Annotated in this window: 42 protein-coding genes and 1 pseudogene (2 of these 43 running past the window's edge); 28 read left to right on the top strand and 15 right to left on the bottom strand. The window is 40.3% G+C overall.

Annotated features, from left to right (window positions below; translation table 11 throughout):
- On the bottom strand, positions 1-10 hold the start of the coding sequence (locus ACYIB7_RS03155) for a M48 family metallopeptidase (RefSeq protein ID WP_480338061.1). Its footprint begins 785 nt before the window's first position; the window shows 10 of its 795 coding nt (coding positions 1-10); its start codon is at positions 8-10; its stop codon lies off the left edge, out of view.
- Between the two features lie 239 nt (positions 11-249).
- On the opposite strand from ACYIB7_RS03155, the gene ACYIB7_RS03150 reads away from it, so the two are divergent.
- From ACYIB7_RS03150 to ACYIB7_RS03120, 7 genes and pseudogenes are all read left to right on the top strand, one after another.
- Complete coding sequence (locus ACYIB7_RS03150) at positions 250-693, top strand: arginine repressor (protein WP_480338060.1); 444 nt, start codon at positions 250-252, stop codon at positions 691-693.
- 57 nt (positions 694-750) lie between these two features.
- Positions 751-1326: a GNAT family N-acetyltransferase gene (locus ACYIB7_RS03145; RefSeq protein WP_099463448.1), complete on the top strand. Its 576-nt coding sequence runs from the start codon at positions 751-753 to the stop codon at positions 1324-1326.
- A gap of 14 nt (positions 1327-1340) precedes the next feature.
- Positions 1341-2540 (top strand): argininosuccinate synthase, encoded by a 1200-nt coding sequence (locus tag ACYIB7_RS03140; protein WP_480338059.1) that lies wholly within the window; start codon positions 1341-1343, stop codon positions 2538-2540.
- Between the two features lie 3 nt (positions 2541-2543).
- Positions 2544-3512 carry an N-acetyl-gamma-glutamyl-phosphate reductase gene (gene argC / locus ACYIB7_RS03135; protein WP_480338058.1) on the top strand — a complete coding sequence of 323 codons (969 nt, stop codon included), beginning with the start codon at positions 2544-2546 and terminating at the stop codon, positions 3510-3512.
- A gap of 15 nt (positions 3513-3527) precedes the next feature.
- Positions 3528-4655, top strand: a complete 1128-nt coding sequence (locus ACYIB7_RS03130; RefSeq protein WP_480338057.1) for an aspartate aminotransferase family protein — start codon at positions 3528-3530, stop codon at positions 4653-4655.
- 67 nt (positions 4656-4722) lie between these two features.
- Positions 4723-4926: pseudogene (locus ACYIB7_RS03125) on the top strand (mechanosensitive ion channel family protein); the annotation flags it as partial.
- Positions 4927-5055: 129 nt separating this feature from the next.
- Positions 5056-5655 carry a copper resistance protein NlpE gene (locus tag ACYIB7_RS03120; RefSeq protein WP_480338056.1) on the top strand — a complete coding sequence of 200 codons (600 nt, stop codon included), beginning with the start codon at positions 5056-5058 and terminating at the stop codon, positions 5653-5655.
- Between the two features lie 90 nt (positions 5656-5745).
- Here the strand turns inward: ACYIB7_RS03120 and ACYIB7_RS03115 are convergent, their stop codons facing one another.
- Positions 5746-6933 carry a C1 family peptidase gene (locus tag ACYIB7_RS03115; protein WP_480338055.1) on the bottom strand — a complete coding sequence of 396 codons (1188 nt, stop codon included), beginning with the start codon at positions 6931-6933 and terminating at the stop codon, positions 5746-5748.
- Positions 6934-7041: 108 nt separating this feature from the next.
- Here ACYIB7_RS03115 and proC point away from each other — a divergent pair, with 108 nt between their 5' ends.
- The 11 genes from proC to ACYIB7_RS03060 all read left to right on the top strand — a co-directional run bounded on the left by proC (position 7042) and on the right by ACYIB7_RS03060 (position 28333).
- Entirely contained in the window at positions 7042-7845 is an 804-nt protein-coding gene (proC, locus tag ACYIB7_RS03110; protein WP_480338054.1) for a pyrroline-5-carboxylate reductase, read from the top strand.
- Between the two features lie 330 nt (positions 7846-8175).
- Entirely contained in the window at positions 8176-11334 is a 3159-nt protein-coding gene (locus ACYIB7_RS03105; RefSeq protein WP_480338053.1) for a SusC/RagA family TonB-linked outer membrane protein, read from the top strand.
- A 14-nt stretch (positions 11335-11348) separates the two neighbouring features.
- Positions 11349-12974, top strand: a complete 1626-nt coding sequence (locus tag ACYIB7_RS03100; protein ID WP_480338052.1) for a SusD/RagB family nutrient-binding outer membrane lipoprotein — start codon at positions 11349-11351, stop codon at positions 12972-12974.
- 162 nt (positions 12975-13136) lie between these two features.
- Positions 13137-14342, top strand: coding sequence for an ROK family transcriptional regulator (locus ACYIB7_RS03095; RefSeq protein WP_099463457.1), 1206 nt, complete (start codon positions 13137-13139; stop codon positions 14340-14342).
- A 128-nt stretch (positions 14343-14470) separates the two neighbouring features.
- The gene (locus tag ACYIB7_RS03090) at positions 14471-15643 is read left to right on the top strand and encodes a n-acyl-d-glucosamine 2-epimerase (protein ID WP_099464056.1); all 1173 of its coding nucleotides are present in this window, start codon (positions 14471-14473) and stop codon (positions 15641-15643) included.
- A gap of 106 nt (positions 15644-15749) precedes the next feature.
- Entirely contained in the window at positions 15750-18857 is a 3108-nt protein-coding gene (locus tag ACYIB7_RS03085) for a SusC/RagA family TonB-linked outer membrane protein (protein WP_480338051.1), read from the top strand.
- A 12-nt stretch (positions 18858-18869) separates the two neighbouring features.
- Positions 18870-20642, top strand: a complete 1773-nt coding sequence (locus ACYIB7_RS03080) for a RagB/SusD family nutrient uptake outer membrane protein (protein ID WP_480338050.1) — start codon at positions 18870-18872, stop codon at positions 20640-20642.
- A gap of 77 nt (positions 20643-20719) precedes the next feature.
- A complete protein-coding gene (locus ACYIB7_RS03075) occupies positions 20720-23866 on the top strand; it encodes an FAD-dependent oxidoreductase (protein ID WP_103984039.1) in 3147 nt (1048 codons plus the stop codon).
- 9 nt (positions 23867-23875) lie between these two features.
- On the top strand, positions 23876-25771 hold the full coding sequence (locus ACYIB7_RS03070) for an FAD-dependent oxidoreductase (RefSeq protein ID WP_103984038.1): 1896 nt from the start codon (positions 23876-23878) through the stop codon (positions 25769-25771).
- A gap of 13 nt (positions 25772-25784) precedes the next feature.
- Positions 25785-26888, top strand: coding sequence for a DUF4434 domain-containing protein (locus tag ACYIB7_RS03065; RefSeq protein WP_480338441.1), 1104 nt, complete (start codon positions 25785-25787; stop codon positions 26886-26888).
- A 20-nt stretch (positions 26889-26908) separates the two neighbouring features.
- Positions 26909-28333, top strand: coding sequence for a sugar porter family MFS transporter (locus ACYIB7_RS03060; protein ID WP_103984037.1), 1425 nt, complete (start codon positions 26909-26911; stop codon positions 28331-28333).
- Positions 28334-28425: 92 nt separating this feature from the next.
- On the opposite strand, the gene ACYIB7_RS03055 is transcribed toward ACYIB7_RS03060, so the two are convergent.
- Both ACYIB7_RS03055 and ACYIB7_RS03050 read right to left on the bottom strand, forming a co-directional pair.
- Positions 28426-30078 carry an AMP-binding protein gene (locus tag ACYIB7_RS03055; RefSeq protein ID WP_099463464.1) on the bottom strand — a complete coding sequence of 551 codons (1653 nt, stop codon included), beginning with the start codon at positions 30076-30078 and terminating at the stop codon, positions 28426-28428.
- Positions 30079-30138: 60 nt separating this feature from the next.
- Positions 30139-30693, bottom strand: coding sequence for a helix-turn-helix domain-containing protein (locus tag ACYIB7_RS03050; RefSeq protein WP_103984036.1), 555 nt, complete (start codon positions 30691-30693; stop codon positions 30139-30141).
- Positions 30694-31050: 357 nt separating this feature from the next.
- Here ACYIB7_RS03050 and ACYIB7_RS03045 point away from each other — a divergent pair, with 357 nt between their 5' ends.
- Both ACYIB7_RS03045 and ACYIB7_RS03040 read left to right on the top strand, forming a co-directional pair.
- Entirely contained in the window at positions 31051-31392 is a 342-nt protein-coding gene (locus ACYIB7_RS03045; protein WP_480338049.1) for a type II toxin-antitoxin system RelE/ParE family toxin, read from the top strand.
- A complete protein-coding gene (locus ACYIB7_RS03040) occupies positions 31364-31666 on the top strand; it encodes a helix-turn-helix domain-containing protein (RefSeq protein WP_103984035.1) in 303 nt (100 codons plus the stop codon). The genes ACYIB7_RS03045 and ACYIB7_RS03040 overlap by 29 nt, the downstream gene beginning before the upstream one ends.
- Positions 31667-31762: 96 nt before the next feature.
- Here the strand turns inward: ACYIB7_RS03040 and ACYIB7_RS03035 are convergent, their stop codons facing one another.
- On the bottom strand, positions 31763-31951 hold the full coding sequence (locus ACYIB7_RS03035) for a ferredoxin (protein WP_099463468.1): 189 nt from the start codon (positions 31949-31951) through the stop codon (positions 31763-31765).
- Positions 31952-32143: 192 nt separating this feature from the next.
- On the opposite strand from ACYIB7_RS03035, the gene pruA reads away from it, so the two are divergent.
- The 8 genes from pruA to ACYIB7_RS02995 all read left to right on the top strand — a co-directional run bounded on the left by pruA (position 32144) and on the right by ACYIB7_RS02995 (position 44231).
- Positions 32144-33775, top strand: coding sequence for an L-glutamate gamma-semialdehyde dehydrogenase (gene pruA, locus ACYIB7_RS03030; protein WP_480338048.1), 1632 nt, complete (start codon positions 32144-32146; stop codon positions 33773-33775).
- Positions 33776-33820: 45 nt separating this feature from the next.
- Positions 33821-34996 carry a proline dehydrogenase family protein gene (locus ACYIB7_RS03025; RefSeq protein WP_103984033.1) on the top strand — a complete coding sequence of 392 codons (1176 nt, stop codon included), beginning with the start codon at positions 33821-33823 and terminating at the stop codon, positions 34994-34996.
- Positions 34997-35226: 230 nt separating this feature from the next.
- Positions 35227-36318: a glutamate 5-kinase gene (proB, locus tag ACYIB7_RS03020; RefSeq protein ID WP_480338047.1), complete on the top strand. Its 1092-nt coding sequence runs from the start codon at positions 35227-35229 to the stop codon at positions 36316-36318.
- Positions 36319-36322: 4 nt separating this feature from the next.
- Complete coding sequence (locus tag ACYIB7_RS03015; protein ID WP_480338046.1) at positions 36323-37570, top strand: glutamate-5-semialdehyde dehydrogenase; 1248 nt, start codon at positions 36323-36325, stop codon at positions 37568-37570.
- 572 nt (positions 37571-38142) lie between these two features.
- Entirely contained in the window at positions 38143-40257 is a 2115-nt protein-coding gene (locus ACYIB7_RS03010) for an Lcl domain-containing protein (protein ID WP_480338045.1), read from the top strand.
- Between the two features lie 626 nt (positions 40258-40883).
- Positions 40884-41198: a DUF5686 family protein gene (locus ACYIB7_RS03005; RefSeq protein WP_480338440.1), complete on the top strand. Its 315-nt coding sequence runs from the start codon at positions 40884-40886 to the stop codon at positions 41196-41198.
- 176 nt (positions 41199-41374) lie between these two features.
- Entirely contained in the window at positions 41375-43210 is a 1836-nt protein-coding gene (locus ACYIB7_RS03000; RefSeq protein ID WP_103984079.1) for a hypothetical protein, read from the top strand.
- 67 nt (positions 43211-43277) lie between these two features.
- The gene (locus ACYIB7_RS02995; protein ID WP_103984080.1) at positions 43278-44231 is read left to right on the top strand and encodes an N-acetylornithine carbamoyltransferase; all 954 of its coding nucleotides are present in this window, start codon (positions 43278-43280) and stop codon (positions 44229-44231) included.
- 235 nt (positions 44232-44466) lie between these two features.
- Here ACYIB7_RS02995 and ACYIB7_RS02990 read toward each other — a convergent pair whose 3' ends face one another.
- The 10 genes from ACYIB7_RS02990 to nusG all read right to left on the bottom strand — a co-directional run.
- Positions 44467-44778 carry a DUF3467 domain-containing protein gene (locus ACYIB7_RS02990; RefSeq protein ID WP_103984081.1) on the bottom strand — a complete coding sequence of 104 codons (312 nt, stop codon included), beginning with the start codon at positions 44776-44778 and terminating at the stop codon, positions 44467-44469.
- A 414-nt stretch (positions 44779-45192) separates the two neighbouring features.
- Complete coding sequence (locus ACYIB7_RS02985; protein WP_103984082.1) at positions 45193-46080, bottom strand: AraC family transcriptional regulator; 888 nt, start codon at positions 46078-46080, stop codon at positions 45193-45195.
- A 7-nt stretch (positions 46081-46087) separates the two neighbouring features.
- Positions 46088-46951, bottom strand: coding sequence for an endonuclease/exonuclease/phosphatase family protein (locus ACYIB7_RS02980; protein ID WP_103984083.1), 864 nt, complete (start codon positions 46949-46951; stop codon positions 46088-46090).
- 146 nt (positions 46952-47097) lie between these two features.
- Entirely contained in the window at positions 47098-51390 is a 4293-nt protein-coding gene (gene rpoC / locus ACYIB7_RS02975) for a DNA-directed RNA polymerase subunit beta' (RefSeq protein WP_103984084.1), read from the bottom strand.
- Between the two features lie 74 nt (positions 51391-51464).
- Complete coding sequence (gene rpoB, locus ACYIB7_RS02970) at positions 51465-55277, bottom strand: DNA-directed RNA polymerase subunit beta (RefSeq protein ID WP_099463480.1); 3813 nt, start codon at positions 55275-55277, stop codon at positions 51465-51467.
- A 108-nt stretch (positions 55278-55385) separates the two neighbouring features.
- Positions 55386-55763 carry a 50S ribosomal protein L7/L12 gene (gene rplL / locus ACYIB7_RS02965; protein ID WP_099463481.1) on the bottom strand — a complete coding sequence of 126 codons (378 nt, stop codon included), beginning with the start codon at positions 55761-55763 and terminating at the stop codon, positions 55386-55388.
- Between the two features lie 44 nt (positions 55764-55807).
- Positions 55808-56338, bottom strand: coding sequence for a 50S ribosomal protein L10 (gene rplJ, locus ACYIB7_RS02960; protein WP_103984085.1), 531 nt, complete (start codon positions 56336-56338; stop codon positions 55808-55810).
- A 16-nt stretch (positions 56339-56354) separates the two neighbouring features.
- The gene (gene rplA / locus ACYIB7_RS02955) at positions 56355-57053 is read right to left on the bottom strand and encodes a 50S ribosomal protein L1 (RefSeq protein ID WP_099463483.1); all 699 of its coding nucleotides are present in this window, start codon (positions 57051-57053) and stop codon (positions 56355-56357) included.
- 15 nt (positions 57054-57068) lie between these two features.
- A complete protein-coding gene (rplK, locus tag ACYIB7_RS02950; RefSeq protein WP_099463484.1) occupies positions 57069-57512 on the bottom strand; it encodes a 50S ribosomal protein L11 in 444 nt (147 codons plus the stop codon).
- A 65-nt stretch (positions 57513-57577) separates the two neighbouring features.
- On the bottom strand, positions 57578-57671 hold the end of the coding sequence (gene nusG, locus ACYIB7_RS02945; protein WP_103984086.1) for a transcription termination/antitermination protein NusG. Its footprint extends 449 nt past the window's final position; the window shows 94 of its 543 coding nt (coding positions 450-543); the start codon falls outside the window, past its right edge; the stop codon is at positions 57578-57580.

Below are 57671 nucleotides of genomic sequence, written 5' to 3'. Positions count from 1 at the left end.
CCTTTTTCATAACTTTTATCTTTTTGTTGTTTCTTCCAAATACAAAGATAATGTATCTTTGATAATAGTATAACAAAGAATCCGGGAGTTTGGATGTATTTTAAATCTCCCCGATCTTTTTCCAATTTCATCCCGATGATTTTGTGAAATCATCGGGATGAATAAATTATATCAAAAATAAGCACCAAAAATGTATATTTATTCAATTATTCGATTTATATTTGCAACCTGTTTGCATAAATATACAATATGAGTACTAAAAAAGAACGATTGGACGCTATTTGCCGCATCATACAAACGGAAGCTATAAGTAATCAGGAAGAATTGCTCAGATCATTGACATCAAGCGGATTTTCCACTACTCAAGCAACCCTTTCACGCGACATCAAGCAACTGAAAGTAGCTAAAGCACACGACGGGAATGGAAATTATGTATATCGTTTACCGGAACAAGCAGCACTTATGCAATCGGATCAAGATTTGGATCACAGTCATCCTAATATAGAATTTTCGGGTAATCTGGCCGTTGTAAAAACACGTCCGGGTTATGCAATGGGTATCGCTTCGGACATTGATGCCCATGCCCCACAAGAAATATTGGCAACAATTGCCGGTGACGATACAATCTTGATCATTCCTCGCGAAGGCATTAGCCGGAACAGGATCATAAAAGCTTTATCGAATTTTATATAAAGTAACAACGGAATAATATCCGCACACAAACAAGTAGACTAAGAACAAACAAATACAATGGAACAAGGAGTAGAAATTGATGTTATGGTAGCCGATGCTTCACACGAAGTATATGTTGATATCGTTTTAGAGACAATAGAAGCTGCTGCTAAAGTACGCGGAACCGGTATTGCCAAACGTACACACGAATATGTTGCTCAAAAAATGAAGGAAGGAAAAGCAATCATTGCTCTTGCAGGTGATGAATTTGCAGGTTTCACCTACATCGAATCGTGGGGAAATAAGCAATATGTGGCAACATCCGGCCTTATCGTTGTTGAAAAATTCCGTGGCCTGGGATTGGCAAAGCGTATTAAAGACGCGTCATTTGCCCTGGCCCGCTTACGATGGCCGAAGGCTAAGATATTCAGTCTGACTTCGGGCGCCGCCGTTATGAAAATGAATACAGCTTTGGGATATGTTCCTGTAACATTCGACGAACTGACAGACGACGATGCTTTCTGGCATGGATGCGAGGGTTGCATTAACCACCATATACTGATGGAAAAACAACGTAAATTCTGTATTTGCACGGCCATGCTTTACGACCCGGAAAAACATAAAGACAATTCAGAACACAAGAGTAATAAATAAAACAATATAATAAAATGAAGAAAAAAGTAGTAGTTGCATTTAGCGGCGGTCTTGATACCTCTTTCACAGTGATGTATCTGGCAAAGGAAAAAGGATATGAAGTATATGCAGCATGTGCCAACACTGGCGGTTTCAGTGCAGAACAATTAAAGCAAAATGAAGAAAATGCCTACAAACTGGGCGCAACCAAATATGTTACAATTGACGTAACAAAAGAATATTACGAAAAGAGCCTTAAATATATGGTATTCGGAAACGTTCTCCGTAACGGTACTTATCCTATTTCAGTAAGTTCAGAACGTATTTTCCAGGCATTAGCCATTGCCCGCTATGCTAATGAAATTGGTGCCGATGCCATTGCCCACGGTTCAACAGGTGCAGGAAACGACCAGATCCGTTTTGATATGACTTTCCTTGTTCTGGCTCCGAATGTAGAAATCATCACGCTGACGCGTGATATGGCACTGACGCGCGACTACGAAATCAACTACCTGAAAGAACACGGCTTTGTGGCAGATTTCACCAAGTTGAAATATTCATATAATGTAGGTTTATGGGGTACATCTATCTGCGGAGGCGAAATACTTGACTCAGCCCAGGGTTTGCCCGAAAGCGCTTATTTAAAACAGGTGACTAAAACCGGCAGCGAACAACTTCGTATCGAATTCAAGAATGGTGAAGTTTATGCCATAAACGGAGAAGTGTTTGAAGATAAAATCAAAGCTATTCAAAAAATAGAAGAAATCGGCTCTGCTTATGGTATAGGCCGTGATATGCATGTGGGTGACACAATTATCGGAATCAAAGGCCGCGTAGGTTTTGAAGCCGCCGCCCCGATGCTGATTATCGGCGCACACCGCTTCCTTGAAAAATATACTTTGAGTAAATGGCAGCAATACTGGAAAGACCAAGTTGCCAACTGGTACGGCATGTTTTTGCACGAAAGCCAGTACTTGGAACCGGTTATGCGCGACATAGAAGCCATGTTGCTGGAATCACAACGTAATGTAAACGGAACGGTTATTCTCGAACTTCGTCCGTTGTCATTCTCTACTGTAGGTGTGGAATCCCAAGACGACCTGGTAAAAACCAAATTCGGCGAATATGGCGAAATGCAAAAAGGCTGGACGGCCGAAGATGCAAAGGGCTTCATCAAGGTTACTTCCACTCCACTCCGCGTTTATTATACAAACCATAAAGACGAAGAGATTTAAGACATGATTAAAATTGGAATTATAGGAGGTGCAGGTTATACGGCAGGAGAATTAATCCGCCTGCTGCTTAATCATCCGGATGCAGAAATTGTATTTGTAAACAGCACCAGTAACGCTGGCAACCTTATTACCGATGTACACGGCGGTCTTTATGGTGAAACCGATATGCGCTTTACCGACCAGCTTCCGTTGAACAGTATCGATTTGCTTTTCTTCTGTACTGCTCACGGCGACACAAAAAAGTTCTTGGAAAATAATACGGTTCCGGAAAACGTGAAGATTATCGACCTTAGTATGGATTACCGTATCAAAAGCGATGAACACGATTTTGTTTACGGTTTGCCGGAACTGAACCGCCGCCGTATCTGCAGTTCAAAACATATTGCAAACCCAGGATGTTTTGCTACCTGCATTCAGTTGGGTGTTTTGCCTTTGGCGAAACATCTGATGTTGAATTCCGAACTTCACGTAAATGCAATAACCGGTTCTACCGGGGCAGGTGTAAAACCTTCGTCAACATCACATTTCAGCTGGCGCAATGATAATATATCAATATATAAACCATTTACACATCAGCATCTGGCAGAAATAGGACAAAGCCTGCAACAATTACAGAACAGTTTCAGCAGTGCTATCAACTTCATTCCGGTAAGAGGTAATTTCTCCCGTGGAATCTTTACCACGACTTATCTGGATTGCAAGATTGAACTAAACGAAATCAAGCGTATATACGAAGAGTACTACGATGATCATTCGTTCACTTTCCTGACAGAAAAGAACCCGGATCTGAAACAAGTGGTCAATACTAATAAATGTCTTATTCATCTGGAAAAGCATGGCGATAAACTCCTCATCATTTCAATGATAGACAATCTGCTGAAAGGTGCCAGCGGACAAGCAGTGCACAACATGAACTTACTGTTCGGCCTGGAAGAAACCGTAGGGTTGCATTTGAAGCCATCAGCATTTTAACAAACATCATCCATTATGAATTTATTCGACGTATATCCATTATTCAATATAGAGATCGTAAAGGGAAAAGGTTGCCACGTATGGGATGCCCAAGGTACCGAATACCTCGATCTTTATGGCGGGCATGCTGTTATTTCCGTTGGACACAGCCATCCCGCTTATGTAAAAGCAATCACAGAGCAAGTAAATAAGTTAGGCTTTTATTCCAATTCAGTAATCAATAGCCTGCAACAAAAACTGGCGGACAAATTAGGAAAAGCTTGCGGATATGATGATTATTCGCTTTTCCTGATCAACTCTGGAGCAGAAGCAAACGAAAATGCCCTAAAACTGGCTTCTTTCCATAATGGAAAGAAACGTGTCTTGGCTTTTAAGCATGCTTTCCACGGTCGTACATCGGCCGCAGTACGTGTTACCGACAACCCGAAAATCATCGCCCCGGTAAATGAAGACCTTGCTGTAACCTATCTGCCCATCAACGACATTGCCGCTGTAGAAGCTGAGTTAAAAAAAGGCGGAGTTTCATCCGTCATCATCGAGGGCATTCAGGGCGTAGGCGGAATACAGCTACCTACAGATAAGTTCATGCAGGATTTACGTGCCCTGTGTTCCCAATACGAAGCCTGTCTTATTCTAGACGAAATACAATCCGGCTATGGACGTAGCGGAAAGTTCTTCGCACACCAATATGCAGGTATCAAACCGGATCTAATCACCGTAGCAAAAGGTATAGGTAATGGTTTTCCGATGAGTGGATTGCTTATCAGTCCGATGTTTAAGCCTGTTTACGGCATGTTGGGAACAACATTCGGCGGAAACCATCTGGCTTGTGCTGCAGCCATTGCAGTACTCGACATTATGGAGACTGAAAATCTGATAAGCAACGCTTCCAAGGTAGGCGCATATCTATTAGATGAATTACATAAACTACCAGGAATCAAAGAAGTACGCGGACGTGGTTTGATGATCGGTATCGAATTTGAAAAGTCGATCAAAGAAGTGCGCAGCAAGCTGCTGTTTGATGAGAAAGTATTCACAGGTGTAGCCGGGACAAATACAATCCGTTTACTTCCTCCTCTTTGCCTCAGCATGGCTGAAGCACAAGAATTTATGAAACGTTTCAAGAAAGTTCTCAACGCTTAATTAGTTCTTTATTTAATATAAAGCCGCTGTCAGGATATTTCCTGACAACGGCTTTTATGATACAATTTATTGCACCAAATACATAATAAAAGGACTTCAATATATCGCAAACGAAATTGAATCGGAAAAATTAAAAATCACAGGTTTTTATCCGGACTGGGGCCAACCCACATTAAATATAATCCGGTTTCTTCCTTACGCATTTATGAGTGCCATGACCTATCCTTATCTGCCAGGTTCAGACTCAGGAGTATTTCAAGGTATCTCTGTTGATGCAGTAAAGCCTACAGCAAAATAATAAACGAACGAATTTAGAAATAGTTAAAATTGTTCCTCTGTAAAACAAAATACAGGGGAACTTTTGTTATATCCCCAAACGTCACTTTAAAACACAATGTAAATGAAAAAGTATTTTATCGCTGTAGCAGCCCTGGGACTTTTGGCTGCATGTAGCGGGAATAAATCCCAACAAAATGTTCCCGTTGAAGTAGAAGAAGAAAGCGTAACAGTAGCCGAAGCTGTCCCAATGGAAGTTGCTGTACCTATTATTCCTTCGATGAAAGAAAAGACAGCCAAGCCTGTCAATATGCGCGATTCATTAAAAGCTGAGCCGAAAAAAGGTGCCGTAATCCAAAAGAAGTATAAAGGCAAAGTAACAAATAAAAAAGCTGCTGCTTCGAATGCTAAAAATGCTCCCGAAGTTGATTACGATCTGACTATGTATTATCAACAAGATGACACCGACAATGGCGTTTATGAAATGGATGCAGTTTATCTCACCGAAGACAACGGACAAAGTAAAACGTATAGTTCTACCGGAAAAAGACAGGTAAAGAAAGGAACTCCTGCTGATGCAAATGCAACAGTATATGCTCTTATTCCGAGCGATGGTAGTCAGATTATTTATTTCCTGGTAAGTGGAAATACACTTATTATGTTAGATGAACAATTACAACCGGTATCCGGTGATATAAGTTATGTATTAACAGAAGTACAATAATAAAGCAGCACATCTTTGTATATATAGAAAAGAGGCTATTCCCTGTAATTACAAAGAAAGCCTCTTTTCATTATTATAATCCAATGTATATTATTTAATTCCCAACTTAGTTCTGATAGCTTTTGGCAAAGCATCTTTGTGAACAACAATATTCATTGTTTTGTATTTCACAAAAGGTTCGGAAACATACCAAGTTCCTTTGTACTTATTATCCGTGCCCCAAGAGTTCTTCACCATATAAAACTTCTTACCATTTTGATCTTTTGCAATACCGTATATCTGCATACCATGATCATCGGTTGTTTGATAATTATCATAAGCAGCCTGGCGCATTTCCTGAGTAATAGTTAGTTCATCACAAGGCTTCTCCAACATTTTTTTGATTTCTTCATCTTTCTCTTTTTTAGTCAGCCCTAGCCAACGATCTTGGTCAGAGCCACTGCGTTCCAATGATTCAATATCAGGAATAACACCAATACCATTACGAGTATAACCTTTCTCGCTAACATCAGACCCCCAAGCAATAGTATAGCCCGTATTAATAGCGTTATCAAAAACTTCCATCAATTCGTCGATCGGTAAATTATATGAATCAGCCCAACGCCAGTTATCTTCTACCTCAATCGGGAAAGTCGTATAAAAAGGATGATGAGTAAAAGATGTCAACGATACATAATCCTCCATATTAAGCCCTAATTCTTTGGCAAAACTTATAGGTGTATATTCTTTGCCTTTATAAGTAAATGTTTTAGGAAGTTCTCCCAGATAAGCATCAATAATACCGTCGAATCCTTTCTGCCATGCCGTAGACAGTTTTCCATTCGGATTTTTAATCAAAGCATTCAGATATGCAGTTGCCACTTGTTCCATTTCACTGTGAGCATGCATATCCTCGCCATACTGCAAACCTGTCATAACTTCTTCCGGAACAATACCATAATTCTTCCAGGCATATAAAACATCTTCAAAAGAACCGCCCTGGGCAAAATTCAGCTTACCATGTAAACGCACAAATTTATCAGCTTTATCTTTATAAGAATGATTCACAACATACATTTCCGAAAGATCATATTCTCCTTTTCCCATACGGAGTAATTCTGATTCAAGAAATCCTAGTGTTGAAAAACACCAGCATGTTCCTGTACGATTTTGATTTTTAACCGGAGTAATTTTCAATTCTTTAACGGGAGTAAAAACGTATTCTCCCTTTGCATCCTGTGCACTCACTGTAGTAAGCGAACATGCCAGCAATAAACCAGCGGCGATAAGTTTCTTCATTTTTCTGTTATTGATTTTTTTATTAGCAATTAATCTTGTTTGCAAATGTAATAGATTTATTTTATATACTTTTGTGTCGAAGATGATTATTAATTAAATAAGCAACAAATGAAAATAGCAATTATAGGTTCGGGAAATATAGGAGGTGCTATCGGGCGAGGCTTGGCTCAAAGTTCTATATTCAAAGCATCTGACATTATTTGTACAGCCCAATCAGAAGACACATTAAATAAAATGAGGGACATTAATCCTGATTTTATTCTTACCCATAACAATATTGAAGCTGTAAATAATGCCGATATCATCATAATTGCTGTTAAACCGTGGCGTGTAGCTACAGTTATCAACGAAATCAAACCCGTACTTAATTATGAAAAACAAATTATCGTATCTGTAGCAGCAGGTATCACCTTTGAAGAATTAAACAATTTTCTCATCAAGGATATTGATTGCGATAATGCTGTCGCTCCTGCAATTTTTCGAATTATGCCTAATACGGCAATCGAAGTTCTCAGCAGTATGACTTTCATAGCAGCCTATAATGCATCCCAGGAACAAACAAATTCAATTCTTAATATATTCAATGAATTAGGAAATACTTTATTAATAGATGAACGATTAATGGCTGCGGGCACAGCTTTAGCTTCCAGCGGTATAGCATTTGCACTCCGTTACATCCGAGCCGCAATAGAAGGCGGTGTGGAATTAGGTTTTTATCCAAAACAGGCACAAGAAATTGTTGTACACACTGTTAAAGGAGCCGTAGATCTATTAATCGAAAACAAAAGTAATCCTGAAGCCGAAATAGATAAAGTAACCACACCAGGGGGAATTACGATTAAAGGCTTAAATGAAATGGAATTATCCGGATTTACATCAGCAGTAATAAGAGGCTTAAAAGCTAGTAAATAAAACAAAAAAACAGAAAGAAAAATAAGATTGATTAACACTCGACACGACCTGTTGAAATAACAAACAATTCTATTTTTCTTTCTTCTGAAACCACATTAAGTAACAGGCAAATAAAAAAAACTCACCTTTCTAAAATGTTAAAAGCGCGCGTCACCTTAAATTTTAACATTTAAAATGCAAATTTTGTTTTCAAAACATATTATATTCGCGGCGTCATTTATTAAAATATTTAACAAATAAATTGTTTTGAACAAAAACGACCATCAATAAAAAGAAAATCACAGCATACAAGCAAGTATGCAAATTATCCACTTATAAAAATAACCTTGTATGAGTAAAAATGTCAAACAAAGGAAAAAGCTCGTTCAAACAGCATTGATCTGCGGGCTCTTATCCGGCATTGGAACAATTAATGCGAATGCAGTTATTCCTTCTGAAGGAGTAACAGTCTCACAACAAAAAGAAATTGTTGTAAAGGGTACAGTAAAGGACAGAAATGGAGAAACCATTCCAGGAGCAAACGTTGTAGTGAAAGGAACAAACATCGGTACTACAACAGACTTCGATGGGAATTTTTCTATGCAAGCTCCGGCAAATGCTATTCTTGAAGTGTCTTTTATCGGTTACAAAACTACTGATGTAGCAGTTAATGATCAAAACAACATTGATGTTGTTTTGTCTTCAACTGTTGAAGAACTTGACGAAGTTGTTGTAACTGCTCTTGGTATCAAACGCGAAAAAAAATCACTGGGTTATGCTATGCAGGAAATCAAAACTGAAAGCATGGCCGAAATTCGTTCGGAAAGTGTAGCAAACATGCTACAAGGTAAAATTGCTGGTGTACAGATATCCCAATCGGGTACTGGCATGGGTGGTTCAACCCGTATTATTCTTCGCGGTACTACATCTTTAAGCGGAAACAACCAACCATTGTGGGTTGTTGACGGTATGCCAATTAATGATGGACAAGCCGAGGCAGCCAACCAATGGGGAGGAGTAGACCGCGAGGGTGCTGCTTCACAGATTAACCCCGATGACATCGAGTCAATTTCCGTATTAAAAGGTGCAAATGCTGCCGCTCTTTACGGTTCACGTGCACAAAACGGTGCCATCATCGTAACAACGAAGAAAGGTAAATCCGGCAAACTGCAAATTGAATACAATGGTAATATCAATTTCAGCCAAGCCTATGACACTTACGACTATCAAAACACTTACAGCCAAGGTTCCAATGGTCGATTTGCAGTTGGCGCAAAAGGCAGTTGGGGAGAACTAATGAACGGACAAACCGTAAACAGCTGGCGTGGTGTGAACAGTAACAGTTATTATAATGATAATCGTTACGATGCAACTTATGCATTAACTCCTCAGGATAACTACATCAATGATTTCTATCGCACAGGTGTTAATTATACAAACACATTAACAGCTTCTGGAGGTTCTGACAATGCAACAGCCCGTTTCTCCTTCTCTGATCAAAGAAACGAAGGCATTACACCTAACCACTCACTAAACAAACAATATTTCGATCTACATTCTGAATTGAAAAGCAAATATATTGACTTAAACGTGAAAGTAAACTATATGCGTCAGAAAGGTGAAGGTCGCCCGGCACAAGGTGAATATGGTATCATGAAAACATTTGTAACCATGCCACGGGGTATTCGTTTGTCTGATTTGGAAGATCCTATCGGATTAAATGGTAACACAGTAAACTGGTCTGGAACAAGTGCTGAATACAGTAATCCATATAAAATGGTCTATGGTGCCAATTTAAATAATGATCAAACAAATCGTATTATCGGTAGTGTTCAAGCTGTAGGTAAAATTACTGACTGGTTAAAATTGACAGGTCGCGTAGGTATCGACTGGTATAACAGCAAGCGCTCAAGTCAGAATGTATTTGCTCAAAATATAACAGACACAAATTACCTTTTAACCCTTGCCAACACAGAAGAGTTTAATGCCGATTTAATGTTAAACTTCAACAAACGATTTGGGGATTTTGATATTACAGCAAATGTTGGAGCAGCAATGACAGCTAACAAGTATCAAGCAATGACTGGTAACTCAGGATATTTCAATGTACCAGGATTTCCAACCCTTGGTAATGGTAATAACCAAACCGTATCAGAAGACTTTTCTAAAAAGCGTATCAATTCTGTTTTAGGTAATGCATCTTTTGGATGGAAGAGCATGGTTTATTTAGATGTTACAGCCCGTAACGATTGGTCTTCCACATTACCATCAAACAACCGCTCCTACTTCTATCCGTCAGTAAGCTTATCCGGAATCATTTCAGAAATGGTAGCAATGCCGGAACAGATCAATTATTTAAAGCTCCGTACTTCTTATGCACAAGTAGGTAACGATACAGATCCATACAAATTACGTTCTATATTTTACTTCGAAACATTCGGAGGTGGAAACGTGAACACGACTCCAGGTGATCCAGGCAATGGTAATTTATCAATATTGCCATTGACAACATTAAAACCGGAAGATACTCGCTCTTTTGAAATCGGTTTAGATTATCGTATGTTTAATAATCGTCTCGGTTTAGACGTTACTTATTATAATGCAAACACATTGAACCAAATATTAAATGTTACAACTCCAGGATCATCAGGTTATGAAAGACAATTAATCAACGCAGGTAAAATGCGTTCTTATGGAGCTGAAGTTTCATTGACCGGAACCCCTATTGAAACTAAAGACTGGACTTGGGATGTTACATTGAATTGGGGACTAAACAGAACTGAGTGCGTAGAATTAGATGAGCAACTGAAAAGATTCATAATAGGAGAAACTCGCATTGGTAGAGTTGTTGTAGATGAAGGCGGTAGATATGGCGACATTATTGCTTTAAAATATTACGAACGTGATGACAACGGTAATATTTTAATTGGAGACAACGGTATGCCTATCATCACTTCTGGAGACAAAAAAATAGGCAACATGACTCCAGACTGGACAGGTTCTTTTTCCACAACTCTTCGTTGGAAAAATCTATCATTAAGTGCATTGTTGGATGCAAGAGTCGGCGGAGAATTCATATCAATGACCGATGCGTACGCTACATCTCACGGTACAGCTGAAAAAACGTTAGAAGGACGTGAGAATGGTATAGTTGTCCCTGGTATTAATCAAACGACAGGAGGTGTTAACAGCAATTCAGTTAACCCTGAAGACTATTGGCAAACTGTCGGGGGGGGTACAGGCGTTGCAGAAGAATATCTGTATGATGCTTCTTATATTAAATTCAGAGAGTTATCATTAGGTTATACTGTTCCCCAAACATGGTTGAAAAATTTACCAATTTCAAATGTTAAATTATCATTTGTAGGTCGTGACTTGTTCTATATCTTTAAGAATGCACCGGTTAATCCAGAATCTGCATTGGGACGTCAGGATTATGCACAGGCATTTGAATATATGACATTACCTTCAACCCGTTCATTTGGTTTCACACTTAATGTTAAATTCTAATTCACCAATTATATATGAAAAAGTTCATTAGTAAAATCGCTATATTAGGATTAGGACTGGGATTAATGGCCAGTTGTACTGGGAATTTCGACACGATGAACGTCGATCCTAATAATCCAACAGAAACATCGCCACAATTGATGTTTCCAAAGATGTTGCAATATGGATATTGCACACGTTCTTGGGAATACCAAATAGGAGAAAATTTGCATACAAATCAATATGCACAATACGTAGCGTGTACATCTGCCGGGTTCGTCACCGACCGTTATGGCACTAACGACACATGGATAAAAGAAAGTTTCTGGCGTATGTATTATACATACATTACAAGAAACATGGATTATATAAAAGGGACTTTGGAAGATCATCCTGAATATATGAACATGTATCAGGTAATGCGTATTTATTCTGTATTTGTAGCACAACGTACAACGGACTTATTTGGAGATATCCCTTATACTGAAGCAGGTCAAGGCATCATCACCCCAAAATATGACAGCCAGGAATCTATCTACAATAATTTCTTTAAAGAATTAGATGAAGCTATTGCGTATTTGGAAGAACATAAAAACGAAGGTTTAGCAACATTTGGAACTCAAGACTTAGTATATGGTGGAAACTATGACCAGTGGATTAAGCTTGCAAACTCCTTACGTTTGCGGTTAGCTATACGATTAGCTTATATACAACCAGATGTTGCAAAGACACAAGGAGAAAAAGCTTTAGCAACAAATAATTTATTAGCAAGCACCTCCGACAACGCTGGTATTATCAACTTCCAGGAAAACGATGCAAATTCATTTTACACGATCAGTTTTTGGAATGAGTTCCGCGCCAGTAAAACCATTATTGATGCTATGCTCCCGAATGTTACTATAAACAAAAGTTCAGTAAACGATCCGCGTCTTCCTTTATTATTCAGCAAGACTCAAGGTTATTTATCTGGAGGAAGTAATGTTCCGGATTACAGAGGTGTACCAAACGGTTTAGCAGCAAGTTCTTTAACTCTAGACGAATACAGACCACAAAACAATTCTTGTATTTGGGGATATGAAGCTTGTGATTGGAATTCTAAACCAATAGGATCTGTCGGCGAAAACGACAGCCCTCAGAGTGAAGTTTATGCTATAATAGAAAGAGCACAACCTGTTATGTATTATTCAGAAGTTTGTTTCTTAAAAGCAGAAGCCGGACTTCGTGGCTGGAATGGTGCAGGTGATATTAACGCGAACTATGAAGCTGGTATTCGCGCGTCATTTGACGAAGCTCGCAAAGGTGCAGTTAGTGCATATTCTTATAATCCTGAAGATGACGAAACATATATCAATGCGGTAAAAATTACAAATACGGGAGATTTTGAAGGAGCTTTAGAAAAAATCATTTCTCAAAAATGGTTAGCTCTATATCCTAATGGCGTTGAAGCTTGGTCTGAGTTCCGTCGTACAGGTTATCCCAAATTGAATCCGGTTGTTGTAAACGAAAGTTCTGATATACCTCAAGGTCAGTTTATCAAGAAACTTGCTTACATCAATGATGAAAAGTCTTTGAACCCAAATTCAAACGATGCATCGTTAAATGGAGGCAAAGGTGATGGACGTAATGTAAGAGTTTGGTGGGATACCGGTAGATATAAATAATTTATTCTATATAAATATTTAATTGAGAAACGCATGGGTTAACATTAATCCATGCGTTTTTTTTAAAAAGATATCCGAAAATATTAAAAAGAAAGGAAATATATTTTAACTTTGGCCGATACGGATAGCGAAACTACCATTCGCTTATAAAAACGACAAAATATGGCTACAAATTTTTCTTTTACGGATAGCAATTCAAAAAATGCAGCGCTAAAAAAGCGAATCATTCAGTACCTTATTCTATCAGGCAACTCTTCCATTGCCGATATATCTAAAGAGATGGAATTAAGTGTCCCTACTGTTACCAAACTTATCATGGAATTGCTGGAAGATGGTTACCTTCTTGATTCCGGCAAACAAAACACAAATGGTGGACGTAAACCCAACATCTACGGATTAAATCCTGAATCCGGATATTTTGTCGGCGTAGACGTACAAAGGAAACGGGTTTTACTTGCAACTATTGATTTTAATGGTAAAATAATCGATCAAAACGATATTATTCCTTATATATTAGAAAACACCCCGGAGGCGTTAGAACAATTATGCTCTATCATAGAAACGTATATAAATAACCTTCCTATCGAGAAAAATAAAATTTTACAAGTCGGAGTTAATATGACAGGGCGGATTAATTCACTGTCCGGATATTCTTATAGCTATTTCTACTTTAACGAACGACCGCTCTCACAAATTATAGAAGAATACATACACATCCCTGTTAATCTGGAAAATGATTCACGGGCCATGATGTATGGAGAGTATATGGCAGGTTCAGTAAAAGGAGAAAAAGACATTCTGTTTATCAATATAAACTGGGGGCTCGGAGCTGGAATTATAACAGACGGAAAATTATATTATGGCAAATCCGGATTTTCAGGGGAATTCGGCCATATAAGTGCTTTCGATAATGAAATCATTTGCAAATGTGGCAAAAAAGGATGTCTGGAAACAGAAGCTTCAGGATATGCCATTCAACGAATATTACAGGAACGCTACGCCCAAGGAAGCACAACAATTCTTTCCGATAAAATAGAAGGTGATGGAGATATTACATTATCCGATTTTGTAGATGCCGTATTAAAAGAAGACGTTTTATCTATTGAAGTATTAGAATATGTAGGCAATAATTTAGGACGTTGGATTGCCGGACTTATTAATATTTTCAATCCGGAACTCGTAATTTTAGGTGGTCCTATTTCACAAACACAAGACTACATTCGTCTCCCTATCAAAAGTGCTATTCGCAAATACTCTCTTAATCTCGTAAATCAAGATACTAATTTAATAATTTCAAAACTTGGCGAACGTGCAGGATTATTAGGAGCCTGTTATCTTTCAAGAAGTAAAGTACTTGATATGTTATAAAAATTAATTTATTAATCTTTCCTGTTTCTTTATATGTATTTATTAAAATATTTCATTTATATTTGTTGCACACATAAAAATAATGCGCAATAAGATTTAATATGGAAAAAGAAATAGGAGGATTTAATATGGATTTTAAACAATTAGCGGAAAAATACAAAAGCGAATTATTAGATAATGTAGTTCCTTTCTGGCTGGAAAAATCACAAGACCACAAATACGGAGGTTATTTCACATGCTTGACACGTGAAGGAGATGTTTTTGACACTGATAAATTTATCTGGCTGCAGGGCAGAGAAGTTTGGCTCTTCTCCTACTTATATAATAAAGTAGAAAAAAAACAAGAATGGCTGGATTGCGCAATCCAGGGAGGAGAATTTTTAAAAAAATATGGACATGATGGAAATTACAACTGGTATTTTTCATTAACAAGAGATGGAAAACCATTAGTAGCTCCGTATAATATTTTCTCATATACATTTGCAGCCATGGCATTTGGCCAACTTAGCTTAGCAACAGGTAACAAAGAGTATGAAGATATAGCAAAAACCACATATCAGAAAATCCTGTCTAAGATGGATAACCCTAAAGGCAAATGGAATAAATTAATGCCAGGTAGCAGGGATCTGAAAAATTTTGCTTTGCCAATGATCATGTGCAATCTCTCTCTTGAAATAGAACACTTATTGGACGAAGAAACAATGTCTAAGACAATAGATGTATGTCTGCATGAAGTTTTAGATGTGTTCTACCGTCCAGAATTAGGACTTGTTGTCGAAAATGTAACTGCCGACGAAAAACTTTCTGATTCTTTTGAAGGCCGTGTTCTTAATCCTGGGCATTCAATTGAAGCAATGTGGTTTATTATGGACTTAGGTGTTCGCCTAAACCGTCCGGAGTTAATTCAAAAAGCAGTTGATATTTCTTTGAAAATGGTCAAAAAAGGATGGGATGAAAAATACGGAGGTATTTTCTATTTCATGGACCGTTTAAACTATCCTCCACAACAATTGGAATGGGATCAAAAACTTTGGTGGGTACACATCGAAACAATGATTTGTATGTCTAAAGGATATGCATTAACCGGCAACAAAGAATGTCTAGACTGGTTCAGCAAAGTTCAAGATTACTCATGGGCTCATTTTAAAGATCCCGAATACCCGGAATGGTACGGTTATCTGAATCGTCAAGGAGAAGTGCTTCTACCTTTAAAAGGTGGAAAATGGAAAGGATGCTTCCACGTTCCGAGAGGAATGTATCAGTGCTGGCAAATAATGGAAAAATGTAAAGGCTTGAAATAAAATCAAGCCTTTCAACCACACAAAGACATAGTTAACCACAATTATAAATCCTTATTCTAATAAAAATTATCAACCTAATATTTATGTCTAATTAAAAAGTTTAATTATGAAGGTCCACTTAAAATTTTCAAAAACAAAGACCAACAGGGTAAAACCATTGGTTCTATGTTTGGCAATTGCAGGTATGGCTGTCGGCACCTACCAACCGGTATTCGCAGACGAATCCCCAATCGCAACAATCGTTAACCAGCAAAAAACTATTTCTGGTAAAGTAGTCGATGAAAATGGCGAACCAATCATCGGCGCAAACATCGTCGTAAAAGGTACCACTATTGGTATAATTACGGATATTAACGGAGAGTTTACATTACAAGTCCCATCCGATCAAAGTATCCTAGAAATATCTTATATAGGATATAAATCTGTAGAGATTTCTGTTAAAGGACAGAAATCTCTAGACATCAGACTGATGTCAAACGCTGAAAATTTGGATGAAGTTATTGTCGTTGGTTATGGCACTCAAAAGAAAGTTAATTTGACGGGAGCCGTACAAAGCGTTTCAAGTGAACAACTTGTCAAACGAAATGTGGCCAACTCTTCACAAGCTTTACAAGGCTTAATCCCTGGTGTTGTGGTAGGTCAAAGTTCTGGAGCTCCCGGAGCTGAAGCCTCAATTCAAATTCGTGGTACCGGTTCTATCAATTCATCCGCATCTCCTTTAATTTTAATTGACGGGGTTGAAGGTGATATGAACTCAGTTGATATGAATGCAATTGAATCAATTTCTGTATTAAAGGATGCAGCTTCTGCTGCTATTTATGGTTCAAAAGCATCTAACGGTGTTATATTGGTTACAACCAAGCGAGCACAAAACACAGGCGTAAAAGTCTCTTATAATGGATATGTAGGTTTCCGTACACCAGCAGAAATGCCGGATCCGGTTAACGCAATTGAATATATGGAAGCCGTAAACATTGCTCGTGACAATCAGGATATGTTCCCACAGTATTCGGAAGAACTTATCAACACTTATAAGACTCAAGGAGCTGATAACATTCACAATTTTGATACAAATTGGAAAGATCTACTATTTAAAAATACGATGCTGACTCATAACCACTCTGTAAGTGTCAGTGGAGGTTCTGATCGTATCAAGACATTCGCTAATGCATCTTACAACTACGAAGATGGTTTAGTACCTAATAATGATTACAATCGAAAAGCTTTAAGAACTAACACTGATGCCAAAATCACAGATTGGTTATCTGCCGGTCTTAATTTAAATATCCGTAGAACTGTATCAAAACAGCCTAACGCAGGAGCTGCATCTATTATTAATCAAGCATTAACTTATACTCCTGTTTTTGGTGGTATTAACGCTGATGGGACATGGGGAAACGGACAAAATGGAGTTAACCCAATTGCACAAGCAAAAGTTGGAGGAGTGAATACTTCAGATCACAATGATATCAATGTAAAAGGAACATTAGTTTTAACTCCACTTAAAGGTCTTGAAATATTAGGAAGTTATGACACAAGGAAATATGAAAATAAATCCGATAACTTCACGAATACATACGATACATATGAAGCTGGTAACTATATCATGACATATCCAACTACAGGAAGGGCTAGAAGTGAATCATGGAGTAGACTTATAAGAAACCAATTTAATGCACAAGTTTCTTATGAAAATACATTCAAAGAAAAGCACTATTTTAAAGGGTTCCTAGGTTTCCAAACCGAAGAAATAAAAAATAAAAGCATGGGGGCTGGACGCAAAAATTTCTACTATGATGGATATGAACAATTAAATCATGGTGACGCTTCCACATCCACCGCTTCAGGAAATAGATCTGAATTTGCGATGATGTCATATATTGCACGTTTCAACTACACTTTTGCAGACAAATATTTAATTGAACTAACAGGACGCTATGATGGCTCATCCCGTTTTACTTCAAATAATAGATGGGGATTCTTCCCTGCAGCATCTGCGGGATGGAGAATATCAGAAGAGTCATTCTTTGAACCTTTAAAAGATAAAATTAGCAATTTAAAAATTCGTGCTTCTTACGGTACATTAGGAAACCAAGATATTTCCGGTTATTATCCATATGCATCTACACTAAGTTCCGGTGCAGGGTACTGGTTTAATGAAAAATACACAACTGGTATATATGCATCAAGCATGTCCAATGCTAATATCACATGGGAAAAGTCAACACAAGCAAACTTTGGGCTAGACCTCACAGCTATTAATTCCAAATTAAATGTAACATTTGATTATTATATCAGAAATATAACAGATATGTTGCAGATATTTCCTGCACCTATATACGTTGGTTTAAGTTCTAGTTGGGAAAATGCAGGATCCATGAAAAACAATGGATGGGATTTATCTATCAATTGGAGAGATAAAATTGGAAAAGTAAATTACAGCATAACTGCATTATTATCTGATGTAAAAAATGAAATAACCGATCTATATGGCAACAAATACATTAATGATAATAATACAACACAAGAAGGACATCCTATCTATTCTTGGTATGGCTATGTTGCTGATGGATTCTTCCAATCACAAGCAGAAATAGATAATCCAGATCAACCCGTATATGGAGGAAACAAAGCAAACGTAAAACCGGGCTATATCAAATATAAGGATATAAGTGGACCTGAAGGAACTCCTGACGGAAAAATAGATGACTATGATCGTACTATAATTGGTGACCCGCAAGCTCGCTACACGTTCAGTTTAAATTTAGGTGCGGAATGGAATAACTTTGACTTTTCTGTATTTTTACAAGGTGTTGGTAAAAAAGATATTTATTCTCAAGCATACGGAACAAGACCATTCTACATCGGAAGAACTATATTCCGTAATCAGCTAGATAGTTGGTCCGAGACTAACAGAGACGCTGAATTCCCTTTATTGCTAATTGATGGAAGTGGTAGTAATATGAATAATATACCATCCTCATTCTGGGTTAAGAGCGGAGCTTACATGCGTGTAAAGAACGTTACAATCGGTTATACTCTACCGAAAAAAATTCTCAGCAAAACAAAAATAGACAACCTGCGTTTTTATATAAGCGGTCAGAATTTATTTACTATATGTAATGTTTATGACGGTTATGATCCTGAGAGTGATATAGGTAGTTTTTATCCTGTGATGCAGGTATATACATTTGGAATAGATTTAAGATTTTAATAAAATACAGTTATGAAAAAATTAGTATTATATATATTTGGACTGATAACAATTGGAGTTAGCACTACATCGTGTAGTGACTTCTTAGACAGAGCAGATACTAATGACGGTTATACCAGTCAAGGTTTCTTTAATAGCGAAATCTCTATTAAAGAGGGTGTAACCGGTATCTATGCAAACATGTACATGAATCTGGCCTATAATGTTCCTCATGTTATAACATTAGACCATTTTACCCCTCTCTCCTTAGAAAGAAATGAAAATACGACTATCGGTGCCGGTGGTGGTCTCAATCCTGAAAATGCCTCTGTACAAAGTTTTTGGACATTTCTATATCAAAATATAGCACGTGCTAACGAACTTATTTCTGGAGCAAAAGCATATGAAGAGACACTGAATGCAAAATCTTTTCAATATTTAGCAGAAGCTCATGTACTAAGAGCGTTTTGTTACTATTACTTGATTGGATTATGGGGTGATGTTCCTTTCTTTGATGCACCTGTAACAACAGAACAATACAATGTATCAAGAACATCTAAAGTAGAAATATTAGATTTTATTATAAAAGACATAAACAGTGTTGCAGAACAACTTCCATGGATTGCCGAAGATAGGGGACGTGTCGATAGGGCCTTTGCATACGGTGTTATAGCACGTGCCGGATTACTAGGAGGAGGTCTGAATTACGGAGGAAAAAGTTCAGAATATTTTAAAGCTGCTGCAGAGGCGGCATCTAAAGTCATCGGTCAAAGAGGATTAGCTCAGAATTTTGAAGATTTGTGGACTATTACTGGACAAGCCAAAAGTGACGTTCGCAATGAATTCATATTTGAATTACCTTATAGCAATACTGCCAGCGTCCAAAAGGTTAATGCAATTGCATTTGGACAAGTTTCCCGAATTCAAGGACAAACGGGACGCCATCCTAGTTCAATGTTAGCCGACACATATGAATGTATCGATGGTAAACGTATCGATGAATCGCCATTATACGATCCACGCCATCCCCAAAAAAACAGAGATCCCAGATTCGGAGCAACACTTTGGATGCACGGAGATACATGTACAACAAATAATGGTTCTATAAACACCATTATATTGGAAGCATATGAATTAACAACCAAGCAGTATAATTATACGACAAATACATGGGAAGAAAGAAATAATGACGATATGAATAGTGCTGCAGCTTGGGCAAGTTTCTGCAATGCTGGTGTGGGTTACATCTGGGCAAAATATAGCAAAGAAATAGATGAAAATATCAGTAGCGCTAGTTGTAACGTTCCAATAATGCGCTATGCTGAAATATTGTTAAGCTATGCAGAAGCTAAAATTGAATTAAATGAACTAGATCAGTCTGTATACGATGCCATCAATCAAGTACGTAACCGTGCAGGTATGCCTGACGTATCAGCAGACCGCATAGGAAACCAAGACAAAATGCGTCAACTAGTAAGACGTGAACGTAAAGTGGAATTTGCCTTGGAAGGTCTTCATATTTTTGATATGAGAAGATGGGGCATCGGAGATATAGAAAATGATCAACCGTCTTACGGATTACCATTGCCAACAATCCGTTATGAAGGTATGTCTGCCACTGATATTCCTAATTTCAAAAAGAGTGCACGTCACGATTTAAATGACATTCCAAGTTATGATATATACAAGAGTAAATTAAAAGTTAGAGATGTAAATCGTTATTGGGATAAAAAATTTGAATTATGGCCTATTCCTCAACAGGAAAGAAACCGTAATCCAAACCTAGCACAAAACGAGGGTTATTAATAACAAGAATACAAAATCATGCCGGAGCAATTCCGGCATGATTATTTTCAATAAAAAAGATATGAAGAGGATATATCATGATAACACGTAGAGATTTTTTAAAGCTAACAGCAGCTAGTAGTGCGCTGGTATCATTCGGCAACGTTACCGAAGCAAAGAATAAAATTCAGCAATTTACTCAAGTTCCATCCTTTTGCGAAGAGTCTGAACGCAATATTCCTATTATAGAAGAAACCGATATCGTCATTATTGGAGGTAGTTCCGGAGCCGTTTCTGCGGCTGTTTCTGCAGCAAAAACAGGAAGCAAAGTTTTTTTAATAGCAGGCATGCCTTATCTGGGAGATGATATTTGCGGTTCATTCATGTACCAAATAGACAAAAAAGAAGAACAGGCACAAACAGCAATTGCCCGAAAAATATTTTTAATAGAAGAAGATCCAAGAATCTCATATAATAATCTCCCGGAAAAAGATATTTTATATACCCAACAACAAGCCCCTACTCCCTTACATGTAAAAACCACCTTAGAAAACGAATTAATCAACAACGATATACATTTCCTATACAGTAGCTTACCTACTAACGTTTTAATTGATAAAAACGGTAATATTGCCGGTGTTGTCATTGCAAACCGTTCGGGTAGACAAGCCATTCGTTGTAAAGGTATTATTGACACAACAACGACAGCCGTCATTGCAGAAATGTGTAATGTTCCTTTTACAGAATTCAAACCGGGAAAACAAACATTTACTTACACTGTAGTAGGAAACAAAGCGATTGAATCGCCAAAGATTTCGAAGGTAAACACTATGCCATTTACTGTTAAATCAGATGGCAAAGAATATCCAGTAATCCGTTATACCTTCGATTACGAAATAAAAGACAAATCTTATGCATCCTTAATGGAAGCCGAACAATATATCCGGGATATTACTTGGGATGCAGACCAAGTTGACAGTTCCGATCTTCTATGGTATACTCCTTCATGGCATATCATATCAGCTGGGGAAAAGCTGAATTCTCTCTTATCAATGGAATCCATCCCCAAAAAGCCTTTTGTTCATAATGTTATAAAATACTCACCGGATGGGTTCGAAACAATCCGTTCCGCTTACGAATTACCCAAACAAGCATTTGCATGTCAAGGAGTCAAAAACCTTTGGGTTGTAGGGCCATGTGCGGCAGTTCCACGGGATGTAGCCGGCTGGTTATCCCGCCCGGTCAATGCAATGGCGTTAGGAGAAATGATGGGGGAATTTGTTGCCAGCAATCTACAAGACACCCAATTAGCGACTGATTATCAAATTTCAAGTCCTAAAGGAACAGCTTCTTATTGTGGAGAAGTAAAAGAACTTTTATATCCTCTACGTCCAAATCTGGATAAAGGCTACGTAAAAACCAATCAATCTATTTTGCCTGTATTAGGCCAATACGACGTAGTCGTTATGGGAGGCGGTACCGCCGGGGCACCAGCCGGAATTTCTGCTGCCATGCATAATGCCAAAACTTTGGTTTTAGACTACCTCCATGGTCTCGGAGGAATAGCAACTCTAGGCTTTATTGGCTGTTATTGGGATGGTTTCCGCGAAGGTTACACAGCAGAAATTGACAAAGCCGTACGTAATATGGCTCCTGCCGATCATCCACGTCAGATTAAGTCTGACGCCAAGTTCCGTGCCGACTGGAAAATAGAATGGTACCGTCAACAACTCCGCAAACATAAAGCCGAACTATGGTACGGTGTCATCGGATGCGGAGCATTAGTACATAAAGGAAAAGTGGAAGGTCTTATTGTCACAACACCTTTCGGCCGTGGCGTTATATTATCGAATATTGTTATCGATAGCACCGGAAGTGCAGATATAGCCATTGCAGCCGGAGCAGATTACGAATATACGGGAAAGAAGACCCTTGCCGTACAAGGAGCCGGACTATCCCGTTTCGAACCAAATGACTATTACAATAATACAGACTGGACTCTTATTGATGATACGGATATATTAGATGTCAGTCGTCTTTATGTACAGGGCAAAGCAAAATACAAAGGATTTTATGATTTAGGAAAACTCCCTCAAACACGTGAAAGACGCCGTATTATAGGAGATTATACAGTCACTGTATACGACGTAATCAATCATAAAAGATATCCTGATACCATATCATATCATAAAAGTTCATTTGACACGCATGGCATGACAATCGATCCTTTCTTCACATTGAATCCTCCAGGCAAACGTCACGTAATATATGACGCAGATGTACCTTTAAGATCTCTGTTACCCCGCGGATTGGAAGGAATCATTGTCACAGGCTTGGGAGCAAGCGCACACAGAGATGCCATGCCTGTAATCCGCATGCAGCCATGTCTTCAAAACCAAGGTTATTCTGTTGGCTATCTGGCAGCATTGGCAGCAATTGATAAACAATCATTAAGGAAAATCAACATCCGGAAGATTCAAAAGCATCTTGTTGAAAAAGGAATACTTCCGGCTCGCGTACTCACAGACAAGGAAACTAAAACTTATTCTGACAAGGAATTCGAAGTTGCAGCCCGCCAGGTTGTGGAAGAGCGTTATAAAGGCCTTGAAATATTACTTACCGATCCAGCCAGATGCATCCGCATAGTCCGCAAAAATATATCCGGAGCATCAGGCGATGCCCGTCTTATCTATGCTAGTATCCTCTGTATTTTAGGAAATAAAGAGTTTGCGCCTGTTGTTGCAGATGCGATCAAGGCCTATGATGTTTGGGATGAAGGATGGCACTATACTGCATCGGCTCAATTCGGCGAATGCATGAGTCCGCTGGACAGTCTCATCATTGCACTCGGAAGCACAGGAGATGCATCTGTTCTTCCCGTCATTTTGGAGAAAGCAAACCAATTGAAACTGGAAGATCATTTTTCACACTATCGTGCTATATGTATAGCATGTGAAAAAATTAAAAGTTCCGAGGCTACACCTGTATTAGCCCGACTCCTTACTATTGAAGGCATGCGGTATAATGATATACCTTCATACAGGATAGCACAAACCAGAATAGTTCCTTATGTTCATGATATTTCATACAGAAATCGTATACTAAAAGAGCTTCATTTGGCCAAAAGCCTTTATCTTTGTGGAGATAACAACAAATTAGGTGAAAACACACTAAGCAGATACGCGTGCGGATTGGAAGGACACTATGCACGCTTCGCTCGGGAGATATTGACTAATAAATACTGATGAACTTTTATGAAACGAATTGTATTTTCATGTTTTTTTGCATGTATTTGGACTATCTTTCTAACCGCATGCCAACAACCAAAGGAAGTAGACGTACTTATTATCGGAGGCGGTGCCAGTGGAACCGCAGCCGGTATACAAGCTGCACGATTAGGAGCCAATACGCTTATTGTTGAAGAATATGAATGGTTAGGCGGTGCTCTGACATCAGCAGGAGTAAGTTGTATTGATGGAAATTATCGGTTACCTTCCGGTATATTCGGAGAATTCCGTAATGAGCTTTCAAATTATTATGGAGGAACAGACAGCCTGCGTACTTCATGGGTATCGGCCGTAGCTGCCGAGCCCAGTGTTATGAATAAAATATTCAAGCAAATGGCAGAAAAGGAGAACCGGCTTGATTTATGGTATAACTCCACTGTTCAAAAAATCGAAAAAATGCCCAGAGGCTGGCGTGTTGTGATCGATAAAGGAGGAGAGTATCAACTATTGGAAGCAAAAGTATTGATAGATGGTACCGAATTAGGAGATGTTGCCAAAGCCTGTGGCGTTAAATACGACATAGGAATGGAAGCCAAGAGTTTATCCGGCGAAGATATTGGCCCGGAGGTATCGAACAATATTATTCAGGATCTCACATACGTTGCAATATTGAAAGATTATGGCAAAGACGTTACCATAGCCAAGCCCGAAGGCTACGATCCCTCGATATTCTATTGTACCTGCAAATACCCTAAATGTAAAAACCCCAAAAAGGGCAGTGTCTTGTGGGATAAAGACAGAATGATTACTTATGGTAAATTGCCGAATAATAAATACATGATCAACTGGCCTATCGAGGGTAACGATTATTATCTGAACATCATTGAAATGAAGCCTAAAGAACGCAAAGAAGCATTGCAAAAAGCAAAAAACTTCACTATGTGTTTCATTTATTATTTACAAAATGAATTAGGCTTTAATACATTAGGTCTTGCCGATGATGAATTTCCGACAGCAGACAAATTGCCATTTATTCCATACCATCGCGAATCAAGAAGAATACACGGACTCGTTCGCTTCAATGTCAATCACATGGCATCTCCATATGCGCAACCGGAAAAGTTATATCGTACGGCTATCGCAGTAGGAGACTATGCTGTTGACCATCACCATGCCCGATATCCCGAAGCAGACAAGCTCCCGGAACTACATTTCTACCCAGTTCCTTCTTACGGACTGCCATTAGGAGTTATCATTCCAAAAGATGTTGATCACTTGCTGGTTACAGAAAAGTCTATTTCTGTATCCAACCTGGTAAACGGAACAACCCGCCTGCAACCCATATTGGTACAGATAGGACAAGCGGCAGGTGCTTTGGCCGGACTGGCTGTAAGAGAAAAGAAAGATGTTTCAGAAGTATCAATACGTGAAGTTCAATCTGTATTACTCCGGGGAGGATGCTATCTGCTACCTTTCCTGGATTTACCCAAAACTGACAGGAACTTTGCCGCCTTGCAACGTATTGGAGCAACAGGTATCCTGAAAGGACGCGGTACAAACCGGGGGTGGTCTAACGAAACCTGGTTTGATGCAGATTCTGCATTAACTGCCGAAGCATTGCTTCCGGGATTGAAAGACTACTATCCCAACTTCAACCCCAAAATACAGAATAAGGAAATAACAGTTAAAGAAGCAATCCAATTGACTTATGATTTAATGGAATACAACAATAGCCCTGCATACGAAAAGAATCTGGATGATTTTATCAATAGTATTGCTCCACGCTGGGATTCGGCAAAACTTAGTAATTTTTCATTAGATAGAGCTATTACCCGCAAAGAGTTTGCTGTGTTGTTAAATTATTATGTAAATCCATTCGAAACCATTCCTATAGACATCAAAGGAAATATAATAAACAAATAACTTAATATTTTTTATCATGACAAATAGTAGAAGAGAATTTCTCAAACAGGTATCGGTTACAAGTGCTGTTCTTGCAACCGGCAGCCTTGCCTCATGCGCTGATAAGAGTAATTGTTCTAAAGACGGCAACAAAAAATCTTCCGGCGAAAACATCGAAAGTACATTAATTGTCCCCAAAGCACAGGGTTTAAAGATAAGCGGAACATTTTTGGACGAAATATCACATGACATTCCTCATCAAAACTGGGGAGAAAAGGAATGGGATCAAGACTTTGCCTACATGAAAGCCATTGGTATTGATACCGTAATTGTTATCCGTTCAGGATATCGCAAATTCATCACCTACCCTTCCGAATATTTAATGAATAAATTCGGTTGTTACAAACCTTCAGTCGATTTGATTGACATGTACCTGAGACTGGCCGACAAATACAACATGAAGTTCTACTTCGGTTTGTACGATTCGGGTAAGTATTGGGATACAGGCGATCTTACCTGGGAAATAGAATCCAACAAATACGTTATTGAAGAAGTATGGAAAAAATACGGTCATTATAAGAGCTTCCAGGGTTGGTACCTCTGTCAGGAAATCAGCCGCGCTACCAAAGGTGCAAAAGATGCTTTCAGTAGCCTGGGCAAACAATGCAAGGAAGTATCCGGAGGATTACCTACTCTTATTTCACCTTGGATAGACGGTAAAAAAGCTGTTGATGCAGCCTCTGGTTCATTGAGTAAAGCGCAGGCAGTTTCTGTCGAGGAACACGAAAGAGAGTGGTCTGAGATCTTTGAAGCCATCAAAGGCAATGTTGATGCCTGCGCTTTCCAGGACGGACATATAGACTATGACGAACTGGATGCATTCTTTAGCGTCAACAAGAAAATGGCAGACAAATATGGTATCGAATGCTGGACAAATGCTGAATCATTTGACCGCGACATGCCTATCAAGTTCCTGCCAATTAAATTCGACAAGTTACGCATGAAGTTAGAAGCTGCAGCCCGTCAGAACTATGATAAGGCCATCACTTTCGAGTTCTCACATTTTATGAGCCCGCAGTCTGCATACCTTCAGGCAGGCCACTTGTACGACCGCTATAAGGAATACTTCAACATATAATAAAGAAAAGACTGTAATTTATGAACAACAACAATGTTAACATGGGATATGTAATATTCCTATCTCTCGTTGCTGCTTTAGGCGGATTCCTTTTCGGATATGACACAGCAGTTGTATCCGGAACCAATCAGCAAGTAGCTAAATTATTCGGGCTTGATGAGATGCAACTGGGCTGGTACGTAGGTTGCGCACTGGTCGGTTCGATCGGCGGTGTATCTGTTGCCGGTATTTTAGGTGATATGTTCGGGCGTAAACGCACAATGTTATTCTCCGCCATCCTTTTCTCGCTTTCTGCCATAGGCTGTGCAGTAAGTACGGATTTCACAATGCTTATTGTTTCCCGCATCTTTGTAGGTGTAGGTATCGGTATTGTTTCCATCATATCTCCGTTATATATATCAGAAGTAGCTGTTGCAAAATATCGCGGCAGCCTTGTATCACTTTACCAGTTCGGTGTAACAGTCGGTATGGTAGGAGCCTATCTGGTAAACCATCTTTTGCTGAACCTGGCCGAAAGCGGTATGGCAACAATAACCGATCCGGCATCCGTCTCTCTATTCGAAAAAGTATTCTATACCGAATCGTGGCGCGGCATGTTAGGAATGTGTGCCGTTCCTTCCGTTATATTCTTTATAGTGATATTCTTCATACCGGAAAGCCCGCGTTGGTTAATTCTAAAACGTCGCGACGACAGTGCACAGCATATTCTGCAACGTATCTATGGAAGTATCCAGGAAGCGGTAAGCCAGTTGGAAAGTACCCGCCAGATGGTAATAAGCGAGGATTCCTCAAAGTCAGGCCAATGGGCTTATCTTTTCAAGCCGGCTATCTTTAAGATGGTACTTATTGGTTCTGCCATTGCCATTCTGGGTCAGTTTATGGGTGTAAATGCCGTGCTATACTACGGTCCTACAATCTTTGAACAAAGCGGGCTTTCAGGCGGCGATTCATTATTTTACCAGGTACTTGTTGGTTTGGTTAACATGATTACTACTATCATTGCATTGTTTATCATCGACAAAGTAGGACGTAAGAAACTGGTATACTGGGGAGTTTCAGGTATGATTTTAGCATTATTGCTAATTGCATTCTACTTCCATAACGGTGAAGCAATGGGCATATCAAGTATATTCCTGTTGGTATCATTCATGTTCTACATTTTCTGTTGTGCAATCTCAATCTGTGCGGTAGTATTTGTTCTTCTATCAGAAATGTTCCCGATTCGCGTGCGTGGTCTTGCCATGTCTATTGCAGGATTCTCTTTATGGATCGGTACATACCTGATCGGACAGTTAACCCCGTGGATGCTGAAGAACCTGACTCCGGAAGGAACATTCCTATTGTTTGCCGCCATGTGTATTCCTTACATGTTTATCATGTGGAAACTGATTCCCGAAACAACCGGACGCTCATTGGAAGAAATTGAAAAAATGATTTCAGAGTAAAGACGCTTTTCCATAGGATCTTTGCTTTAAACTGATAAGCCGGAGTTTTTTATAAAAACTCCGGCTTTCTTTATATATTCTTTATAGCAAATCTACTTATTATCCTTATCTCTGATTTCTACCCTGCGTATCTTACCGCTGATTGTTTTAGGCAGTTCGTCTACAAATTCAACAACACGAGGATATTTATAAGGAGCGGTAACCTTTTTAACGTGTTCCTGAAGTTCCTTTACCAGAGCTTCGCCGGCTTTCGACTTATAATCTTTAGCCAATACAATTGTGGCTTTTACCACTTGTCCGCGTATTTCATCGGGTACACCGGTAATGGCGCACTCTACAACTGCCGGATGTGTCATCAACGCACTTTCCACTTCAAACGGGCCGATACGATAGCCGGAACTTTTAATCACATCATCGGCACGGCCAACAAACCACAGATATCCGTCTTCATCACGCCAGGCAACATCACCTGTGTAATATAACCCATCATGCCAGGCTTCATGCGTACGTTCTGCATCCCGATAATATTCTTTAAACAAACCAATAGGCTTACCATTAACTGTATGGATTACGATTTGTCCCTGTTCTCCGTCTTCTGCTTTTGTCCCGTCCGGGCGCAAAAGGTCTACATCATATTGAGGATTTGGAACCCCCATCGATCCTGGCTTTGGTTCCATCCATGGGAATGTAGCAACCGTCAGAGTCGTTTCCGTCTGGCCAAAACCTTCCATCAGCTTAATACCCGTAAGCTTATAAAATGTATCGTACACGGCAGGATTCAACGCTTCGCCGGCTATCGTACAATACTGCAGCGAAGAAAGATCATACTTGCTAATATCTTCACGTATAAGGAAACGGAAAATAGTAGGCGGGGCACACAATGAAGTAATACGGTAATCCTGAATCATCTGCAACATATCGGCCGGTGTAAACTTTTCATGGTCGTACACAAATACCGTAGCACCGGCAATCCATTGGCCATATAGTTTACCCCAAACTGCTTTTCCCCAACCGGTATCGGCAATCGTAAGGTGCAAACTGTCTTTATGCAGGTTGTGCCAAAAGCTACCCGTAACGATATGTCCCAAAGGATAAGTAAAGTCGTGAGCCACCATTTTCGGGTTGCCTGTTGTACCTGAAGTAAAATACATCAGCGAAATATCGTCATTACTATTCGCACGTGCCGGACGTACAAATGGAGCAGCATTTCTTATACCTTCATGAAAGTCATCAAAACTTCCCAGTTCAGGGCCTACAGAAACAACAGTCTTAATAGACGGTGAATCGGCAAGCGAATCTTTTATATGGGAAAGTATAGGCTCTTCTCCGGCACAAACTATCATCTTTATATCAGCCGCATTGGCACGATATACGATATCTTTCTTCGTCAATAAGTGAGTAGCAGGAATAACGACTGCCCCCAACTTATGCAATGCTATGATACTGAACCAAAATTCATATCTGCGTTTCAATATAAGCATCACCATATCTCCGTGCCCTATACCTAAAGACTGGAAATATGATGCTGTCTGATCGGTATATTTTTTCAGATCGGCAAAAGTAAAATCAATATGCTCTCCGTGGTCATTCGTCCAGCAAAGCGCTTTCTTATCCGGTTCTTCGGCAGCCCATGCATCTACTACATCATAGCCGAAATTAAAGTTCTCAGGCACTTTTATCCTGAAGTTTTTCTTAAAGTCCTCTTGCGACGTGAAAGTCGTTTGGTCTATGAATCTTTCTAACATATTCTCTTAATTGATAATCGAAGACAAGGATTCCGATTCCTTAGCTTCCCAAGTCTTAATTTATAAAATGATCGCCAAAAAACTTACTTTTTCTCCATCCAGAGCCTTCATTCCATGAGGCAACTCAGAGTTAAAGTAGATACTGTCTCCTTCTTCCAGTATCAATTCTTTATTATTTATCTGCAAAAGCATACGTCCGCTCAATACAAGATTATATTCCTGTCCTGGATGCGAGTTCAGATAAACAGGCTCTTCATCCGGCTTAGGATGAACAGTCACCAAAAAAGGATCGGCCTTTCGTCCGGCAAAACCAGCCGCCAGTGATTGGTATTTATAGGCTTTGGTACGCTCTACAGCTATACCTTTTCCTCTACGGGTAACAAAGTAAGCACTCATCTTCGGTTCGTCTCCAAACATTAGTGTAGTCAGCTCAACACCATAAGCCTGAGATATCTGATGGAGTACACTTACCGAAATATCCACCGTACCGCTTTCAAGCAAAAGATATTCATCCGTGGTGATGTTGCATACTCTGGCAAGTTCTTCAGGCGTAATCTCCAATGCATCACGCAACCCGGCCAGACGTTCTGCAATTTGTCGTATCTGCTCATTCATCTGATGTAGTTTTTTATTATGATTAAGATGCACCAAAGGTAAGAAGAAATACAGCACTTTCTAATAAAAAGTACAGGAATAAATAATCTTTTCAGCAAGGCAAAAATTGATTTCTACCTAGGTAAAAATTAATTTTTAGCTAGGTAGTAATTAATTTTGCCCCTGGTCAAAAGAATAAAAGTATAGTATCAAACGATTAAAAAGTCCGCAGAACAAAAATAAATCAAGGTAAGAAAATACTTCTCACTACAAATTGACCGTCTACAAAGAAATAAGGGCTTAGGAAAGGCTGATTTGATTTCACGAAATATAGCCTTAAAGGTTGCTCAATTGATAAACTTTCCAGATCTTTGCTACATGAAAAGACAGATAATAGCATATGAGAACTACTACAAAGATTTTTTCAATACTCTCGATAAGGGAACACAAGAAAAGGTTCTGTATGGTTTGCTTATGCTAAAGACTCAAGACCGATTACCGGCCAAGTATGTAAAATCCATACGAGACGGTTTGTTTAAACTTAGGATAGAGTGGCAGAGTAATATCTACCGGATTTTCTTTTGCTTTGACGAGGGACAAATAGTGATATTGTTCAATGGCTTTCAGAAGAAAACCCAGAAAACACCTGATAAAGAAATAGATAAAGCATTAAAACTAAAGGAAGAATATTATGAGCGAAAAAGAACTAAAGATGTTTGATGTCGATGCACAATTAGACGTAGCATTTGGCAAAGAAGGAACTCCGGAGCGTAGAGCCGCTGAGGATAAGGCTCACGCTTTCTTTACAGGACAAATTATAGAGGAAGCCCGAAAGAAGGCCAACATGACACAGGCGGAACTTGCAGAGAGGATCGGGACAAATAAATCTTACATTTCCCGTGTTGAGACCGGCAGAACGGAACCGAAGGTATCTACCTTCTACCGTATCGCCTCAGCTTTGGGATTAACTGTTGAGTTGAACCCGGTCATGTAAGAAGTGCTAGAATGAACCGGGGCAAACTACAACTAAGTTGCGTTTGCCCCGCGTTAGGAATATATTCGGAAGCGATGAAAAACAAATTCCGGTTTGTTATTCGAATTTAATTACTTCAACCGGACACTCATCGGCAGCTTGCTTGATGCCTGCTTCAAAGTCGGCAAAAACAACACCTTCTCTTACTTCTGAGTGATCTGATACAGTAAATACTTCAGGGCAAACCGACTCGCAGTTGCCACAGGCTATACAGCCGTCTTCTATCCAAACTCTACTTATCGCCATAATTCTTTCCTTTAAGATGATTAACTTGTAATAATAACAATCCCATATACCGGAATGTTGCGACACTTTGTCAACACTTACCCATCCTTTAAAAATATTTTAACTATAATACTGTCTATTTTCTCATAATATTCCGTAAGTTTACAAACATATAACATTATGTATTTAACCTTATATAAAATCTGAATTACAATGGATAACGCAATTTTCAGCTTCCCGAAGCCAATTAACGAGCCAGTGAAAGCCTATGCTCCCGGTTCTGCCGAAAAGAAAGTATTAAAACAAACCCTCGCACAACTTAGTTCCGAAGAATGGGATATTCCCCTGGTGATAGGAGGAAAAGAAATCCGTACAGGAAATACCGGAAAAGTGGTCATGCCGCACGATCATCACCATGTACTGGCAACTTACCACAAAGCCGGCGAAAAAGAAGTGCAAATGGCAATTGACGCCGCCATGAAAGCACATAAAGACTGGTCGGAATTGCCTTGGGTGGAACGCGCATCCGTTATGCTTCGTGTTGCTGAATTGATTTCCACTAAATACCGCTATCTGGTAAATGCGTCCGTAATGTTAGGCCAGAGCAAAAATCCGATGCAGGCAGAAATTGATGCCCCTTGCGAACTAATTGATTTCCTGCGTTTCAGTACATTCTATGCAAGCCAGCTTTATGCTGATCAGCCTTATTCCGAGACCGGTATATTGAACCGGATGGAGTATCGCGCCCTCGAAGGTTTTGTATTCTCGCTTACGCCTTTCAACTTCACCTCTATAGCATCCAACTTAAACCTGGCTCCTGCCATGATGGGAAATGTTTGCGTATGGAAGCCATCTACCAGCGCTATCCATTCCAATTACCTGTTGATGAAAATATTCCGGGAAGCAGGCTTACCCGACGGTGTTGTCAACTTTATCCCCGGCCAGGGAAGCGTAATCGGCAAGGTCGTTACAACCAGCCGTGATCTGGCAGGTTTCCATTTTACAGGTTCGACTTCCACCTTCAACACCCTTTGGAGACAGATGGGAGAAAACCTTGGCACCTATAAATCTTATCCGAAAATCGTAGGAGAAACAGGTGGAAAGAATTTCATATTCGTGCACCCATCCGCTCCTACAGCTGATGTTGCAACAGCCATTGTACGCGGTGCATTCGAATATCAGGGACAAAAATGTTCTGCCGGCTCACGCGCTTATATACCGGCTTCACTCTGGAAAGAAATAAAAGAACAGGTAGGCGAAATGCTGAAAGAAATCAAGATGGGAGACGTACAAGACTTTTCCAACTTTATAAACGCAGTGATAGATGAAGCATCATTCGACAATATTATGAGCTACATCAACTACGCCAAGCAATCGCCCGACGCGGAAGTAATCTTCGGCGGACATGGAGACAAGTCAAAAGGTTACTTTGTGGAACCTACTGTTATCCAAACCACCGACCCTATGTTCAAATCAATGGTGGAAGAAATATTCGGCCCGGTTATTACGGTATACGTTTACGATGATGCCAAATATGAAGAAACACTCGAATTGTGCGACCGCACTTCTCCATATGCTTTAACAGGCTCTATCTTTGCCCGCGACCGTTATGCGATAGACGTTGCATTCAACAAACTCCGCTATGCCGCCGGTAACTTCTATATCAACGACAAGCCTACCGGTGCTGTTATTGCCCAACAGCCATTCGGAGGTTCAAGAGCTTCGGGAACGAACGACAAGGCAGGTGGTCCGTTGAACCTGATCCGATGGACAAATCCGCGGACTATCAAGGAAGCGCTTGTTCCACCAACAGACTATAAATATCCATTCTTGGGAGAAAAATAATTAATTCCGGACAACCTGATAAATCAACTTCACAAATCGAATACTATGTTGGATTTTAATAACACCGAGATTGCTTTCTCGGCTAAATCACAGGGCGAACTAAAGAATGCTTACCTTCTTTTTAACACCATAAAACATCCGTGGCTGGTAAAGTGCGCAAAGATAGGAAGCTCGATTGCCATCAAGATTCATTTTCCTTTGGCATGGGCTGTAAAGCCTACACTTTACAAGCAATTCGTAGGAGGCGAAACTTTGCAGGATTGTGCCGGGGTAATCAACCATTTAACGAAGTTCAACGTTAAATCGACGCTCGACTTCTCCGCCGAAGGCGAACAAACCCCTGAAGGCATCCGCGCCACGTTTGAAGAGACTTTAAGATCTATAGACTACGCAAAAGGAAATCCCAATCTGGCTTACGCCGTGTTTAAGCCTTCAACCATAACAACCGACGAACTACTTTGCAAAGCTTCCGAAAAACGCAGTGAGCTGACTATCGAAGAAGTAAAACAATTCAGGGAATTCCGCGAACGTTTCATGGCTCTTTGCCAACGCGCTTACGATAACGATGTCCGTATTCTTGTGGATGCCGAAGACTATTGCTTTCAGGACGCCATCGACGAATTGACAGACGATGCCATGCGCCGGTTCAACAAGAAACGCGCCATCGTCTTTGCCACATTGCAAATGTACCGTCATGACCGCATGCCGTACCTGCGCCGCATATACGATGACACAATAGAAAAAGGCTATATCGCAGGAGTCAAGTTTGTAAGAGGCGCCTACATGGAAGAAGAACGTGCCCGCGCCGCAGCATTGGGTTATCCCGACCCCATCTGCAAAGACAAACAGGCTACTGATGAAAACTATGATGCCGGAGTAGCTTTCGTAATGGATCATCTGGATCGTTTCGAAATGTTTATGGGAACCCACAACGAAGAAAGCAATTATAAGCTGGCTAAGCTGATGGATGAAAAAGGAATCCCGCACAACGACTCCAGAATCTTCTTTGCCCAATTGCTGGGAATGAGTGATAACATTTCATTCAACCTTGCCCACGAGGGATTTAATGTTACCAAATATGTTCCGTACGCTCCCGTTCGGGATGTACTTCCTTATCTGATACGACGGGCAGAAGAAAACACATCCGTAGCGGGGCAAACAAGCCGCGAGCTTCGTATGCTAAAACACGAAATGCAGCGTCGTACACAAACAAGAAAATAAATGAGGTTGTGTCCACCGGACGCAGATAACGCAGAACACACAGAAAAACGCAGACTGATTTTATTAATAATCAATAGGGTCTGCGTTTCTCTGTGCTCCGTCTGCGTTCCTTAATTCCGATTTTTGACACACCTTCAAACTCATTCAAATACCAAAATGTTAATTCTACAGCCATATTGACTTCCTTTTCGATTATAGTATCTATATTTGTAAACTAAAGTATCACAAATATGGCATATCAGTTTACAAGAATAGCAATCAAAATCGGAAGCAACGTACTCACGCGCAAAGACGGATCGCTGGATGTCACCCGTATGTCAGCACTAGCAGATCAGGTTGCAGAGCTTCATCAGCATGGTGTAGAAGTAATCCTAATATCATCCGGAGCCGTAGCTTCGGGACGAAGCGAAGTGAAGCCAAACAAAAAGCTGGATCACGTATCTGCCCGCCAACTTTACTCTGCCGTAGGCCAGGCAAAATTAATAAACCGGTACTTCGAACTGTTCCGCGAACACAAAATAGCTTGCGGACAAGTATTGACCACCAAGGAGAACTTTGGTAGCCGTACGCACTATCTCAACCAGAAGCACTGCATGGAAGTAATGTTGGAAAACAAAGTAATTCCCATTGTAAACGAAAACGATACCATCTCCGTTACGGAACTGATGTTTACCGACAACGACGAACTGTCCGGCCTCATCGCCACCATGATGGGCATGGATGCACTCATCATATTAAGTAATATAGACGGTATATACAACGGCAACCCGCAAGACCCGGCATCCGAGGTAATCCGGACAATAGACAACGGCAGACAGGACTTGTCCGAATATGTACAAACAAGCAAATCTTCATTCGGACGCGGCGGTATGTTAACCAAATGCAATATCGCCCGCAAGGTAGCCGACGAAGGCATCACCGTTATCATTGCCAACGGCAAGAAAAACAATATCCTACTGGAATTATTGGCTAAAGGAAGCGATACGGTTTGCACACGCTTTCTTCCTTCGCCCAAACCCGTAAGCAGCGTAAAGAAATGGATCGCCCATTCCGAAGGCTTTGCCAAAGGAGAAATCCATATCAACAAAGGTGCCGAGGAAGCACTTCTCGACCCGAAGGCAACCAGTATCCTGTTGGTTGGCGTAACACATATAAAAGGAGAATTTGAAAAAGACGACATCGTAAAAATAATCAACGAAGAAGGTATACAATTAGGCGTAGGCTGTGCCGGCTATGATAGCAGGGAAGCTACCCGGCTTATCGGGCACCGCGATTTGAAACCGCTGATACATTACGATTATTTATATTTAGACCAGGCATAAAAGTATGAGTATAATAAAGACATTGGAACAAGCAGTAAACGGATCGCGTTCATTACTGACGTTAAGTGATAACAAGATCAACCGGATTTTGCAAGACACGGCACAAGAATTATTAAACTGCCAGTCATACGTATTGGCAGAGAATGCCAAAGATCTGTCGCGAATGGATCCGGCCAATCCGAAATACGACCGGCTGAAACTCACCCCCGATCGACTGGAAGGAATTGCCGGAGATATGCGTAACGTAGCCACCCTGTCCACCCCGCTGGGCAAAACACTGGATGAAGCAACCCGTCCCAACGGAATGGTGATACGGAAAATAACCGTACCTTTCGGCGTAATAGGCGTAATTTATGAAGCCCGGCCGAATGTTACTTTCGATGTGTTTTCGCTCTGCTTCAAAAGCGGTAATACCTGTGTATTGAAAGGAGGATCGGATGCAGACTGTTCAAACAGAGCTTTAGTCGGGATTATACACCGCGTACTTGAGCGCCATACTATAAATCCGGCAGTCTGTACACTGCTTCCCCCTGGCAGGGAATCGACAGCCGAACTATTAAATGCAATCGGGCTGGTAGATTTGATCATTCCGCGCGGAAGCAGTTCGCTTATCAACTTTGTACGTGATAATGCCCGTGTTCCGGTAATTGAAACCGGTGCAGGAATCTGTCATACTTATTTCGATAAAGACGGAGATAAAGAGAAAGGCCAGGCCATTGTGAACAATGCAAAGACACGTCGCGTAAGTGTGTGCAACGCATTAGACTGCCTCATTATCCACCACGACCGCCTGTCCGATCTACCCTACATTTGCAGCAAGCTGCAAAACAGCCGGGTGATAATTTATGCCGACAAACCTGCCTATGCCGCACTCTGCAACCAATACCCGTCCGAATTACTCCGGCCTGCCACCCCCGACAGTTTCGGAACAGAATTTCTGGACTACAAAATGAGCATCCGCACCGTAAACACGTTTGACGAAGCCTTGCAACATATCTCACGCTACAGTTCGAAGCACAGCGAAAGCATTGTCAGCGAATCAGGCGAAGCCATCCGCAAATTCCAGCAAATGGTAGACGCCGCCTGTGTGTATGCAAACGTATCTACAGCCTTTACCGACGGTGCACAATTCGGCTTCGGTGCCGAAATAGGTATCAGCACACAAAAGCTGCATGCCCGGGGTCCAATGGCATTGCCCGAACTCACTACATACAAATACATAATCGAAGGAGAAGGACAAGTAAGAGAATAACGTTCCAATTCGTTCATTATAGATACCAAATCGTTCGTATCTCCAGCCAGGCCCAGGATAGAAAAAAGAGTGTTTCTACAGATGAACAGAACGCGATGAGCCGTTTTTATTCACGCACTTCCTTCTTCCGGCAGTTCAAAGAGATCACAGGCAAAAGCCCGAGACTGTATTCCGTAAACAAGCGCAGATTTACGCAGATATTTTTCCTTACCGCACAAGAAATCCCTATCTTTGCCCCCGCAACATCTCATAAACAAGATGAAATACATTCCTTGTATAAGACATATATCTGCGGAACATGTATGTTCCGCAGTCCTTCTTCATGAAGAAGGATATTTTGCAAAAAAAACGTAACCTTTCCTCCACCCACCTTTTTCACGTAAAAAACAATCAAAACATAGCAGGCTGCCCTTGCAGCCTGCCCAAAACGTGTGTCCGTACCACACGGAAAACCTCCGTACACCTACAAAAGTATCACCAACGCACCGGCGGAGCCTCCGTACACCTACAGAGCCTCTACAGAACGGATTTCTCAATTTTCAACCTAATATTAACTCTTTAAATTCAAAGTTATGGAACAAACAAAAGCGATCAAAACCCGCTACCTTACGACCGGTTTCCTGATAATGCTGGCAATGCTGCCTGCATTGACCGCATGCAACGACGACGACGAACCGGAAAAAGACCCCACAGCAGGACACACCCTGACACTTACGCTCAAAACCGGCGTAGAAGCCATACCGGAGACGAGAGCGCTGATCCGAGAAGCAGCCCCGGAAAGCGAAGCCGCGCAAGCTGGCTTCTACTACGAACTGGTATCGAGTGATACTGACAGTTGTTCTGCGGATATGCCTTCCACCAAAGCGCCAACAACGCTGAAGAACGTCTACGCCCTCCTTTTTAAAAGTGACGGAACATTCAACGGCAGAACCAACATCGGAACCATGACGGCAAACACAGACAAAGCAGTAACCTTTACCAACGTGGCAGACCCGGCAGCAACAAGTTGCCGACTGGTGATTGTAGCAAACGACAATGCGGCAATAAACAACTACGCCAGCACGGGAGGAACAGGAAGCTTTGCGAACTTCACAGGAAACTATGCCGCCTTTCAAGCGCTGGTGATGACGAACACGATCAGTTCGGATGCAGACGTACCCTACGCCGGAACGGCAACGGTGAACTTGTCGGATCCAATAATGACCGTACAACTCTACCGCACGCTGGCGAAAGTAACGGTAGTGAATCAAACCTTCTCCATACCCTACAGCTCACAAGGCGGAGGAAACATACCGCGCACAGGAATCCAACTCGTAAACGCAGGAAAAAAGTGCTTCGGAACAAAAAACAACTACGACGGAACAGGAAACAACACTAACACCGCAGGAGTGGAGAACTCCACCTCCGTAAATGCTAACACCGTAACCTGGTATGTAGGAGAAAACATACAATCCGGCTACTCGGCCACTAACGCCACCGAAAGAAACAGACTGAAAGCACCCGATGCTGCGAGGGTAACGCTGACAGGAAGCAAAACCCTCGCAACAGACGATGCCTACACATGCCACTTCGACGTCTTTATGGGCAAAAGCAGCGATGTAAGCGACTTCTCGCTACGCCGACACACAAACTACACGCTGACGGTAAACGTAAACAATTCACTTGAATTTATTAGAAACTATGTAACGAATAGTAGTGGCAACCTATATTACAAGAATGACGATCCCCGGATATGGCACAGCGTGGCTTCTGTATGGATATCGGTTAATCAACCGTTGGCTACGGCTTATAAGTCAGCTCAGTCTGACCTTACAGCTTACCCTCCATTCAATTACGATGGTGGCATTTCTTCCACAACGGGTTCCGATTATATGGGCGTTTCTTCTACCGCTACTATAAGTACGCCTTATTCTTTCGAGGTCGAGAAGACTGAACGTGGCAGTGCTTCTACTCATCAGCCTGCTACTGATTATTGTAAAGGATTAGGTACAGGTTGGCGTATTCCTACAATAATAGAGTTATTCGCTATGTATCAGAATAAGGCGGCATTAGAATCCGTATCCGGCTTCGCTGCATTCCTCAGCCAGTGGTACCGGAGTAGTTCGGTCTACAATGGCGATGACCTCGGACGCTGCATATTGTACTTCAACAATGGCAATTTCAGTGACAACAACGCGGGCTACGACCTCTATGTCCGCTGTGTGCGGGATAACTTGCCTGTGGTCACTATCAACCAGGCCTTGGCCGATACTTATAAAACTTGGACAGGAAGTTCAACTAATTACCCTCCATTCAATTACGATGGCGGCGTTTCTTCCGGTACAACGAGTTCTGATAGGAATGGAAATTCTTCTACATTTACAGTCACTAAGGAGTATTCCATAGAGGTTGAAAAGACTGGACGTGGCAGTGATGTTTCTAATTATCAGGCAGCTATTGATTATTGTAAAGGATTAGGTACAGGTTGGCGTGTTCCTACTTATATCGAGTTAAAGGGAATATATGATAATAGAGCTACATTGCAAAACAACGGCTGCGCTGCGTTCATCAGCTTCTACTACTGGAGTAGTTCGGTCTGGTATGGCGGTACCGGCATTCGCTGCCTACTGCACTTCGGCAATGGCGGTAACTATTGGGGCTACACGGGCGGCAGCGGCACCTATGTTCGCTGTGTCCGGGATATCTGATTAATGGATAGAAATGGCTTTAGCCCGGTTTCAATTGCCGTCGGTTTCAACCGACGGAGGCAGTAGATTCTCCCCTTTCAAGGGCTTTAGCCCAACCGGAAAGAAATTTGGCTAAAGCCAACAGGAATGTACATCCCTTAATCCGTCCACTAAAGTAGACGGCAACCGAACTTAGGCTAAAGCCATCTCGAAGAGAGATAACTGAAAAAAGATAACCAGAGAGAGGTAACCGAAAACAGACATATTGAAAACAAGCTTGTCAAGCTCAAAAGCAGGCACAAGCACAGGATATCTGATCAATGGATAGAATATGGCTTTAGCCTGGTTTCAATTGCCGTCGGTTTCAACCGATGGAAGCTGTAGATTCTCCCCTTTCAAGGGCTTTAGCCCAACCGGAAAGAAATTTGGCTAAAGCCAACAGGAATGTACATCCTTTAATCCGTCCACTAAAGTAGACGGCAACCGAACTTAGGCTAAAGCCTACAAAGAGAACCTTCTTTAAGCCGTCCGCTGAAGCGGACGGTAACTAAAACCAGGCTAAAGCCATTACATAGCAAAGAAATTCAAGCAAGTCACGGGAATGACCCAAAACCAATACCTTCCATTTCGTCATACTCTAATTGTAAATCAAACGAAATAATCATACATTTGTTCTATCTTTATATATAGGGTATCAATCCTTTTCAATTAGCATTCGGAAGCAATGGAGTAACATACCATCAGCAGGTTCGGGTAATTACTGGAGATTCGAAGCGGGTTTGCACCAAAGCATAAAGCCAGGACTATCAGAGCGGTTAAGTTATAATTTAAGCGGCAGACTATTTTTTAACCAGCACAACACTTATTTCGCCGATTTTCGTTATTTTGCTAAACATTATTTTCCGGAGCCTTGGGGAGACCATTTCGGAGGTGTTTTTCATAATCTGAACGTCTTTACCTGAGTCAGCTATGGACACCGGTGTTACATAATTACAGCAAATCAGGTTATGGGATAGGTAGCGACTTATTCAATGTCGCGCTTTTTCTTAGTTTCGATAAATTCAAATATCAAGCTCTCAGTGTAAAACTTGCGCTTGGATTATTCAGATAATTCACAACTCATAAAATATGAACTGACATGAAACAAAAAATGAAATCACACCTCCGTCGCGGATTTCTCATACTGGGAAATATCGCATTGGCACTTTCGGCTTTTGCCTGGGACTATGCAGAACATCGTAAAATCGGAGACCGTGCTATGTCACTTATGCCCCGGTATCTTGTAGAAAACGGGATATTTCCCGATGAAGCAACGGCAGACAGTGCTATGCTAACATTATTAAATATGTCACACATGCCCCAGTCTAACGCTTATGCAATGAATGAACTTACTCAATTGCCCAATATCGTTACTTACGGAACATTATGCGGTTTGGCCGGCGACCACGTAGAAAATCCTTTATTACTGGAAACAGGACTACAAACTCATTTCTCAAAGACAAACCGTACATTGGCTCTGGAGAATAAAGCTATGAATGAATTCCTGACCGGAGCATCAAGCAAAGAATTGCTAGACATCAACCTGGCTTATGGCATTTTGGCAATCAAGGACCTTTCCCATTTCTACGCTTACGGAAAAGGATTGAACGATCACCTGAAAATGATCGATGTAAACCTGATCCGCCGTCTGCTGCATCCTTCAGAGGTTAATGAGGTATTCGGCAAACTAAACAGTCTGCCTTCCATGAGTAAATATTTCTGCATTCACATTTTTGCAATCCATCTGGCACAAGAGGCCGGCAAAGAAATGCGCAAAGGAGATAAAGAAATGGCTAGCAACCTGATGTTCTATGCAACTCTTTATGAGGCATTCGCCGAACATTTTCTGCAGGATTCTTTTGCTTCGGGACATCAAATGGTACGGCGTGGCTTCTCGGCATCCGCTGTTTGCAACAATAAAAGTTTGCACGACTTTTATAATACAATTCCCGTACAAACAGCCAACCTGAAAGGTGAAAGCTGGTCTGCCTACGGAGACAAACGCCTTAACCAAAACATGGAAGAATATAAAGACGCTAACGACTACCGGAATATCCGCGTTACTCAAAAACGGCCGTATACACTGGATAAAGGTGATAGCTATGAACGCGAAACCCGTGTATTTTATCAAGCAGTAACTGCCACATGCGAATCTATCACAGAAGTATGGAAAGGATATTATAATGCGCTGAATGGAAATGAAAACGACATTATCAACGAATTACCCGAACACCATGATGATCTGCCTCAATTTATATATGCCCGTTTCCCTGTAGTTAAAGAATTTCCCATTCCATTCGGTACAAACCTGGACGATGTACCGCTTGAAGCAGAAGCCGCTACGCATAAAGAAGAACTACAGCTTATTGTGCAGGAACCTTTCACGCGCAATTTCATCCGTTCGCGAGTGGCAAACTCCTTTATGTTTTTAATAGGCAAACCTATTCATGGTAATAGCAGCGGCGTAATGACTTACGGAGGACGCTTAAATGTCAGTATGATTAACTGGCATAAGTTCGGAGATGGTAAAAGTATGCAAATGAAAGCCGGCGATATTGCTCAATGGCTATCACCTACAATATCCGGCTATTATATGCATGCTCCGTCTGATTCTTACACTATCAAAAACTGGAACGTAAAAGCCGGTGTGAATTATGATATGGATATTTTTGTTTCTCCCAAACGCTTCCTTGGTCTTTACGGTTATATGGAAATGGGTGTGGACCGCAGAAATGCGGAAACACGTTTTCTTGTTGCTCCGTCTTTAGGCATTCAGTTAGGATCACTGATAGGAATGCATAATTTCAATATGCCGGCTTGGTTACGTATTCCATTAGGAATTATTTTGCCTCTGAAATTTGCAGTTAGCTGCAATAAAGTTGCAGGCCGGCCGGTAGAGTGGATCAGCAATATGGAAGTGGATATTTTATTCTAATGGTTCCCATCTATTTTGGTTTAGGTAAAAATCGTTACATTTGTGGCTTACAATAAAATAAGAAAGAATGAGAAACTTTACTTGCGTACAGGATTTAGGCGATCTGAAGCAGGCGCTTAACGAAGCTTTCGAAATAAAGAAAGACCGTTTCCAATTTACAGAATTAGGAAAGAATAAAACTCTGTTAATGATATTCTTTAACTCCAGTTTACGTACCCGATTGAGTACTCAAAAGGCTGCCATGAATTTAGGAATGAACACTATGGTGCTGGATGTAAACCAGGGAGCCTGGAAATTAGAGACCGAACGCGGAGTCATAATGGACGGAGACAAGCCGGAACATTTATTAGAAGCTATACCTGTAATGGGATGCTATTGCGACATCATAGGAGTTCGTTCTTTTGCCCGTTTCGAAAGCAAAGAAGACGACTACAATGAAAAGATATTGAATCAGTTCGTCCAATACTCCGGCCGTCCTGTATTCAGTATGGAAGCTGCGACACGCCATCCGTTACAAAGTTTCGCTGATCTGATTACAATAGAAGAATATAAAAAGACAGCCCGTCCGAAAGTAGTAATGACATGGGCACCTCATCCAAAACCATTACCGCAAGCCGTACCCAACAGTTTTGCAGAATGGATGAATGCAACCGACTACGAGTTTGTAATAACTCACCCGGAAGGCTACGAATTAAATTCCAAGTTTGTAGGCAATGCCCATGTAGAATATGACCAAAGAAAAGCATTTGAAGGTGCGGATTTCATTTATGCTAAGAATTGGTCAGCTTACAATGATCCGAACTACGGAAAGGTTATCAATATGGATCGTAGCTGGACGGTCGATGCAGAGAAGATGGCACTTACAAACAATGCCTATTTTATGCATTGTCTGCCTGTTCGCCGAAATATGATTGTAACTGACGATGTTATTGAAAGTCCTCAAAGCATTGTGATACCGGAAGCAGCCAACCGCGAAATATCGGCCGAAACTGTTTTAAAGAAAATATTAGCCGGATTATAAAAAGAAGGTGCTTATTTTTTGACAACAGCACAATTTAATATTTTCTTCCGCAATAGGGCCATTACTATACGTTTCAAAATGATCCCGATGTTTTTCTAAAAACATCGGGATCATTTTCTAAAAACATCGATATGATTTTTCAATAGCATCCGGGGAGATTTAGTTGCCTACCCAAATTCCGGCAAATACAAGTTTCAAATATGTTTACCCTGCAACACAAGAAAACGTTAAGCTATTAAGCTTCGCCTTTCATTCCACCCATCGGAGGAACAAAATCATCAAATTGAGCAGTCTTATCTCCTTTTTGCTGATCTTCGAATTTAGCCAGATTGTCCTGCAATGCAAAAAGCAATCGCTTCGCATTATCGGGAGTCAGAATCACGCGACTTTTTACCTGCGCCTTCGGAGCACCCGGTACAACACGGATAAAGTCCAATATAAACTCTGATGACGAATGGGATATAATAGCAAGATTGGCGTATGTTCCCTGAGCCATTTCTTCAGAAAGTTCAACCTGTATTTCGTTGGTTTGTTTATTATTTTCCATAATTATTACTCTTATATTAATTAATATTCATAGCAAATGTAAACAAATATCTTTTATTGTCGTATATTCAAACACAAATCTGGCAAAACAAAAGGAATAAAGTATCACTTTAATGCATTGTCTATAAGTATTGAACCGTACAAAAAGCGAAAAGGGCGCCCTTCACAGGTAGCCCTTTTCTAGTTGTGTTTTTAATTCTCAATTCTTTAGACCAATGTAAAAATACCTTTTGTGTTCATTATAATAGGTTTTGGCGTTTAGGTCAAGGTTTGAGTTTAAGTGCTAATCTCTTTCACTTGAACTTTACAAAAGTAGTAGGTTTAAAGGAACCTACCAAATACTATTCAAACAATAAATGATATTATTTTGTCAACTCTTGACATATATCAATGTAAATTTCTATAAAATCCTGTTTTAAATTCTGAAACGTGTGCGTGCATATTTCTCTCTGTATTCTGTCGGAGTATTCCCCTTACGGCTTTTAAATATTCTATTAAAGTTAGACAGATTATTAAAGCCAGACTTATAGCATATCTCAGAAATAGAATCACTTGTATCTATTAAACGACAAGCAGCCTCGGCTATGCGAATATCATTTAAGTTATCTATAAAAGTCTTTCCTGTCCACTTTTTCAAGAATCGGTTAAGAGAAGCTTCACTCATATTTATTAACGAAGCAGCATCTGATAATAGAATTTGCTGATAGTAATTTTCGTGCAAATAAAGCATCAGCCCTTCCAGCCTGTCATTGTCGCTCTTATTATAATTTTTAACTTTATTCACTGCATTCAATCGGCGAGCCTCGGAATCCAGAGAAAGCGTCTTTAAAATATCTATTAATTTTAGTAGATTATGAAAAGAATCAGGGCGTTCGTCATTCGACAACATTTTCAGCTCCGGCTGAATAAGCTGTATCATTTTCTTACTAAAAATCAGACCTTGAGAAGCTTTTTCAAACATATCTTTTATTGTTTTAAAATGCCTCTTATTAATCAGGCTATCAAATAAAGAGTGATGGAACTGGATAGTTATCTCGAAAATATCCTTACAAAAACAATTATGATTTGAATAAGCATGCTTTGTATTACCTGCAATCAAAACCAAGTCAAGGTCGTCCATTTCTTCAATAGAGTCACCCACTATCCGAATAGCTCCTGAAGCATTCTCCAGATAGTTAAGTTCAAACTCCGGATGTATATGAAGCGGATACTTGAATCCCTGTTTCAACCGTTGCATTATTAAAAAACAATCTTCGGTTGAAAGTGGGGTTATTTCTCGTAACACATCGCTCTCTTTATTCATAACAGACTTATTGAATTTCCAACACGCTAATTATAGGGCAATGATCCGAAGGAAATAGTTGGTTTAATGTCTCGGTAAGTACCCCATGGCGTAATACCTTGATATTACCTTTTACAAAAATATAATCGATCCATTCCCGTTTATCATAAGGAATCTTACCAAAGTTATGGAAAGTCCATTCCGGACCATACTTAAATTCTGCAACTGCACGTGTATGTGTCAGATGCCGGGGATCACTCACATTCGTCAATACCCGGACAGGTTCATCTGAGGGAACAGCATTAAAATCGCCGGTTACTATAATTGGCAAATTTTCCGACAATTTTGCGGCTTGCTCCAATACCAAAGAAGCCCCTTCATGCCGTGCAACTTTTCCCATATGATCCAGATGCGTATTCAGAAAAAAGAATTTCTTTCCGGTTTCTTTATCTGACAAGATAGCCCAGGTAGCAACACGCTCACACGCAGCATCCCAACCTTTCTTTCCAACGGCATTTATATCTTCTGCCAACCAGAAATTACCGCTTTTGATAACAGAAAAACGATCTTTACGATAAAATATCGGGGCATACTCCCCTTTTGTCTTTCCATCTTCACGTCCGACACCAACATACGCAAACTCCGGTAAACGTTCTGTCAAATCCATTAGCTGATTATGCAAAACTTCCTGTGCGCCCAAAATATCCACATCGTGGAATTTAACAAGATTTCCCGCAAAGTCCCGGCGAAATTTCCATTGGTTATTTCCATCTTCCGGATTGTCATACCGGATATTATAAGACATTACATTCAATTTGGCATCTGAGTCTTTGGCGAATAAGCAACTTACAGACAGTAAAAATACGGCTAGGCATAGCACAATTCTCTTCATGATAGTCTCTGTTTTTAGTGTATTATTATGCATAAATATGCATATACTCACAAAAATAAAAGTTCTCCATTTATTAACCAAATTAGAAGATATAAAAAAAGGCCTCCGAGTTATCGGAGACCTTTCTTTTTAAGACTTATCTGATTTTATTCATCATCTCTGTCCATACCATTAAAATCAACAACATTCTTACGATTCGCAAAGATGCGTTCGAATTCATCTTTAGCACCAACCACAAGTTTATCGAAATCTCTCTGGCCTGTACCTGCAGGAATTAAGTGTCCGCAGATAACATTTTCTTTCAAACCTTCCAGGCGGTCTACTTTTCCGTTGATAGCAGCCTCGTTCAACACCTTTGTCGTTTCCTGGAAAGATGCAGCAGACATAAAGCTATTCGTCTGCAAAGCTGCACGGGTAATACCCTGAAGAATCTGGTTTGCTGTAGCAGGAACGGCATCACGTACTTCAACCAATTTAAGGTCACGACGTTTCAACATACTGTTCTCGTCTCTCAACTTACGGGCAGTTACGATCTGACCGGCTTGCAATGTCTGAGAATCTCCCGGTTCTATAACAACTTTCTTGCCCCAGATACGGTCGTTTTCATCCATTACTTCCAGTTTATCCACCACCTGTTGTTCCAGGAAGCGAGTATCTCCCGGATCAACCACTTCCACCTTACGCATCATCTGACGAACGATTACTTCAAAGTGTTTGTCATTGATCTTCACACCCTGCAAACGGTAAACATCCTGCACTTCATTAACAATATATTCTTGTACAGCCGTAGGTCCCTGGATAGCCAGAATATCAGAAGGTGTGATTGCACCGTCAGACAAAGGCATACCTGCACGTATATAGTCATTCTCCTGAACCAAAAGTTGTTTTGACAAAGGCACCATATACTTCTTAACTTCACCCAACTTGGAAGTTACTGTAATTTCACGGTTACCACGTTTGATCTTACCAAAGCCAATTTCACCATCAATTTCAGAAACAACTGCAGGATTAGACGGGTTACGGGCTTCAAACAACTCTGTAACACGTGGAAGACCGCCGGTGATGTCACCTGCTTTACCAACAGCACGAGGGATTTTAACAAGAACTTCACCAGCCTTAATCGGATCACCGTTATCTTTCACAACGTGTGCACCCAAAGGCAATGAATAGTTCTTCAAATAATTTCCATTTTCGTCTACGATATGAGCAGCCGGAGCCTTGGTTTTATCCTTAGATTCAATAATAATCTTTTCTTTCAAACCTGTAGTTTCATCACTTTCTACTTTGTAGGTAACGTTTTCAACTACACTTTCAAATTCAATCTTACCTGATACTTCCGATACAATAACGGCATTGAACGGGTCCCATTCAATAATTACATCACCCTTCTTAATAGTATCACCATTATTGAAGAATAACTTAGAACCGTAAGGTATATTATGAGTAAGTAAGACAATTTTTGTATTCGGATCGACAATACGCATTTCAGCCAAACGGCTTACTACAACCTGGTATTTCTTTCCATTGCTTTCATCCGCAGCTTCTACAGAGCGTAATTCGTCAATTTCAATAATACCATCATATTTAGAAGTAATGCTATTTTCTGTTGCAATATTGGAAGCGATACCACCCACGTGGAACGTACGCAATGTCAACTGAGTACCCGGTTCACCGATAGACTGCGCTGCAATTACACCGACAACCTCGCCCTTCTGAACCATACGCCCTGTAGCTAAGTTACGTCCATAACATTTAGCACAAACACCTTTTTTAGATTCACAAGTCAGTACAGAACGGATTTCTACGCTTTCAATCGGAGATTCCTGAATTTTCAGAGCTGCATCTTCGCGAATTTCTTCACCTGTATGTACAATCACTTCACCTGTTATCGGATGAATAATATCATGAACCGAAACACGTCCCAGGATACGTTCATACAAAGAAGCAATAACTTCTTCGTTATTCTTTAGCTCCGTACAAATCAAACCGCGTAAAGTACCACAATCCTCTTCATTAATGATCACATCATGTGATACGTCAACCAAACGACGAGTCAGGTAACCAGCATCAGCAGTTTTCAAAGCCGTATCGGCCAAACCTTTACGAGCACCGTGAGTAGAGATAAAGTACTCCAACACAGACAAACCTTCTTTAAAGTTTGAAAGGATTGGGTTTTCAATAATCTGTCCACCCTCAGCACCGCTCTTCTGCGGTTTTGCCATCAAACCACGCATACCAGACAACTGACGAATCTGTTCTTTAGAACCACGGGCACCGGAATCCATCATCATATAGATAGAATTGAAACCGTCATTATCCGCAGTAAGTTGCTTGATCAAAATATTTGACAACTTACTGTTAACGTGAGTCCACGTATCAATAATCTGATTATAACGTTCATTGTTTGTGATGAAACCCATGTTATAGTTTGCAAGGATTTGTTCTACCTCATCATAACCTTCCTTCACCAATTCGTCCTTTTCAGCAGGAATAAGAACGTCGGCCAGGTTAAATGACAAACCACCCTTGAATGCCATATAATATCCCAGATTCTTAATATCATCAAGGAACTGGGCTGTACGTGCAACACCACAAACTTTGATAACTTTACCGATAATATCACGAAGAGTTTTCTTTCCTAACACTTCATTGATATAGCCAACTTCAGTAGGTACAAATTCATTCACCATCAAACGACCGACAGAAGTTTCGATAATTTTCTTCACCAACTTACCATCTTCTTCTACATTATCTACATAGACTTTGATCGGAGCATGGATATCAACCTTCTTTTCATTGTATGCGATTGTTGCTTCTTCCGGACCGTAAAACATCAAACCTTCGCCTAAAGTACCTTTACGCAATTTTGTGATATAATACAAACCAAGCACCATATCCTGTGAAGGGACGGTAATAGGAGCACCATTTGCCGGATTCAAAATGTTATGTGATGCAAGCATCAACATCTGAGCTTCCAAAATAGCCTCATTACCTAATGGCAAGTGAACAGCCATCTGGTCACCGTCGAAGTCGGCATTGAAAGCCGTACAAGCCAACGGGTGCAACTGAATAGCCTTACCTTCAATCAATTTTGGCTGAAACGCCTGTATACCTAAACGGTGCAATGTAGGAGCACGGTTCAACAACACAGGATGACCTTTCATTACATATTCCAAAATATCCCAAACAACCGGTTCTTTGCGATCCACAATCTTCTTAGCAGATTTAACGGTCTTAACAATACCACGTTCGATCAATTTACGAATAACAAAAGGTTTATAAAGTTCGGCAGCCATACCTTTTGGCAAACCGCATTCATGCATTTTCAATTCAGGGCCAACGACAATAACCGAACGAGCTGAATAGTCGACACGTTTACCTAACAAGTTCTGACGGAAACGGCCTTGTTTACCTTTCAAACTGTCAGACAATGACTTTAACGGACGGTTAGCATCAGTCTTTACAGCACTCGATTTACGAGAATTGTCAAATAAAGAGTCCACAGCTTCCTGAAGCATACGTTTTTCATTACGCAAAATCACTTCGGGAGCTTTAATATCGATTAATCGTTTCAAACGGTTATTACGGATAATAACCCGACGATATAAATCATTCAAATCTGAAGTAGCGAAACGGCCACCATCCAGTGGAACCAACGGACGCAATTCCGGAGGAATAACAGGAACAACCTTGACGATCATCCATTCCGGTTTATTACGACCTCTGGATGCACGGAAAGATTCAACAACCTGCAAACGTTTCAATGCTTCATTCTTTCTCTGCTGCGAACCATCCGTGCTTGCACGGTGACGCAATTCATAAGACAAAGAATCCAGATCCAGACGAGCCAATAAATCATATACGGCTTCAGCACCGATCTTCGCAATAAATTTGTTAGGATCAGTATCTTCAAGTAATTGATTTTCTTTTGGCAGACTATCCAAAATCTGCAAATATTCTTCTTCTGACAATAAGTCTAATTCAGCAACTGTATCTACACAACCAGGCTGAATAACAACATATCGTTCATAATAAATAATGGAATCCAGTTTTTTTGTCGGAAGTCCCAACAAATAACCTATTTTGTTAGGCAATGAACGGAAGTACCAGATATGAGCTACAGGAACAACCAGATGGATGTGTCCCATACGTTCACGACGAACTTTTTTCTCTGTAACTTCCACACCACAACGGTCACAGACAATACCCTTATAACGAATACGTTTGTATTTTCCGCAATGACATTCATAATCCTTAATAGGACCAAAAATGCGTTCGCAGAACAAACCGTCACGTTCAGGCTTGTATGTACGATAATTAATCGTTTCGGGTTTTAAGACTTCACCACTGGAGTTTTCAAGAATCTCTTCAGGTGATGCCAGACCGATGGTTATTTTTGAAAAGTTACTCTTTATCTTGTTTTCTTTTCTAAAGGCCATATTTTTTATTTATAAAGAGTTATCAATAGATAAAGCAGATGAGCCAAAGCTCACCTACTCTTATTGTTTTTGAATTAATCCAATGTGAAACTTAAACCAAGACCTCTCAACTCATGCAACAATACATTCAGAGATTCCGGGATACCTGGTTGTGGCATCGCATCACCCTTAACAATTGCTTCATAAGCCTTAGAACGTCCGACAACGTCATCAGACTTGATTGTTAGTATTTCCTGAAGAATATGTGCCGCACCGAACGCTTCCAGTGCCCAAACTTCCATTTCTCCAAAACGCTGACCACCAAACTGAGCTTTACCACCTAATGGCTGCTGAGTAATCAATGAATACGGGCCAATAGAACGAGCATGCATCTTATCATCAACCATGTGGCCTAATTTCAAGAAATAAGTCACACCGACTGTTGCCGGTTGGTCAAAACGTTCGCCTGTTCCACCGTCATACAGATAGGTCTTACCATAACGCGGAAGGCCTGCTTTATCAGTCCATTCATTCATATTATCCAGTGTAGCACCGTCAAAGATCGGAGTTGCAAACTTAACATCCAAGGTACGGCCAGCCCAACCTAATACAGCTTCAAAAATCTGTCCAAGGTTCATACGAGAAGGCACACCCAGAGGGTTCAAACAAATATCAACAGGAGTTCCATCTTCCAAGAATGGCATGTCTTCCTGACGAACGATCTTAGACACGATACCTTTATTACCATGGCGACCAGCCATCTTATCACCTACCTGAATCTTACGTTTCTTAGCAATATAAACTTTAGCCATCTGAACAATACCTGTTGGCAATTCATCACCGATTGTGAGATCGAATTTCCGGCGTCTCAGTTCAGCATCCAGTTCTTTATATTTCTTCAGATAATTCAGAATAACTTGTTTGATCAACTCATTCTTATCAGCATCTGCCGTCCACTTACTAACCTGAACAGCATTATAGTCTAATTCTTCTAAAGCTTTACGAGAGAATTTAGCACCTTTGGCAATCACTTCGGTATTCATATAATCTTTCACACCCTGAGAAGTTTTGCCATTTGTAAGAACTAATAGTTTCTCAACTAATAAGTTCTTCAAGTCTATCATTTTTTGTTCGTATTCTTCATCCAGTTTCGGAAGAATAGCTTTATCTGTCAGTCTGGATTTACGTTTCTTGACAGCCTTTGAGAACAATGATGTTTCGATAACCACACCTCGCAAAGACGGGGTAGCTTTTAATGAAGCATCTTTCACATCTCCGGCTTTATCACCAAAAATAGCACGCAACAATTTTTCTTCCGGAGAAGGATCGGATTCTCCTTTTGGAGTAATCTTACCAATCAGAATATCTCCCGGTTCAATACGAGCACCAACACGAACAATACCTCTTTCATCCAAATCTTTCGTAGCTTCTTCGCTAACATTTGGAATATCGGAAGTAAGTTCTTCCATACCACGTTTGGTTTCACGTACTTCAAGAATATATTCGTCTACGTGAACAGAGGTAAAGAAATCTTCACGAACCATACGTTCGTTCAGCACAATAGCATCCTCATAGTTATATCCCTTCCAAGGCATATACGCAACTTTCACATTACGTCCTAAAGCAAGTTCGCCTTCCTGAGTTGAATAGCCTTCTGTCAGGATATCACCGGATTTCACACGTTGGCCACGATGACAGATCGGTCGTAAGTCAACAGTTGTACTCTGATTGGTTTTACGCCATTTCGGAATATTATATGTCTTAACCGCATCTTCGAAACTTACAAATTCTTCGTCTTCCGTGCGGTCATATTTAATCTTAATACAAGTTGCATCTACGAATACAATCTCCCCATCGCGTTCAGCCATAATCTGAGTACGGGAATCTCTTGCAACCTGGGCTTCAATACCAGTACCGACAATAGGAGCATCCGTACGCAACAAAGGCACAGCCTGGCGCATCATGTTAGATCCCATCAATGCACGGTTAGCATCATCATGTTCCAAGAAAGGAATTAAAGATGCCGCTATAGAAGCAATCTGTTGAGGAGCCACGTCCATCAAATCAATTTCAGCAGGCGGAACAACAGGGAAATCAGCTTCAAAACGCGCTTTTATTCGGTCACGTACAAATTTACCGTTTTCATCAAGCAATGCATTACCCTGTGCGATAGTCAATTCTTCTTCTTCTTCCGCTGTGTAATATTGCATATTTTCATTAGACATATCAACCACACCACTGTTTACCTTGCGGTATGGAGTTGAAATAAAGCCTAATTCATTAATTTTTGCATAGACACACAAAGAAGAAATCAAACCGATATTCGGACCTTCAGGGGTTTCAATCGGACAAAGACGGCCATAATGTGTATAGTGTACGTCACGAACCTCGAACCCTGCACGTTCTCTTGACAAACCGCCAGGACCTAGTGCAGACAAACGACGTTTATGCGTAATTTCAGCCAATGGGTTTGTCTGGTCCATAAACTGTGACAAAGCATTCGTTCCAAAGAAAGAATTAACAACAGAAGAAATTGTCTTTGCATTAATCAAATCAATCGGAGTAAACACCTCATTATCACGAACATTCATACGTTCACGTACTGTACGCGACATACGGGCCAAACCAATACCAAATTGATTATACAGCTGTTCACCAACTGTACGTACACGACGGTTACTTAAGTGGTCGATATCATCAACAATTGCTTTAGAGTTAATCAACTCTATCAAATATTTAATGATCTCGATTATATCTTCTTTAGTCAGGACTTTAACATCCTCACTTGTTGTAAGACCTAATTTTTTATTAATTCTATAACGGCCAACTTCACCCAGGTCATAACGTTTTTCAGAGAAGAACAGGTTCGTAATAACTTCACGTGCACTAGCTTCATCAGCAGGCTCTGCATTTCTTAACTGGCGATAAATATACAGAACAGCCTCCTTCTCTGAGTTACTCGGGTCTTTTTGAAGAGTATTATAGATTATAGCATAATCTGACAAATTCTGGTCTTCGCGGTGTAACAAAATGTTTTGCGTACCAGATTCCAGAATAGCCTCAATATTTTCGTTATCAAGAATAGATTCACGATCTATGATAACATCATTACGTTCAATAGATACAACTTCTCCAGTATCTTCATCTACGAAATCTTCCACCCAAGTCTTCAGAACACGAGCCGCCAGTTTACGGCCGATTAATTTCTTCAGATTTGCTTTTGAAACTTTTACCTCTTCCGCCAGATTAAAAATTTCAAGAATATCTCTATCACTTTCAAAACCAATAGCTCTTAAAAGGGTAGTTACAGGCAATTTCTTTTTACGATCAATATATGCATACATCACATTATTTATGTCTGTTGCAAATTCGATCCATGAACCCTTAAACGGGATAATACGTGCAGAGTACAATTTTGTACCATTCGCATGAATACTCTGTCCGAAAAATACACCAGGCGAACGGTGTAACTGAGACACAACAACACGCTCTGCACCATTTATCACAAAAGTACCTCTTTCCGTCATATAAGGAATCGGGCCTAAATATACATCCTGGATCACAGTATCAAAATCCTCATGATCAGGGTCAGTACAATATAGTTTTAACTTTGCTTTTAAAGGTACACTATAGGTTAGTCCGCGGGCAATACATTCGTCAATAGTATAACGGGGCGGATCTATATAGTAATCTAAGAACTCCAACACGAAGTTGTTACGAGTATCTGCAATCGGAAAGTTTTCTGCAAATACCTTATACAACCCCTCCTTTTTTCTCTTTTCAGGAGGTGTGTCAAGTTGAAGAAAGTCTTGGAATGACTTCAATTGAACTTCGAGGAAGTCAGGATATGGGAACTGATTCTTAATCGAAGCAAAATTAACTCTTTGGTTTTCAGCTGTTGAAGACATCTAGTAAGGAATTTATTGAACTTATTGAAATTATAGACACAAAAAGGTTAAGAGTCTTCCCTAGTCGGAGACTCTTAACCAAATCACCTGATTACCAGGTTATAAATACTATTTAAGCTCAACTTCAGCTCCAGCTTCTTCTAAGCTCTTTTTCAATGCTTCAGCATCAGCCTTAGCTACACCTTCTTTAACGTTGCTAGGAGCGCCATCAACTAAATCTTTAGCTTCCTTCAAGCCCAGACCAGTTAATTCTTTTACTAACTTAACGATAGCCAGCTTATTAGCACCAGCGGCTTTCAATACAACATCGAAAGAAGTTTTTTCTTCTGCAGCGGCAGCAGCACCACCAGCAGCAGGACCTGCAACAGCAACAGCTGCAGCAGCAGGTTCGATACCGTATTCTTCTTTAAGGATAGTTGCCAGTTCACTTACTTCTTTAACGGTCAAGTTCACTAATTGTTCTGCAAAAGCTTTCAAATCTGCCATTTTTGTATGATTTAAATGATTATTATCTGTATAAAATTAATTTATTATCTTTCTTCCAGAGTCTTCAACAGACCATGGATAGTTTGTCCTGATGACTGTAGAGCGGAAATAACATTCTTTGCAGGTGATTCCAACAATGCAATAACATCTGCAATAAGTTCATTTTTACTCTTGATATTTACTAATGTTTCAAGGTTTTCGCCACCAATATAGAAGCTTTCCTGAACATAGGCAGCCTTCAATTCCGGTTTTGTTGTTTCACCTTTTTTAGCACCTTTAGTAAATTCTTTAATCAGACGAGCAGGAGCATTAGCTGTCTGTGAAAACATTACAGCTGTATTGCCTTTTAAAGCAACCTGCAACGGAGAAAAATCACCGCCAACATTTTCAAGTGCTTTCTTAAGCAAGTTGTTCTTAACAACAACCAACTTTACATCTTGCTTGAAACATTCTCTTCTCAATTTGCTGGTTTTCTCAGCATCCAGTGCCTCGATATCAGTCAAATAAAAGTTAGGATATTCCTTTACAGTTTCTGTAAGCTGGCTTATTACTATGCCTTTATCTTCCTTTTTCATTGTGCAATAATTTTAATTAGTTTTCTTCAACTGATTTCGGGTCAATTTTAATACCCGCGCTCATTGTACTTGAAAGATAAATGCTCTTTATATACGTACCTTTAGCTGCAGACGGTTTCAACTTAAGCAAAGTTGAAATAAATTCCTTAGCGTTATCACGAATCTGGTCAGCATTGAAAGATACCTTACCAATTGATGTGTGAACGATTCCGGCTTTGTCTACCTTAAAGTCGATCTTACCTTGTTTAACTTCTTTCACTGCATTACCTACTTCATTGGTAACAGTACCACTTTTTGGATTTGGCATCAAACCACGAGGGCCTAAAACTCTACCCAAAGCACCGATTTTACCCATGATAGAAGGCATAGTAATGATAACGTCAATATCAGTCCAACCGCCTTTAATCTTTTCAATATATTCATCTAATCCAACAAAGTCAGCTCCTGCAGCAGTAGCCTCAGCTTCTTTGTCCGGTGTACATAATGCGAGAACCCTAACCTGCTTTCCAGTTCCGTGAGGTAATGAAACCACACCTCTTACCATTTGATTTGCCTTACGAGGGTCAACACCTAAACGAACGTCAACATCTACAGATGCATCAAACTTAGTCGTAGTAATTTCTTTTACTAAAGCTGAAGCTTCTTTTAATGTATATGCTTTCCCAGCTTCAATCTTGCCCAAAGCCAACTTTTGATTTTTTGTAAGTTTACTCATCTCAATTGAAGTTTATTAATTATTACCCGGGAATGTCCCTTTAACAGTTATACCCATACTTCTGGCAGTACCTGCAACCATTTTCATGGCTGAGTCAACAGTAAAGCAGTTTAAATCGACCAACTTGTCTTCAGCGATAGCTTTAACCTGATCCCAAGTGATTTCTGCAATTTTCTTACGATTAGGTTCTGCAGAACCACTTTTTGCCTTAGTAGCTTCAAGCAATTGAATAGCTACAGGAGGGGTTTTGACAATAAAGTCGAAAGACTTATCGGCATAATAAGTAATTATAACAGGTAATATCTTACCAGCCTTGTCTTGGGTCTTGGCATTAAATTGCTTGCAAAACTCCATAATATTAATACCCTTAGAACCCAAAGCAGGTCCTACTGGGGGAGAAGGGTTTGCTGCTCCTCCTTTAATCTGCAATTTGATTTGTCCAGCAACTTCTTTAGCCATTTTTCTAAAATTTAGATATATAACATCAAAAACAGAAAGCCCCGTACTTTTCGTAACAAAAGCACTTACTCTTTCTCAACTTGCATATAACCCAACTCAAGCGGTGTTTTACGTCCGAAGACCTTAACCATTACTTTGAGTTTCTTTTTCTCAGCATTT

The sequence above is a fragment of the Parabacteroides sp. KHUB-03 genome, assembly GCF_056640975.1.
The sequence above is the reverse complement of the archived record's forward strand: the minus strand, read 5'-3'. Positions and strand labels throughout refer to the sequence as shown.

What these genes read in the sequence shown, in the direction of transcription:
- ACYIB7_RS03040 (WP_103984035.1), top strand. Translation starts at nt 31,364, where the DNA reads ATGAGCGAAAAAGAACTAAAGATGTTTGATGTCGATGCACAATTAGAC.
- ACYIB7_RS03000 (WP_103984079.1), top strand. Translation starts at nt 41,375, where the DNA reads ATGAAACAAAAAATGAAATCACACCTCCGTCGCGGATTTCTCATACTG.
- ACYIB7_RS02990 (WP_103984081.1), bottom strand. Translation starts at nt 44,778, where the DNA reads ATGGAAAATAATAAACAAACCAACGAAATACAGGTTGAACTTTCTGAA.
- ACYIB7_RS03100 (WP_480338052.1), top strand. Translation starts at nt 11,349, where the DNA reads ATGAAAAAGTTCATTAGTAAAATCGCTATATTAGGATTAGGACTGGGA.
- rpoC (WP_103984084.1), bottom strand. Translation starts at nt 51,390, where the DNA reads ATGGCCTTTAGAAAAGAAAACAAGATAAAGAGTAACTTTTCAAAAATA.
- ACYIB7_RS03075 (WP_103984039.1), top strand. Translation starts at nt 20,720, where the DNA reads ATGATAACACGTAGAGATTTTTTAAAGCTAACAGCAGCTAGTAGTGCG.
- ACYIB7_RS03115 (WP_480338055.1), bottom strand. Translation starts at nt 6,933, where the DNA reads ATGAAGAAACTTATCGCCGCTGGTTTATTGCTGGCATGTTCGCTTACT.
- ACYIB7_RS03010 (WP_480338045.1), top strand. Translation starts at nt 38,143, where the DNA reads ATGGAACAAACAAAAGCGATCAAAACCCGCTACCTTACGACCGGTTTC.
- ACYIB7_RS03025 (WP_103984033.1), top strand. Translation starts at nt 33,821, where the DNA reads ATGTTGGATTTTAATAACACCGAGATTGCTTTCTCGGCTAAATCACAG.
- ACYIB7_RS03105 (WP_480338053.1), top strand. Translation starts at nt 8,176, where the DNA reads ATGAGTAAAAATGTCAAACAAAGGAAAAAGCTCGTTCAAACAGCATTG.
- ACYIB7_RS02980 (WP_103984083.1), bottom strand. Translation starts at nt 46,951, where the DNA reads ATGAAGAGAATTGTGCTATGCCTAGCCGTATTTTTACTGTCTGTAAGT.
- pruA (WP_480338048.1), top strand. Translation starts at nt 32,144, where the DNA reads ATGGATAACGCAATTTTCAGCTTCCCGAAGCCAATTAACGAGCCAGTG.
- ACYIB7_RS03145 (WP_099463448.1), top strand. Translation starts at nt 751, where the DNA reads ATGGAACAAGGAGTAGAAATTGATGTTATGGTAGCCGATGCTTCACAC.
- ACYIB7_RS02995 (WP_103984080.1), top strand. Translation starts at nt 43,278, where the DNA reads ATGAGAAACTTTACTTGCGTACAGGATTTAGGCGATCTGAAGCAGGCG.
- rplJ (WP_103984085.1), bottom strand. Translation starts at nt 56,338, where the DNA reads ATGAAAAAGGAAGATAAAGGCATAGTAATAAGCCAGCTTACAGAAACT.
- ACYIB7_RS03045 (WP_480338049.1), top strand. Translation starts at nt 31,051, where the DNA reads ATGAAAAGACAGATAATAGCATATGAGAACTACTACAAAGATTTTTTC.
- ACYIB7_RS03050 (WP_103984036.1), bottom strand. Translation starts at nt 30,693, where the DNA reads ATGAATGAGCAGATACGACAAATTGCAGAACGTCTGGCCGGGTTGCGT.
- ACYIB7_RS03120 (WP_480338056.1), top strand. Translation starts at nt 5,056, where the DNA reads ATGAAAAAGTATTTTATCGCTGTAGCAGCCCTGGGACTTTTGGCTGCA.
- ACYIB7_RS03080 (WP_480338050.1), top strand. Translation starts at nt 18,870, where the DNA reads ATGAAAAAATTAGTATTATATATATTTGGACTGATAACAATTGGAGTT.
- ACYIB7_RS03035 (WP_099463468.1), bottom strand. Translation starts at nt 31,951, where the DNA reads ATGGCGATAAGTAGAGTTTGGATAGAAGACGGCTGTATAGCCTGTGGC.
- rpoB (WP_099463480.1), bottom strand. Translation starts at nt 55,277, where the DNA reads ATGTCTTCAACAGCTGAAAACCAAAGAGTTAATTTTGCTTCGATTAAG.
- proC (WP_480338054.1), top strand. Translation starts at nt 7,042, where the DNA reads ATGAAAATAGCAATTATAGGTTCGGGAAATATAGGAGGTGCTATCGGG.
- rplK (WP_099463484.1), bottom strand. Translation starts at nt 57,512, where the DNA reads ATGGCTAAAGAAGTTGCTGGACAAATCAAATTGCAGATTAAAGGAGGA.
- ACYIB7_RS03140 (WP_480338059.1), top strand. Translation starts at nt 1,341, where the DNA reads ATGAAGAAAAAAGTAGTAGTTGCATTTAGCGGCGGTCTTGATACCTCT.
- ACYIB7_RS03055 (WP_099463464.1), bottom strand. Translation starts at nt 30,078, where the DNA reads ATGTTAGAAAGATTCATAGACCAAACGACTTTCACGTCGCAAGAGGAC.
- ACYIB7_RS03090 (WP_099464056.1), top strand. Translation starts at nt 14,471, where the DNA reads ATGGATTTTAAACAATTAGCGGAAAAATACAAAAGCGAATTATTAGAT.
- ACYIB7_RS03015 (WP_480338046.1), top strand. Translation starts at nt 36,323, where the DNA reads ATGAGTATAATAAAGACATTGGAACAAGCAGTAAACGGATCGCGTTCA.
- ACYIB7_RS03150 (WP_480338060.1), top strand. Translation starts at nt 250, where the DNA reads ATGAGTACTAAAAAAGAACGATTGGACGCTATTTGCCGCATCATACAA.
- ACYIB7_RS03130 (WP_480338057.1), top strand. Translation starts at nt 3,528, where the DNA reads ATGAATTTATTCGACGTATATCCATTATTCAATATAGAGATCGTAAAG.
- ACYIB7_RS03095 (WP_099463457.1), top strand. Translation starts at nt 13,137, where the DNA reads ATGGCTACAAATTTTTCTTTTACGGATAGCAATTCAAAAAATGCAGCG.
- ACYIB7_RS02985 (WP_103984082.1), bottom strand. Translation starts at nt 46,080, where the DNA reads ATGAATAAAGAGAGCGATGTGTTACGAGAAATAACCCCACTTTCAACC.
- argC (WP_480338058.1), top strand. Translation starts at nt 2,544, where the DNA reads ATGATTAAAATTGGAATTATAGGAGGTGCAGGTTATACGGCAGGAGAA.
- ACYIB7_RS03060 (WP_103984037.1), top strand. Translation starts at nt 26,909, where the DNA reads ATGAACAACAACAATGTTAACATGGGATATGTAATATTCCTATCTCTC.
- ACYIB7_RS03085 (WP_480338051.1), top strand. Translation starts at nt 15,750, where the DNA reads ATGAAGGTCCACTTAAAATTTTCAAAAACAAAGACCAACAGGGTAAAA.
- rplL (WP_099463481.1), bottom strand. Translation starts at nt 55,763, where the DNA reads ATGGCAGATTTGAAAGCTTTTGCAGAACAATTAGTGAACTTGACCGTT.
- rplA (WP_099463483.1), bottom strand. Translation starts at nt 57,053, where the DNA reads ATGAGTAAACTTACAAAAAATCAAAAGTTGGCTTTGGGCAAGATTGAA.
- proB (WP_480338047.1), top strand. Translation starts at nt 35,227, where the DNA reads ATGGCATATCAGTTTACAAGAATAGCAATCAAAATCGGAAGCAACGTA.
- ACYIB7_RS03070 (WP_103984038.1), top strand. Translation starts at nt 23,876, where the DNA reads ATGAAACGAATTGTATTTTCATGTTTTTTTGCATGTATTTGGACTATC.